The organism is Salmonella sp. SAL00653 (assembly GCF_046552515.1).
Taxonomy (GTDB): domain Bacteria; phylum Pseudomonadota; class Gammaproteobacteria; order Enterobacterales; family Enterobacteriaceae; genus Salmonella; species Salmonella enterica.
Window position 1 is genome coordinate 1 of the sequence record NZ_JBGDTY010000014.1, and the last position, 56,071, is coordinate 56,071.

A 56,071-nucleotide genomic window follows, 5' to 3' on the forward strand; every position below is an offset into this window, starting at 1 on the left:
TGGGCCCGAACGTGGCGGGGGTTATCGGTTCGGCCATTGCGGCGGGCGTGATGCTGAAGTACGTGCTGGCGATGTAATCCAATCTAATCGGGAGCAGTGATTCTGCTCCCGCAAAATGAGGACACAGTAATGAGTGAAATGGTTGCGTTTTGGCAAGGTACATCCATGCCATCCAGAGAAACCATCTTGCGTTATGTTGTTGAGACGGTGAATCAGATAACTGAGCTTGAGCCAGCGCTGCATTTGCTGCCGTGGTCTGGCGTCAACTCAGCAATATATGAGCAACGTTTTGCACAGTGTTACGACGAGGGGCTTTGTGCCGCACAGACGTCGGCACCGAATGTTCCGCAGGGGATTCTGCCATCAACCGATTGGGCTCAGGGTATCGGGTTACTCTGTTTTGCCGCAGGGTATATGAGCGCAGGCGAGCGGCCATTAACACACAATCAGTTATGCGATTTCGTCAAACAGGCGGCTGTTGGTTTATCGCCGATTGAGGGGGAGGCGGCGAGCGGTTTCTCGACGGTACGTAGTATTGCATTACCCGTATTCAGGCGATTACAACGCGATGGTCACGCGTCTCGGGTCCTGCTGTTACAAACGTTGCTGCATCTGGTCGCCTGGAAAAGCGCATCGCAGTATGCGCGTCAACAGGCGCAACGACTGCTCTGGATGGGCGGCATTCTGGGGGAAGGGGGCGAGTCTGGCTTATTGGCACTCGATAAGGCGCTGCGTGAAGAGGCCGTCGGGGAGAAAAGTCTCCCCGCTCTGCTGATCTTCACGAGTTTCCTGGCGCATTTTCCGGCAGGGCCAGTCTTTATTGACTAGCCGTCGAACGACGCAGGCAAAAGCTGCGTCGTTTTAGTTCGACGCCGGGTATTCCTGCACCGTCACCTGGAACGTGAGCTGCTTATCATCCCGCATTACCACGACCGGAATGACGGAGCCCGGGCGGATTTCCGCCACCTGATCCATCGTCTCCAGCGCGGACACGGCGGGTTTATTATTGACCGAAATAATCAAATCATTAACCTGAATACCGGCAAGCGCGGCGGGGCCGTTTGGCGTCACTTCATTAACGACAATGCCCTGAATCGGGTCCATGCCGCTACCCTGCTGCGCGTGCAGCGGCGCGATTTCTCGTCCGCCAATACCGATATAGCCGCGAATCACGCGACCGTCGCGGATAAGCTTATCCATAATTTTCGTGGCTAGCTGGAAGGGAATCGCAAAACCAAGGCCTTCCGGCGTTTCGCCATCGTTACTCTTATCAAAAGAGAGGGTGTTGATCCCCATCAGTTCGCCTAACGAGTTGACCAGCGCGCCGCCGGAATTACCGTGGTTAATCGAGGCGTCGGTCTGGAGAAAATTCTGTCGCCCCGTCGGGTTCAGGCCGATACGACCCGTTGCGCTGATGATTCCCTGGGTGATGGTCTGTCCCAGATTATATGGGTTGCCGATAGCCAGTACGACGTCGCCAATATGCGGTGTACGCTTTGTATTAATCGGGATGGTAGGCAGCCCGCCAGTGGCGTTGATCTTCAGCACCGCCAGGTCGGTAAGCGAATCGGAGCCAACCAGTAGCGCTTCAAAGACGCGGCCATCCTGTAGCGCGACGATAATCTGATCGGCATCGTTAATCACGTGCTTGTTGGTAATAATATAACCACGTTGATCCATGATCACGCCGGAACCCAGCGTGCGGATCTCCAGTTGATTATGCGCGGTACTGTTCATACTGCGGTTATAGACGTTGACGACGGCAGGCGCGGCGCGGCGAACCGCAAAATTATAACTGGCTGGCGTCTCATCGGTACTGTCGAATTGCGGGACGGTGATAGGATTAATTTTGCGCAAAGAAGGCATGACGGCCAACAGAATAGCGCCGACAATTAAACCTATTGCGACCGAACGTAAGAGCTTCACAAACATGATGGAGGCGTCGTTAAAAAAGGGAACGGCAGCAGCATACCATGAGTTAACCGGACATCACATCGCAGGCTGATGCCCGGTTTAAGACAGGATTAGCGCAGCAATAGATAAATGTTCTCGTTGCCGCGTACTACCTGAAGAGCAATGATGGACGGTTTTGCCGCCATCACTTTGCGCATTTCGGCGATAGAACTGATGCGATCGCGATTAACGCCGATGATAACATCATCTTTTTGCAAACCGGCCTGCGCGGCAGGACTGCTTTTTTCGACGCTATCAACCTTAACGCCTTTCGTCCCGTCTTTCAGTTGGCCGTCGCTCAACGTCGCGCCTTGCAACGCCGGGGCGATCATTTCGGCGCTGGCGGAAGAAGAGGTATTGGAGTCCAGCGTGACTTCCACCTCCAGCGGCTTACCATCGCGCAGCAGGCCCAGCTTCACTTTCGTGCCCGGTTCGGTGGTGGCGATACGTGAACGCAGTTCGGCAAAGCTATTCAGCTGCTTACCGTTAAGACTGATAATCACGTCTCCGGATTTCACCCCGGCCTTCGCCGAACCTGAATTGGGTAAAACCTCGCTGATAAAAGCGCCACGCTGAGCGTTCAGTTTGAATGCCTTGGCGATATCAGCGGTCATTTCAGTGCCTTTAATTCCCAGCAATCCGCGTTTGATTTCGCCGAACTGAATCAACTGCTGCGCCAGCGTCTGCGCCATATTGGAAGGAATAGCAAAGCCAATGCCGATGCTCCCGCCCCCTGGCGCGAGGATCGCGGTATTAATCCCGATCAGCTCGCCGTTCAGGTTAAGCAGCGCGCCGCCGGAGTTGCCGCGGTTAATAGAGGCATCGGTTTGAATAAAGTTCTCAAGCCCTTCCAGATTAAGCCCGCTGCGTCCCAGCGCTGAAATAATCCCGGAGGTGGCGGTTTGTCCAAGACCAAACGGATTACCGACCGCCACGGCGAAATCGCCGACGTGGAGTTTGTCGGAATCGGCGATGGCAATTTGCGTTAACTTGCTGGGATTCTGAATTTGTAACAGAGCGATATCGCTCTGGTCGTCGCCGCCGATCAGCTTCGCGTCGAATTCGCGTCCGTCATTCAGTTGAATACTGATCTTCTGTGCCTGATTAATCACATGATTATTGGTTAATACATAGCCTTTCGCGGCATCGATAATCACCCCCGAACCGAGTCCTTCAAACGGCTGGGACGGCTGGTCTGGCAGATCCTCGCCAAAGAATTTTTTAAACTCCTCCGGCACTTTTTGGCTCTGGGCGGCGGTTCCCTCGACTTTTACGCTGACGACAGCAGGCAGCACTTTCTCCAGCATAGGGGCAAGGCTTGGCAGCGTCGCCTGGCCTGGCACCTGGCCTGGTATCGATGCAAGGGCTGGAAACGGCGCCGAAAGAGTTAACCCGACACTTAACGCTAATGCACTTAACAGCTGGGTGTGTTTTTTCATGGATGCTGCTCTCGTACCTTGAATGAACGGATAGACAATTCAAAACAGATTGATGTTATTGAATTTTCAGCCTGGTAACAATGATAATAGCTGGGACAGGAAAGATAGAGAGAGGGCGCAAGCGATGCGCCCGATAAATTTCTTAACGGCGTGCGATTAATCGCGCTTTGCGCCGCTACGTAACAGGCCAGACGCGCCTTCAGAATAATCACGTGGCATTTGTACTGGCGCCTGATCGTTGCTCGCCTCAGACTCCGCCAGACGGTTACGGAACGGATTCGACTCCGCAGACATTTCCGGCAGCAGGCTGCTGGAGCTTTTCGCCATATGCTGGTACAGCTGGCGGTAATCATGCGCCATGGTATCCAGCAGTTCCGCGCTGCGAGCAAAGTGGCTAACCAGCTCTTCACGGTACTCTTCCAGCTCAGCTTTGTTTTTTTCCAGTTCGTACTGCAATGCCTGCTGTTGACGTAACTTACGATTACCAAAACGCATGGCCACGGCACCAATGATGATACCGACGACTAATCCAATTAGCGCATATTCCCAGGTCATGAACATCTCCCGTTGTCTTATGTTTCCGTAGGGTGTTGGCTCCAGGCTCCATGCCCGCGCCTGATTATGCCACTATAACCGCTAATTCCGTAGAAGTGGAATCCCGACAGCATATCGCGTAGTGTAGAACGGCCTTTTTTTCGTCAGCCGTGAACGACGGCACATCGATTTTCAAGGAATAACAATAACATTATGCAAAGCCTTTCCCCTACATCGCGTTATCTCCAGGCACTCAACGAAGGCACCCATCAGCCTGACGACGTACAGAAAGAGGCGGTCGACCGTCTGGAAACCCTTTATCAGGCGCTCACCGCGAAAAAATCGTCGGCTACGCCACCCGGCGGACTGATAGCGCGACTGGGGAAATTATTAGGCAAAAACGAACCGGACGCGCAAATACCGGTTCGCGGGCTGTATATGTGGGGGGGCGTGGGTCGCGGCAAAACCTGGCTCATGGATCTCTTCTACCACAGCCTGCCGGGTGAGCGAAAATTACGCCTGCATTTTCATCGGTTTATGCTGCGCGTGCATGAAGAACTTACCGCGCTACAGGGACAGATCGATCCGTTAGACATTATTGCCGATCGGTTTAAAACCGAGACGGACGTACTGTGTTTCGATGAGTTTTTCGTCACCGATATTACCGACGCCATGTTGCTGGGCGGTTTAATGAAAGCGCTGTTTGCACGCGGCATTACGCTGGTCGCGACCTCCAATATTCCGCCGGATGAACTCTACCGCAACGGTTTGCAACGCGCCCGCTTCCTGCCGGCTATCGATGCCATTAAACAGCACTGCGACATTATGAATGTGGACGCCGGCGTCGATTACCGGCTGCGGACGCTGACGCAGGCCCATTTATGGCTAACGCCGCTTAATGATGAAACCCGGCGGCAAATGGATAAACTGTGGCTGGCGTTAGCGGGGGCCGCGCGCGAGCACGCTCCGACGCTGGAAATCAATCATCGCTCTTTATCCACCCTGGGCGTTGAAAACCAAACGCTAGCGGTCTCTTTCGCTACGCTGTGCGTCGAGGCCCGCAGCCAGCATGATTACATTGCGCTCTCAAGGTTATTTCACACGGTTCTGCTGTTTGACGTGCCGGTCATGACGCCGCTGATGGAGAACGAAGCGCGCCGCTTTATTGCGCTGGTGGATGAGTTTTACGAGCGCCACGTTAAGCTGGTGGTCAGCGCCGCCGCGCCGTTATATGAGATTTATCAGGGGGAGCGGCTCAAGTTTGAATTTCAGCGCTGTCTGTCGCGCCTGCAAGAGATGCAGAGTGCGGAGTATCTCAAGCGGGAGCATATGCCGTAAGCCGGACAAGCGCAGCGCCCCGGCATTGTGCGGTATCATATCTGTGCAACCTCCCCTACCGGAGGGTGAACCAGGCCTGAACAAAACCCGCGGCAAATCGCAAAAAGGGGTCGATCTTTGACCTGGACTTCTCTATAATCCTGCGACCCCACGTTACAAGAGAGTTTTTTCCCAAACTTTCTCTGTGCCGGCCAAACATATCCGAGGGGGTAGGTTTACCGGACTTTGTCGTGTGAACCTCAACTATTTAAAACGTTTGGGTGTTCACCAACGTGTAACTTATTTATTTGGGTAAGCTTTTAATGAAAACTTTTACAGCTAAACCAGAAACCGTAAAACGCGACTGGTATGTTGTTGACGCGACCGGTAAAACTCTGGGCCGTCTGGCTACTGAACTGGCTCGTCGCCTGCGCGGTAAGCACAAAGCGGAATACACTCCGCACGTAGATACCGGTGATTACATCATCGTTCTGAACGCTGACAAAGTTGCTGTAACCGGCAACAAGCGTACTGACAAAGTGTACTATCACCACACCGGCCACATCGGTGGTATCAAACAAGCGACCTTTGAAGAGATGATTGCCCGCCGTCCTGAGCGTGTGATTGAAATCGCGGTTAAAGGCATGCTGCCAAAAGGCCCGCTGGGTCGTGCTATGTTCCGTAAACTGAAAGTTTACGCGGGCAACGAGCACAACCACGCGGCACAGCAACCGCAAGTTCTTGACATCTAATCGGGATTATAGGCAATGGCTGAAAATCAATACTACGGCACTGGTCGCCGCAAAAGTTCCGCAGCTCGCGTGTTCATCAAACCGGGCAACGGTAAAATCGTTATCAACCAACGTTCTCTGGAACAGTACTTCGGTCGTGAAACTGCCCGCATGGTAGTTCGTCAGCCGCTGGAACTGGTCGACATGGTTGAGAAACTGGATCTGTACATCACTGTTAAAGGTGGTGGTATCTCTGGTCAGGCTGGTGCGATCCGTCACGGTATCACCCGCGCTCTGATGGAGTACGACGAGTCCCTGCGTGGCGAACTGCGTAAAGCTGGCTTCGTTACTCGTGACGCTCGTCAGGTTGAACGTAAGAAAGTCGGCCTGCGTAAAGCACGTCGTCGTCCGCAGTTCTCCAAACGTTAATGGGGTTCTGCTTCGGCAGACAACTGTTAGCGAAAAAACCCGCTTCGGCGGGTTTTTTTATGGCTAAAGTCCGAATCCAGTCTCTTTTCCTCCCTATCTTTAGCATTATTCTCATCTTATTCATTTTTCATGCACGCTCAGAGAAAAGGAAGTCACAGTGGGATTTTTTAACGCATTGTTTACTAAGAAAGAGTCGTTAATGCTGTCGAATAAATGGGAATTCTTTATAACAACGGTGGATGACCATGTTACGGGGATACGTGTGGATATCGGCGCCATCCAGGATGAAAAATTTGATCGCCTTATCCATACCGGGTTCTTACGTGTTCATTACACCAACTGTTATGAGAATGGTTTGCCGCAGCCCGATGAAACACAGCGTTTAAATCGTATAGAGGACTGGCTTGATGAAAAGGGGAAGACGTTTCCGATCTGGCTGGTGGGTGTGGTTACCCAACAAGGCTGGCGCGATTTTGTGTTCATGTCGGAAGAGGATCTTAACTGGGAAAAGACGCTGGATAAATTGCTCGCTGGTGGCCCGGAAATCTCTTTTAGTTATAGAGAGAGTCACAATGATAAAGGAAACTTTTACCGCCAGTTCTTGTATCCAACCCGATACGACTGGAACTGGATACACGATTCCCGTGTGTGCCGGGGATTACAGGAACAAGGTGATGATCTGACGCTTCCGCGCGCTATTGATTATTATGCGACATTGCCTACAGAAGTCGCCGCGCGCGACCTGGCGCAAGATATTGCTGCATTACCGTATGGCATAACGCTGGTCAGTATTCGAATGAATGACCCGCAACAGGGGTTTATGGCGTCTTTTATCAGCACCGATGCTCCGCAACAATGGCATATGACAGAAATCACTTGCCAGCTTACCGATCTGGCTGAAAAACATGGCGGCAGTTTTGATGGCTGGGGCGCACCGGTAGTACAGGCATCACAGGCGAAAGACAATATCTCAGGTGGGGCGAGCATTTCAGACCAGGAATATCTCTTTTTCCTCATTTCCAGAATCGACTCACCACAAAGGTCACAAAATCTGGTAAACTATCATCCAATTTTCTGCCCAAATAGCGGGGAATGTTCATTTTTTGTCTCGTTTCTGAGCAATGATGGCTTTTTTCGCCCTGGGTGACATAACATCTGGCTGGTCACATTGTGGCTGGTAGCAGTAAAAATTCTGAATATACCTGGAGGTTTTCATGGCTGTCGCTGCCAACAAACGTTCGGTAATGACGCTGTTTTCTGGTCCTACTGACATCTATAGCCATCAGGTCCGCATTGTGTTGGCTGAAAAGGGTGTTAGTTTTGAGATCGAACATGTGGAAAAGGACAATCCACCTCAGGATCTGATTGACCTCAACCCGAATCAAAGCGTTCCGACACTGGTGGATCGTGAGCTGACCCTGTGGGAATCTCGCATCATTATGGAATATCTGGATGAGCGTTTCCCTCATCCGCCGCTGATGTCGGTTTATCCGGTCGCGCGCGGTGAAAGCCGTCTGTACATGCACCGTATTGAAAAAGACTGGTATACGCTGATGAACGTCATCGTAAACGGGTCTGCTTCCGAGGCCGACTCTGCGCGTAAACAACTGCGTGAAGAGCTGCTGGCGATTGCGCCGGTATTTGGTCAGAAACCGTATTTCCTGAGCGACGAATTCAGCCTGGTTGATTGCTACCTGGCGCCTCTCCTGTGGCGTTTACCGCAGTTGGGTATTGAATTCAGCGGCGCAGGGGCGAAAGAGCTGAAAGGCTATATGACCCGCGTCTTTGAACGTGATTCTTTCCTGGCTTCTTTAACCGAAGCTGAACGTGAAATGCGCCTCGGTCGGGGTTAACCTGTATGGATTTGTCACAGTTGACGCCGCGTCGTCCTTATCTGTTGCGTGCTTTCTACGAGTGGTTGCTGGATAACCAGTTGACCCCGCATCTGGTGGTGGATGTGATGCTGCCTGGCGTGCATGTCCCTATGGAATATGCGCGCGATGGGCAAATCGTCCTCAATATTGCGCCGCGAGCGGTAGGTAATTTGGAGCTGTCTAATGATGAAGTGCGTTTTAATGCGCGCTTCGGCGGCGTTCCCCGTCAGGTTTCTGTGCCTTTGGCTGCGGTGCTGGCGATTTACGCCCGTGAAAATGGCGCAGGCACCATGTTTGAGCCTGAAGCCGCCTATGATGAAGACGTTGTCAGCTTAAATGATGATGACAATACCGCAGGCGCGGAAAGCGAGACCGTGATGTCCGTCATTGATGGCGATAAGCCCGACCACGATGACGACAGTAGTCCTGATGACGAGCCGCCTCCGCCGCGTGGCGGACGTCCGGCGCTGCGTGTAGTAAAATAATCAACAGGCCCTGAAGGGCCTGTTTTGTTTGGTCTCCTCTCGGGTTCACCCTGCTTTTAAAGCTGTGTTACGATAAGCTTGCTATTATTTGCCACCGACCACTCATGAATGGACGTTATGAACGCATTTGATTCGCAAGCAGAAGATTCTCCGACATCCCTCGGGCGTAGTTTGCGCCGCCGCCCGCTGGCGCGTAAAAAACTGTCTGAAATGGTTGAGGAAGAGCTGGAGCAGATGATCCGCCGTCATGAGTTTGGCGAGGGAGAACAGCTACCGTCTGAACGTGAATTAATGGCCTTCTTCAATGTGGGACGTCCCTCCGTGCGTGAAGCGTTAGCTGCGCTGAAGCGTAAAGGTCTGGTGCAAATCAATAACGGCGAACGCGCCCGCGTCTCGCGCCCCTCCGCTGATACCATCATCAGTGAACTGTCGGGTATGGCGAAAGATTTTCTTACTCATCCTGGCGGCATCGCTCACTTTGAACAGCTACGGCTTTTCTTTGAATCCAGCCTGGTACGCTATGCGGCGGAACATGCTACCGACGAGCAGATCGCGTTGTTAACGAAAGCGCTGGAAATTAATAGCCAGTCGCTGGATGACAACGCGCTGTTTATTCGTTCGGATGTCGAGTTTCACCGGGTGCTGGCTGAAATTCCCGGCAATCCGATCTTTATGGCTATTCATGTTGCTCTGCTGGACTGGCTAATCGCCGCTCGCCCAAGCGTTCCCGATCGTGAGCTGCATGAACATAATAACGTGAGTTATCAACAGCATATTGTGATTGTTGATGCCATTCGCCAGCGAGATCCCGATAAAGCGGATCGCGCTCTGCAAACCCACCTCAATAGCGTTTCCGCTACCTGGCACGCGCTCGGTAAAAAAAGTCAAAAAATGCGGTAGCGATCGCACCTCCGATCCCGGTTTAGTGAAGCAGATCGCACTATAAGCGTTCTGTATTATTTGCTGCTTATTTGATCTGGTATAACAGGTATAAAGGTAGGTAGTTAATATATTCATCATCCGTAGAGGTAGGTATGGCAAAAGCATTGCAAGGCGTAATGGCGGCGTTGTTGACCCCATTTGATCATCAGCAGCAACTGGATAGCGAAAGCCTGCGCCGTCTGGTGCGTTTTAACATCGGGCAGGGTATCGACGGGCTGTACGTTGGCGGTTCCACCGGGGAAGCATTCGTACAGAGCCTTGCTGAAAGAGAGCAGGTACTGGAGATTGTCGCCGAAGAGGCGAAGGGAAAAATCACGTTGATCGCCCATGTCGGGACAGTAAGCACCGCAGAAAGCCAGCAGCTTGCCAGCGCCGCAAAGCGTTACGGTTTTGATGCGGTCTCTGCGGTGACGCCTTTTTATTACCCTTTCAGTTTTGAAGAGCACTGTGACCACTATCGGGCAATCATTGATTCCGCAGATGGATTGCCGATGGTGGTATACAACATTCCGGCGTTAAGCGGCGTAAAACTTACCCTCGATCAGATCAATACGCTGGTGACATTACCGGGCGTGAGCGCGCTGAAGCAAACCTCCGGCGATCTCTTCCAGATGGAGCAGATCCGCCGCGCGCATCCGGATCTGGTGCTGTACAACGGTTATGACGAAATCTTCGCTTCCGGTCTGCTGGCGGGCGCGGACGGCGGTATCGGCAGCACATACAACATTATGGGCTGGCGTTATCAGGGGATTGTTCAGGCATTGCGTGAGGGCGATGTGGCGAAAGCGCAGCGTCTGCAAACCGAGTGCAATAAGGTTATTGATTTACTGATTAAAACCGGCGTATTCCGCGGCCTGAAAACGGTCCTGCATTATATGGACGTGCTATCGGTGCCGCTGTGTCGTAAACCGTTTGCGCCTGTTGATGAAAAATACCTGCCGGCGCTCAAGGCGCTGGCTCAACAACTGATGGAAGAAAAGGCGTAACAGCATAATGCCGGGGGCGCTACGCTTGCCCGGCCTACAACAGTGTGAACAGTAGGCCGGATAAGGCGGAGCCGCCATTCGGCATAACGACAACAAAAATCGTCGGGAGAGTAAAATGAGTACTTCTACCCAGAACATCCCGTGGTATCGCCATCTCAACCGGGCGCAGTGGCGGGCATTTTCCGCTGCCTGGCTGGGATATCTGCTTGATGGTTTTGATTTTGTGTTAATTGCTCTTGTACTGACTGAGGTACAAAGCGAATTTGGGCTGACGACGGTACAGGCGGCAAGCCTGATTTCTGCGGCTTTTATCTCTCGCTGGTTCGGCGGGTTATTACTGGGCGCGATGGGCGATCGCTATGGGCGTCGTCTGGCGATGGTCAGCAGCATCATTCTGTTTTCGGTGGGAACCCTGGCCTGCGGGTTTGCGCCCGGTTACACCACCATGTTCATCGCCCGACTGGTGATTGGTATGGGCATGGCGGGCGAATATGGTTCCAGCGCGACCTATGTGATTGAAAGCTGGCCAAAACATTTACGCAATAAGGCCAGTGGTTTTCTGATTTCCGGCTTCTCCGTCGGCGCGGTCGTTGCCGCGCAGGTGTACAGCCTGGTGGTGCCTGTCTGGGGCTGGCGCGCGCTGTTTTTCATTGGCATTTTGCCAATTATCTTCGCCCTCTGGCTGCGGAAAAACATTCCGGAAGCGGAAGACTGGAAAGAAAAACACGCGGGTAAAGCGCCGGTACGTACGATGGTCGACATTCTTTATCGGGGCGAACATCGCATCATCAACATTTTAATGACTTTCGTCGCCGCCGCTGCGCTGTGGTTCTGTTTTGCCGGTAACCTACAAAATGCTGCGATTGTGGCGGGGCTGGGACTACTGTGCGCGGTTATCTTTATCAGCTTTATGGTGCAGAGCAGCGGTAAACGCTGGCCCACTGGCGTCATGCTGATGCTGGTGGTACTGTTTGCTTTCCTCTATTCCTGGCCGATTCAGGCGCTATTACCCACTTATCTGAAAACCGAGCTGGCCTACGATCCGCATACGGTGGCGAATGTCCTGTTCTTTAGCGGATTTGGCGCGGCGGTTGGTTGCTGCGTAGGCGGTTTTCTTGGCGACTGGCTGGGAACGCGTAAAGCATATGTCTGTAGCCTGCTGGCCTCGCAAATCCTCATTATTCCGGTCTTTGCGATTGGCGGCACAAACGTCTGGGTTCTGGGTCTGCTACTGTTTTTCCAACAGATGTTGGGGCAGGGGATTGCCGGGATTCTACCGAAACTGATCGGCGGTTACTTCGATACCGCTCAGCGCGCGGCGGGGCTGGGCTTTACTTATAACGTCGGCGCGCTCGGCGGCGCGCTGGCGCCGATCCTGGGAGCGCTGATCGCTCAACGTCTGGATCTGGGCACTGCGCTAGCATCGCTCTCTTTCAGCCTGACGTTTGTCGTGATCCTGCTTATTGGGCTTGATATGCCGTCTCGCGTACAGCGTTGGCTACGTCCGGAAGCGTTACGCACCCACGATGCTATTGACGACAAACCGTTCAGCGGAGCCGTACCGCTTGGCAGTGGTAAAGGTGCCTTTGTAAAAACGAAAAGTTAATCCGCTTGCCCGGTTTTAAACCGGGCAATATTTGTAAGGGAGTAGTATGTCGTTACTTGAACAACTGGATAAAAATATTGCCGCTTCTGGCGGCCTGATTGTCTCCTGCCAGCCCGTTCCGGGCAGTCCGCTGGATAAGCCGGAGATTGTAGCGGCAATGGCGTTGGCAGCGGAACAGGCGGGTGCGGTTGCGGTGCGTATTGAAGGCATAGACAACCTGCGTATGACCCGCTCGCTCGTTTCGGTACCCATTATCGGCATTATCAAACGCGATCTGGACGACTCTCCAGTGCGCATTACCCCTTTTCTCGACGATGTAGATGCGCTGGCGCAGGCCGGCGCAGCTATTATCGCCGTTGATGGAACCGCTCGGCAACGGCCGGTAGCCGTTGAGGCGTTGTTGGCGCGCATTCATCACCACCATCTACTGGCGATGGCCGACTGCTCATCCGTGGACGATGGTCTCGCCTGCCAACGGTTGGGCGCGGACATTATCGGCACGACGATGTCTGGCTACACCACCCCCGATACGCCGGAGGAACCCGATCTGCCCTTAGTCAAAGCGTTGCATGACGCCGGATGCCGGGTAATAGCCGAAGGGCGCTATAACTCGCCAGCACTGGCGGCGGAGGCGATCCGCTATGGCGCATGGGCGGTGACGGTGGGGTCCGCCATTACCCGTCTGGAACATATCTGTGGATGGTATAACGACGCATTAAAAAAGGCGGCGTCATGACTACGTTAGCAATCGATATTGGCGGTACTAAACTTGCCGCCGCGCTCATCGACAACAACTTGCGCATTAGCCAGTGTCGCGAGCTACCAACCCCCGCGAGCAAAACGCCGGATGCGTTACGTGAAGCATTAAAGGCGCTGGTTGAACCACTACGGGCAGAGGCGCGTCAGGTAGCGATAGCTTCTACCGGGATCATTCAGGAAGGGATGCTGCTGGCGCTAAACCCCCATAATCTGGGCGGCTTGCTACACTTTCCGTTAGTACAAACACTGGAAACGATCGCAGGCCTGCCGACGCTGGCGGTGAACGACGCGCAGGCGGCGGCCTGGGCGGAGTATCACGCGCTCCCTGATGATATCCGCGATATGGTATTTATCACCGTTTCAACCGGCGTTGGCGGCGGCGTTGTCTGCGACGGCAAGCTCCTTACCGGAAAAGGCGGTCTGGCCGGGCACCTGGGACACACCTTGGCGGACCCACACGGGCCCGTATGCGGCTGTGGACGCGTTGGCTGTGTAGAGGCCATCGCCTCCGGACGAGGGATGGCCGCGGCGGCGCGGGACGATCTGTCGGGATGCGACGCCAAAACCCTATTTATTCGCGCTGGCGAAGGTCATCAGCAGGCGCGACATCTGGTAAGCCAATCCGCGCAGGTAATAGCGCGAATGATCGCCGATGTAAAAGCGGCTACCGACTGCCAGTGTGTGGTCATTGGCGGCAGCGTAGGGTTAGCTGAGGGATACCTGGAGCAGGTTCGCGCGTTTTTGATGCAAGAGCCTGCGCCTTATCACGTGGCGCTGAGCGCCGCTCGCTATCGGCATGACGCAGGATTATTAGGCGCTGCTTTGTTAGCTCAAGGAGACACATTATGATGATGGGGGAAGTACAGTCGTTGCCTTCTTGCGGGTTGCATCCGCGACTGCTGGATGCCTTGACTCTCGCGCTGGCGGCAAGGCCGCAGGAGAAAGCGCCGGGGCGCTATGAATTGCAGGGCGACAATATCTTTATGAATGTAATGCAGTTAACGACGCAAATGCCGACCGAGAAGAAAGCGGAATTGCATGAACAATACATTGATATTCAGCTACTACTAACCGGCGTCGAGCGTATTGCGTTTGGGATGTCCGGTGCCGCTCGCCAGTGCGAGGAGATGCACGTTGAAGAGGATTACCAGCTTTGTAGTCAAATTGTCGACGAGCAGACTATTACGCTGCAAGCGGGGATGTTTGCTGTGTTTATGCCGGGAGAACCGCATAAACCGGGATGTGCAGTGGGTGAGCCAGATGACATCAAAAAAGTGGTAGTGAAAGTACGCGCCAGTCTGCTGGCGGCCTGAATCTCTTGCCGGAGCAGTCTTCCGAACGCAGCCCCTTACGGGGCTGCGTGGTGAATGTGCCGGAGAGCGCGGGTATGACGGGTTAACGCTTAAACGTCACGGCTTCCGGCTGGGTCAGGTGCAGCGTCGTCTGGCTCGGCACCGTCTCGGCAATAACCCGCCCGTGGCGAATCGAGTAACGGGCAGGCGTCTGGCGACGTACCGCATCGAATCCATTCTCAGCGGGTAAGATAACCAGATTCGCGGCATTGCCGACGCTCAGACCGTAGTCCTGTAAATGCAGGGTTTTTGCGCTGTGGGTAGTGATCAGATTTAACCCGTCGTTGATTTGCCCATACCCCATCAACTGGCAAACGTGTAACCCCATATGCAACACCTGCAGCATATTTGCTGTGCCTAATGGATACCACGGGTCGAAGACGTCATCATGGCCAAAGCAGACGTTGATCCCCGCTTCCAGCATCTCTTTCACTCGCGTGACGCCACGACGTTTCGGGTAAGTGTCAAACCGCCCTTGCAGATGAATATTCACCAGCGGGTTGGCGACGAAGTTAATCCCCGACATTTTCAACAGGCGGAACAGGCGTGACGCATACGCGCCGTTGTACGAGTGCATAGCCGTGGTGTGGCTGGCGGTCACGCGCGCCCCCATGCCATCACGATGCGCCAGCGCCGCGACCGTTTCGACAAAGCGAGACTGCTCGTCATCAATTTCGTCGCAGTGCACATCGATCAAGCGATCGTATTTCTGCGCCAGGGCGAAGATTTTGTGCAGCGATTCAACGCCATATTCCCGAGTGAACTCAAAGTGCGGAATGGCGCCAATAACGTCAGCGCCCAAACGCACGGCTTCCTCTAACAGCGCTTCACCGTTGGGATAAGACAGAATACCTTCTTGCGGAAAGGCGACAATTTGCAGGTCTACCCACGGCGCAACCTCTTGCTTCACTTCCAGCATGGCTTTCAGCGCGGTGAGCGTAGGATCTGAAACGTCAACGTGAGTACGAACGTACTGGATGCCGTTAGCCATCTGCCATTTCAGGGTCTGCATCGCGCGCGCTTTCACATCTTCATGCGTGAGCATTGCTTTACGTTCTGCCCAGCGCTCAATCCCTTCAAACAGTGTGCCGGACTGGTTCCAGCTCGGTTCACCCGCCGTTTGCGTGGTATCCAGGTGGATATGTGGCTCAACAAACGGTGGAATAGCCAGGCCGCCTTCGGCATCAAGCACTTCGCCCTGCGGTAACGATGCGGCTTCCTGAGGCTCAATCCGGCTAAAGCGCCCGTTTTCAATCGTAAGCTGCCATAATCCTTCGTGTCCCTGCAGACGCGTCTGACGAATGGTGATGCTATTGTTCTGCATGGCTGACCTCTGGTGATTTAGCAAGGCTGCGGTTGAAAAGTGGATTCAGCAGGATATAGCTGAAGACGCCGCCGAGTACGGCGTTGACGGGCACAATACCAGGAACATAATGTCCGGCGGCGATGCCCAGCGCGACGGAAAGAATAGCAATCCAGTTAACGGGAATAAAGCGCACGGTGTTGAAGTCGGCATAGCGGCGGCGGTTCAACAGATAGTCGGCAATAATCACTCCGCCAATCGGTGGGATGGCAGATGACAGGAACGTCAGCCAGCCGACAAAATTATTGTAAAGCCACAGCGCGCACACGGTACCGATAATCCCGTTCACCACCGACAGCGTACGGCTGGAAAGACCGGTAATATTGGCGAAGCCCAGACCCGATGCGTACAGCGCGTTATCGTTGGTGGTCCAGATATTCAGGCCGAGCACCACGATCGCGGGCAGCAGCAGCCCCTGCGCTATCATCACGTCAGAGATATCCGCCTGACCGACGGCGGCAGCGCCTGCCGCGCCAAAGATAAACATCAGCGAGTTGCCGAGGAAAAAAGCGACCATCGCAATCAGTACGGCGCTTTTGGCATGACGCCCGAAGCGGACGAAGTCGGCGGTCAATGTACCGGCGCTGACAAACGAGCCCACCACCAGCGCCAGCGCGCTGGAAAAATCCAGCGGCGTCTGCGGCACTATCGTTTTTAAATGCTCCAGCCCACCCACGCCGTTGACCGCCAGCCAGACGGAGTAGCTGCCCAGAATCACGATCGCGGGTACGGCAATGATAGACAAAATGGTCAACGCCGAGATGCCGAAAAAAATGGTCAGGGTCATCAGTAGACCCGAAACGGCAATCAGAATATTGGCATCAATGCCCGTCGCTTTACTGACCGGAATAGCGAACATCGCTACGCCAACGCCAAACCAGCCCACTTGAGTACCGCCTAGCAGTAGCGAGGGAAGCCATGAGCCTTTAACGCCAAAGGAGTAACGTGCAAGGAGGTGGGTGGAGAGTCCGGTTTTTGCGCCGATGTAGCCAAGAAATGCAGTGTAGATACCGAGGAGGAGATTACCGAAGAAAACTGCGAGGAAGAAATCATTATAAGAAAGACCGGTGCCGAGTGTCCCTCCGGTCCACATACTGGCGGAAAAAAACGTTAAACCCAACATGACAAACGTCAGTGGAATCACGCCCTTCCGCGCCGCCAGAGGGACGGGGCCCTGGCTATAATTGTTGTCCTGCGACACAACGCCTCCATGAATTTTGCCCAAAAAATCCGCCGCATAATATACAGTTCTCAGAATAAAGCAAACGTTTTCGTGTGATATTTTTTTGATAATTATTCATGGCATTAATGGTTCGTTAGTTTTTCTCCGTTGTCAGTGAACCACCGCGTGTGAGTTGAGTTTCCAGCATGGTTTGCGAACGAATAAGTTCGTCTGTGAGTAATTTTTCGTCGGGCAGCTGCACTTTGTATTCGCTCGCCATGATGGTGTTTGGCAGGCCAGTCAGCGCGTAATGCGCTTCCCCCGCGCCTTTCCCTGCGCACAAAACCAGGCCGACTGGCGGGGTTTCTCCGGGCATTGTCCAGTGCTCTTTGGCATAGTTCAGGTACATATTCATCTGCCCGGCATCCGCATAACCGAATTTGCCTACCTTCAGGTCAACGAGCAACAGGCAGCGCAAGCGACGATGGAAGAACAGCAGATCGACGCGGAACCAGCTATCGTCTATGCGTAGTCGGCGTTGGCGGCCAACAAAAGCAAAATCGTCACCGAGCTCCAGCATAAAGTCCATCAGGTGGCTGAGCAGCGCGTCTTCGAGATCTGATTCGGAATACTCGTCCTTCAGGTTAAGAAATTCCAGAATGAACGGGTCGCGTATGGCTTGCTCCGGCAAAACGTTTGGCTCGGCGGGTGCAGGCTGCTGCAACATGGCGGATTTGTCGTGGGACAGTAGCGTTCGTTCGTAAAATTGAGTGGCGATTTGCCTGTCGAGCTGCCTAACTGACCAGCCGTTACGTAGCGTCTCTTTCTCGTAAAAAGTGCGGGCATCGGGATTTTTTACCGACAAGAGGCGGACATACGCCGACCAGGGGAGTGGGAAAGATTTAGCCAGTTGCGCCAAATGGAGAGATTCTCCAGACACTGTCTGGAGAATCTCAATTTTTTGAAAATAAAGATAAAACTTTTTAAATTGCCATAGATTACTGGCAGAAAAACCTCGTTTATATCTTTGGCTTAAATCCTGTGATAAACGATCAATTAGCTGTTCACCATAAGCCGCTCTGGCTTCACCGCCTTGTTCAAATTCAACAATGCGTCGACCCATTTCCCAATAGGTTGCTGTCATGATGGTGTTGATGCTGCGAACGGTTTGTGTCCGCGCTGTGTCCAGCAGTTGAACAATTCCGTTATGGATTTGCTGATATTCATCAGACTGTGGCGCTAAAGTTGGATTCGTCATGTCATCCCTTACGTGATAGTTTCATTGTGAAATTAGAACGCTATCAATACGCTTCAGGCGTAAACGGATCAATCCATGAACGGATTTTACATGGCATTACATCTCGATTTACGAGCGGGTTTCCAGAATCGGCAGGAGAGATATTGAGGAGAGGAATATCGGCTCCCCAGCCATCAGCCAAGGCAGTAAGCGGGGAGCCGGAAGGGTTACACTTCGAGGTAGTTCATAATCCCGTCAGCCGCCTTACGGCCTTCGGCAATCGCCGTCACCACCAGATCGGAACCGCGCACGATGTCGCCACCGGCGAAGATTTTCGGGTTGCTGGTCTGGAAAGCATTATCGCTGCGTTCCGGCGTGATAATTCGTCCCTGCGAGTCCAGTTCCACGCTGTGTTTCGCCAGCCATTCCATGCTGTGTGGACGAAAACCAAATGCCATCACCACCGCATCAGCTGGAACCACATGCTCGGAACCGGCGACGATCTCCGCCCGCCGACGGCCTTTGGCATCCGGTTCGCCCATTTCAGTGCGCACCATTTTTACGCCGCTCACTTTGCCGTTGGCATTGACTTCAATGCCCAGCGGTTGAACGTTAAACTGAAATTCGACACCTTCCTCGCGCGCGTTCTTCACTTCGCGTCTGGAACCCGGCATGTTCTCTTCATCACGACGATAAGCACAGGTTACGTGCGTTGCGCCCTGGCGTATGGAAGTGCGTACGCAGTCCATTGCGGTATCGCCGCCGCCCAGCACCACCACGCGTTTGCCTTCCATGCTGACATATGGTTCGTCGCTGGTTTCGCCAAACCCCATGATCTGCTTCGTATTGGCGATCAGGAACGGCAGAGCGTCGAAAACCCCGTCCGCATCTTCATTTTCCAGCCCGCCGCGCATCGACTGATAGGTGCCGACGCCAAGGAATACCGCATCGTAATCTTTCAGCAGATCTTCAAGCTGTACATCACGACCCACTTCGGTATTAAGTTTGAACTCAATACCCATGCCGGTGAAGATCTCGCGACGACGGGTCATCACCTCTTTTTCCAGTTTGAAAGCTGGAATACCGAAGGTCAGCAGACCACCGATTTCCGGATGGCGATCAAAGACCACCGCCTTCACGCCGTTGCGGGTCAGCACGTCGGCGCACGCCAGCCCTGCCGGACCTGCGCCGATTATCGCTACCCGTTTGTCCGTCTGGCGTACGCCGGTCATATCCGGGCGCCAGCCCATCTCAAACGCTTTATCGTTGATATAGCGCTCAATGTTACCGATGGTCACTGCGCCGAACTCATCGTGCAGCGTACAGGAGCCTTCGCACAGGCGGTCCTGCGGGCAGACGCGGCCACACACTTCCGGCAGGGTGTTGGTCTGGTGCGATAGCTCAGCCGCCTCAAAAATACGCCCTTCGTTAGCCAGTTTCAGCCAGTTCGGGATGTAGTTATGTACCGGACATTTCCACTCGCAGTAGGGGTTACCGCAGGACAAACAGCGATCCGCCTGGGCTTTCGCCTGACCTTCAGAAAACGGTTCGTAGATTTCAACAAACTCGATCTTACGGATCTTCAGCGGTTTCTTCGGCGGATCAACGCGCTGCAGGTCGATAAATTGATAAACATTCTGGCTCATTTCAATTCCTTACTGCGCCTGCACGCGCAATTCTGCCGCACTACGACTACGGTGGCCCAACAGGGCTTTGACATCGCTGGACTTGGGCTTAACTAACGCGAATTGGGTTGAGAAGCTTGACCACCTGGACAGGATCTCTTCGCCGCGTTGCGAACCAGTATGCTGCACGTGCTCGGTGATCAGACCGCGCAGATGCTCTTCGTGGATAGCCAGCGAATCAACGTCCAGTACTTCTACCAGTTCCGGGTTCACGCGTTTACGGAATTCGCCATCTTCGTCCAGCACATAGGCGAAGCCGCCGGTCATCCCCGCGCCGAAGTTAACGCCGGTTTTACCCAGCACGCAGACGATGCCGCCGGTCATGTATTCACAGCCGTTGTCGCCGATGCCCTCTACTACGGTAATCGCCCCGGAGTTACGCACGCCGAAACGTTCGCCCGCGCGCCCCGCCGCGTACAGACGGCCACCGGTCGCTCCATACAGGCAGGTGTTGCCGATGATGCTGGCTTTATGACTGAGGAAGGCGGAACCTACCGGCGGTCTGATGGCGATCAAACCGCCTGCCATACCTTTACCGACATAGTCGTTGGCATCGCCAGTCAGATATAACTCTACGCCGCCCGCGTTCCACACGCCAAAGCTCTGGCCTGCGGTACCGCTGAAGTGTGCTTTAATCGGATCGGAAGCCAGCCCCTGATCGCCGTGGGTCTGTGCGATGTAGCCGGAAAGCGACGCGCCGACGGAACGATCGGTGTTGCGGATGTCGAACCAGAAGGTTTTGCTCTGGCGCGCATCGACAAACGGTTTCGCCTGCTGCAACAGTTGCGCATTCAGCACGCCGTTATCAAACGGCGGGTTATTTTCGGTGCAGTACAGCGCTTTACCCGGATGAGGTTCAGCGGTTTCCAGTAGACGAGACAGCGCCAGCTTCTGCTGTTTAGCGGTGAAGCCCTCCAGCTCTTTCAGCAGGTCGGTGCGGCCAATCAAATCCACCAGGCGGGTCACGCCAAGCGAAGCCATCAGCTCGCGCACTTCGCGGGCGATAAATTCAAAGTAGTTGGTTACTTTGAACGGCAGGCCGTGATAGTGGTTCTTACGCAGTTTTTCATCCTGCGTCGCCACGCCGGTTGCGCAGTTGTTCAGATGGCAAATGCGCAGGTATTTACAGCCCAGCGCCACCATCGGGCCGGTGCCGAAGCCGAAACTTTCCGCACCGAGAATTGCCGCTTTAATGATATCGACGCCGGTTTTCAGACCGCCGTCCACCTGCAGACGAATCTTGTGACGCAGACCGTTGGCGACCAGCGCCTGCTGGGTTTCAACAAGTCCGAGTTCCCACGGACAGCCCGCATATTTCACCGAAGAGAGCGGGCTGGCGCCGGTACCGCCGTCGTAGCCAGCGATGGTGATCAGATCTGCATAGGCTTTCGCCACGCCGGTCGCGATGGTGCCGACGCCCGGTTCGGACACCAGCTTCACGGAGATCATCGCCTTCGGGTTGACCTGTTTGAGGTCGAAAATGAGCTGCGCTAAGTCCTCGATAGAGTAGATATCGTGGTGCGGCGGCGGGGAGATCAGCGTCACGCCCGGCACTGAATAGCGCAGTTTAGCGATATACGGAGTGACTTTATCCCCCGGCAACTGACCGCCTTCGCCCGGTTTCGCGCCCTGCGCGACTTTAATCTGAATCACATCGGCATTGACCAGGTAGGCCGGCGTCACGCCAAAGCGACCGGAGGCCACCTGTTTGATACGCGACACTTTATTGGTGCCGTAGCGCGCCGGGTCTTCGCCGCCTTCGCCGGAGTTGGAGTTGCCGCCGAGGCTGTTCATCGCTTCCGCCAGCGCTTCGTGCGCTTCCGGACTTAATGCGCCGATAGACATGGCTGCGGTATCAAAGCGTTTAAACAGCTCACTGGCGGGCTCAACCTCGTCGATAGTCACCGCCTCGCCGTCTGGATGTATCGCCAGCAGATCGCGCAGCGTTGCCGCCGGACGCTCATTGACCAGTTTGGCGTATTCCTGATAATCGCTGTACTCCCCGCTCTGTACCGCCTGTTGCAGGGTACGCACGACATCCGGGTTATAGGCGTGATATTCGCCGCCGTGGACGTACTTCAGCAGGCCGCCCGGGCTAATGGGTTTGCGCGCCAGCCAGGCGCGTTTGGAGAGATTCAGCAGATCCTGCTGGAAGTCATCAAAGCTCGCGCCGCCGATACGGCTGACCACGCCCTGGAAGCACAGGTTTACCACATCATCGTGCAGTCCGACCGCTTCAAACAGTTTGGAGCAGCGGTAAGAGGCAATGGTCGAAATGCCCATTTTGGACATAATCTTGTACAGCCCCTTGTTGATGCCGTTACGGTAGTTCTGCATCACGGTACGGTAGTTTTTGGCGATGGCCTGGGTATCAATCAGACGCCCCAGCGTTTCGTAGGCCAGGTACGGATAGATAGCCGTTGCGCCAAAGCCGAGCAGTACCGCAAAGTGATGCGGATCGCGGGCGCTTCCGGTTTCTACGATGATGTTGGCGTCGCAGCGCAGGCTTTGTTCTACCAGACGCGTTTGCACCGCGCCCACCGCCATCGTCGCGGGGACCGGCAGGCGATTCTTACCGATATTGCGATCCGAGAGGACCAGCAGCACGGTGCCGTTGCGCACCATCTGTTCCGCTTTATCGCACAGCGCCTTAACCGTCGCGTTCAGTGTGGTTTCGGTCACGTCGAAGGTGATATCCAGACGGTCAGCGCGATAATGCTCCTCTTTCATGGTGGTGAGCTGTTTGAAATCGGAGTACAGCAGAATTGGCGATTTAAAACTCAGGCGATGGGCCTGACCTTCCGCTTCGCAGAAGACGTTCATTTCGCGACCGATGCTGGTGGCGAGCGACATGACGTGCGCTTCACGCAGCGGGTCGATAGGCGGGTTAGTGACCTGCGCGAACTGCTGGCGGAAGTAGTCGTAAATAATACGCGGCTGGCTGGAGAGCACGGCAAAGGGGGTATCGTCGCCCATTGAACCGACGGCTTCCTGGCCGTTTTCGCCCAATACGCGGATAACCGAGTCCAGCTCTTCGGCGCTGTAGTTAAACTGTTTCTGATAGCTGGCGAGCAGGTCATCGTCCAGTTCGCGGCTACCAACTTCTTCATCAGGCAGCTCTTCAAACGGCACCAGGCGGCGGACGTTTTTCTCCATCCACTCTTTATATGGATGGCGGCTTTTCAGATCGTCATCGGTTTCCGCGGAATGCAGAATACGTCCGCCGCGGGTGTCGATCACCATCAGCTCGCCTGGGCCGACGCGGCCTTTCTCGACCACTTCATCCGGCTGATAGTCCCAGATACCGACTTCGGAGGCGCAGGTGATCAGCTTATCTTTGGTAATGACGTAGCGTGCCGGGCGCAGGCCGTTACGGTCAAGGTTACAGGCGGCGAAGCGCCCGTCGGACATCACGATGCCTGCCGGACCGTCCCACGGCTCCATATGCATGGAGTTAAAGTCAAAGAAGGCGCGCAGATCCTGGTCCATATCGGGGTTGTTCTGCCAGGCGGGCGGCACCAACAGGCGCATGGCGCGGATGATGTCCATCCCGCCTGCCAGCAGCAGTTCCAGCATGTTGTCCAGCGAGCTGGAATCCGAACCGGTTTCGTTAACAAACGGCGCAGCGGACTGTAAATCCGGGATCAGCGGCGTCTGGAATTTATAGGTACGGGCGCGCGCCCACTGGCGGTTGCCGGTGATAGTGTTAATCTCGCCGTTATGCGCCAGGTAGCGGAACGGCTGCGCCAGCGGCCAACGCGGCACGGTGTTAGTGGAAAAGCGCTGGTGGAACAGACAGATGGCCGATTCCAGACGCAGATCCGCAAGATCCAGGTAGAAACGCGGCAGATCCGCCGGCATACACAGACCTTTATAAATGTTGACCAGGTTCGACAGGCTGCATACGTAGAAATCCTTGTCGTTCTGCAGGCGTTTTTCAATGCGTCGGCGGGCGATAAACAGACGGCGCTCCATATCGCGCGGACGCCAGCCCGCCGGAGCGTTGACAAAAATCTGCTCAATACGCGGCAGAGAGGAGAGGGCGATTTCACCGAGCACGCCTTCATTGGTGGGCACATCGCGCCAGCCGACAATCGACAGGGTTTCCTGCTGTAATTCTTCTTCGACAATATGGCGTGACGCGGCGGCCAGTTCAGGATCTTTATTCAAAAAGATCATCCCGACGGCGTAGTTTTTGGCTAAGCGCCAGCCGCGCTCTTCGGCCACGATGCGAAAGAAACGGTCAGGTTTTTGTAACAGCAAGCCGCAACCGTCGCCGGTTTTACCGTCGGCAAGGATCGCGCCACGGTGCTGCATCCGGGCCAGCGCGTGTATGGCGGTACGCACTACCTTGTGGCTAGGTTCGCCTTCTATGTGGGCGATCAGGCCGAAACCACAGTTATCCTTCTCAAGGGATTTATCGTACAACATATCAGTGAACCTCCCCAGGCTCTACGGGACGCTCTCCCAACCGACGGCGCGCGGGCACAGCAAGAGCATGGCGACGGGGCTGGCGCATCATACGCTTACCTCGCATTCGCCCTCTTTGTGTCCTTTGCGCATTGGTAAATACGGTTAAGAGGGAATCTCAATTACTGCATAAATATGATGAGCAGACGGCTCATCCAGAAAGCTTCCAGCGGATCCCCAACTTATCGGGAATCCACACCCAGGTCAAATGGCAAACTGATTTATGCAAAAGTGTGCTGTAGCACAGATAACTTTTTGAATATATTGAAATTAAAAGGTTTTTTATAGAGGGGCTGCTAATACGGAGCGGCAGAAAGCCTGTGATCTGTCTCACTATAAGAGCCGCTCGCCAGACGTTATCTGACCTTTCTTTTTCAAAAATCTTGGCATTTTATGCTGTTTTAAGCGTGAGCAGTATTGAATGCTACTGTTTTTATCGATGACCCAGCAGACGCTGAAAAAAGAGGGGAATATCAGGAAAAATCATCAACGGGATTATGAATGAAATGTCGTTTATTTTGCTTGATTATGCAACGGATAAAAGCCTTCCGGGACGATTGATCCAGGTCATCGCCAAAGGAGACTAAAAATGGCAGGCTTTGGCCTCTTTTTAAGAGGCGGTCTATCAGATTATGCAGTTACAGAAATTAGTCAATATGTTTGGTGGGGATCTTTTACGTCGGTATGGGCAAAAGGTTCATAAGCTGACGCTTCATGGCGGTTTTAGCTGCCCTAATCGCGACGGCACCATCGGGCGTGGCGGTTGCACCTTCTGTAATGTCGCCTCTTTTGCCGATGAGGCGCAGCAGCATCATTCGATTGCCGAGCAGCTTGCGCATCAGGCGCATCTGGTGAACCGCGCTAAACGCTATCTGGCCTATTTCCAGGCCTACACCAGCACCTTTGCGGAAGTGCAGGTGCTGCGTTCGATGTATCAACAGGCGGTCAGCCAGGCCAGTATCGTCGGGTTATGCGTCGGTACGCGTCCGGATTGCGTCCCGCAGGCAGTAGTAGATTTACTGTGTGAATATAAAGATCAAGGCTACGAGGTGTGGCTGGAACTGGGATTGCAAACCGCGCACGATGAAACCCTGCGCCGAATTAACCGCGGGCATGACTTCGCCTGCTATCAGCGTACCACCCGGATTGCCCGGGAGCGCGGGCTGAAAGTGTGCGCGCATCTGATTGTGGGGCTGCCGGGCGAAGGCCAGAGTGAATGCCTGCAAACCATGGAGCGTGTGGTGGAGACGGGCGTTGATGGTATTAAACTGCATCCGCTGCATATTGTGAAAGGCAGTACGATGGCCAAAGCCTGGGAAGCGGGGCGGCTGAACGGCATCGAACTGGACGACTACACGCTAACGGCAGGTGAGATGATTCGTCATACGCCGCCGGAGGTGATTTATCACCGAATTTCAGCCAGCGCTCGCCGTCCGACGCTGCTTGCCCCGCTGTGGTGCGAGAATCGCTGGACGGGGATGGTTGAGCTGGACAAATACCTGAATGAGCATGGCGTACAGGGCTCTGCGCTGGCCCGTCCCTGGATACCACCTGTAGCGTAGCGTGATGAGGGGCGCTACGCATATTTCGCACAATATTCAACGCGGTTCCCATAATTGGGTATTATGTGCGAAGTTGTGGTGAAGGAATCCTCTATGAAGCAAATTCGTATGCTGGCGCAATACTATGTCGACCTGATGATGAAATTGGGTCTGGTGCGCTTTTCCATGCTCCTGGCGTTGGCATTGGTGGTGCTGGCGATTGTCGTGCAGATGGCGGTGACCATGGTGCTGCATGGTCAGGTTGAAAGTATCGACGTTATTCGTTCCATCTTTTTTGGCCTGTTAATTACGCCCTGGGCGGTCTATTTCTTATCCGTTGTTGTTGAACAACTGGAAGAGTCAAGGCAGCGACTGTCGCGTCTGGTGCAAAAGCTGGAGGAGATGCGCGAGCGCGATCTCAAGCTTAACGTACAGTTGAAGGACAATATTGCCCAGCTTAATCAGGAAATTGTCGATCGCGAAAAAGCGGAAGCGGAGCTGCAAGAGACATTTGAACAGCTAAAAGTAGAAATTAAAGAGCGTGAAGAAGCGCAAATCCAGCTAGAACAGCAATCCTCTTTTCTGCGCTCCTTTCTGGACGCCTCGCCGGATTTGGTTTTTTATCGTAATGAGGATAAAGAATTTTCCGGCTGTAACCGCGCAATGGAATTGCTAACCGGCAAGAGCGAAAAACAGCTGGTGCATTTGAAGCCGGAAGATGTGTACTCTCCCGAAGCGGCGGAGAAAGTCATTGAAACCGACGAAAAAGTATTCCGCCATAACGTCTCCCTGACCTACGAACAGTGGCTGGATTACCCGGACGGACGAAAGGCCTGCTTTGAAATTCGTAAAGTGCCTTATTACGACCGTGTCGGTAAACGTCATGGCCTGATGGGATTTGGTCGTGATATTACCGAACGTAAGCGTTATCAGGACGCGCTGGAGCGCGCCAGCCGCGACAAGACCACGTTTATCTCTACCATCAGTCATGAGCTGCGCACCCCGCTTAACGGCATCGTCGGTTTAAGCCGCATCCTGCTGGATACCAATCTCACCGCCGAACAGGAAAAATACCTTAAGACAATCCATGTCTCCGCCGTGACGTTAGGCAATATTTTCAATGATATCATTGATATGGATAAGATGGAGCGGCGTAAGGTTCAGCTTGATAACCAACCGGTTGATTTCACCAGCTTTATGGCCGATCTGGAAAACCTTTCCGGTTTGCAGGCGCAGCAAAAAGGGCTACGTTTTGTGCTTGAGCCGACGCTGCCGTTGCCGCACAAAGTCATTACCGACGGAACGCGTCTGCGCCAGATTTTATGGAATTTGATCAGCAATGCGGTGAAGTTTACTCAGCAGGGCCAGGTGACGGTGCGGGCGCGCTATGATGAAGGCGACATGCTGCACTTTGAAGTGGAAGATTCCGGGATCGGCATTCCGCAGGATGAGCAGGATAAAATTTTCGCCATGTATTATCAGGTGAAAGACAGTCATGGCGGTAAGCCGGCGACGGGTACCGGTATCGGGCTGGCGGTCTCCCGTCGGCTGGCGAAAAATATGGGCGGCGATATTACCGTTTCCAGTCTGCCGGGCAAAGGATCGACCTTTACGCTAACGGTTCATGCGCCAGCGGTGGCGGAAGAGGTGGAGGACGCCTTTGATGAAGACGACATGCCGCTGCCCGCGCTGCATGTTCTGCTGGTCGAAGATATTGAACTGAACGTGATCGTGGCGCGTTCGGTACTGGAAAAACTGGGGAACAGCGTGGATGTCGCGATGACCGGCAAGGCGGCGCTGGAGATGTTCGCGCCGGGCGAATATGACCTGGTCTTACTGGATATTCAACTACCGGATATGACGGGGCTGGATATTGCCAGAGAACTGACCCGTCGCCACATGCGGGAAGATTTACCGCCGCTGGTAGCGCTTACGGCTAACGTTCTGAAAGATAAAAAAGAGTATCTGGACGCTGGTATGGACGATGTGCTGAGTAAGCCGCTGTCGGTGCCGGCCTTAACCGCGATGATTAAAAAATTCTGGGATGCCACCGATAAAGAGGAGAGTACCGTGACGCCTGAAGAGAGCGATAAAGCGCAAGCGCTGCTGGATATCCCGATGCTGGAACAATACATCGAGTTGGTTGGGCCTAAATTGATCACCGACGGTCTCGCGGTGTTTGAAAAAATGATGCCTGGCTATTTAAGCGTGCTGGAGTCCAATCTGACGGCGCGTGACAAAAAAGGCGTCGTTGAGGAAGGGCATAAGATTAAAGGCGCCGCCGGTTCGGTAGGGCTGCGTCATCTGCAACAGCTTGGCCAGCAAATCCAGTCGCCGGATCTTCCCGCCTGGGAAGATAATGTCGCGGAATGGATTGAAGAGATGAAGCAGGAGTGGCAGCACGATGTCGCGGTGCTGAAAGCCTGGGTGGCAAACGCGGAAAAAAAATGACCCCGGTTTGACCGGGGTGCGCGAATACTGCGCCAACACCAGGGAAATCGTGGCTGCGCCGTGCTTATTATGATGATGTCAAAGGCGCAGTCCTGTTTTCAGGCCGCACGCAGTTAAGATAGCAAATCCTAAATGATTTGTTACATGAATCATTTAAATGTGTGAAGCGTAGCATTTTAATCAAAATTATTAATGGGCTTGAGTCGGTTGCAGGAGGATGTTCACCATGAAAAAAATTGGCGTAGTGCTCAGCGGATGCGGCGTCTATGACGGCACCGAAATTCATGAGGCCGTTCTGACGCTGTTGGCCATTGCCCGCAGCGGCGCGCAGGCTATCTGCTTCGCGCCGGATAAACCACAAGCGGATGTTATTAATCACCTGACCGGCGAAGCGATGGCGGAAACGCGTAACGTCCTGATTGAGGCGGCTCGTATTACGCGGGGCGATATTCGTCCCCTGTCCCAGGCTCAGCCAGAGGAGCTGGATGCGCTCATTGTGCCTGGTGGTTTCGGTGCGGCGAAGAACCTGAGTAATTTCGCCAGCCAGGGGAGCGAATGCCGGGTGGATAGCGATGTCGTCGCGCTGGCGAAGGCCATGCACCAGTCCGGCAAGCCGCTGGGATTCATCTGTATCGCGCCTGCAATGTTGCCGAAAATCTTTGACTTCCCGCTACGTCTGACAATAGGGACGGATATTGATACCGCTGAAGTACTTGAAGAGATGGGCGCCGAACACGTACCTTGCCCGGTTGATGATATCGTTGTGGACGAGGATAACAAGGTCGTGACCACCCCTGCCTATATGCTGGCGCAGGATATCGCCCAGGCGGCAAGCGGCATTGATAAATTAGTGTCGCGTGTGCTGGTTCTGGCGGAATGAGCAAACGACGCATCGCGCCGTTAACGTTTTTGCGCCGTCTACTTTTACGTATCCTTGCTGCGCTCGCCGTCTTTTGGGGCGGCGGCATTGCGCTGTTTAGCGTGGTTCCGGTGCCTTTTTCGGCGGTGATTGCGGAACGGCAGATTAGCGCCTGGCTCGGCGGAGAGTTCGGTTATGTGGCGCATTCTGACTGGGTCAGTATGGCGGATATCTCGCCGTGGATGGGGCTGGCGGTAATTGCGGCGGAAGACCAGAAGTTCCCTGAGCACTGGGGCTTTGATGTTCCGGCGATTGAAAAAGCGCTGGCGCATAATGAGCGGAATGAGAGCCGTATTCGCGGCGCCTCTACGCTTTCGCAGCAAACGGCGAAAAATCTCTTTTTATGGGATGGACGCAGTTGGCTGCGCAAAGGTCTGGAGGCTGGGCTAACGCTGGGCATTGAAACTGTCTGGAGCAAAAAGCGCATCCTCACGGTTTATCTGAATATCGCGGAGTTTGGCGATGGTATTTTCGGCGTGGAGGCTGCGGCACAACGGTATTTTCATAAACCTGCCAGTCGCTTGAGTGTGTCTGAAGCCGCGTTGCTGGCGGCGGTATTGCCAAATCCGTTACGCTATAAGGCGAATGCGCCGTCTGGCTATGTGCGTAGCCGGCAGGCGTGGATTATGCGCCAGATGCGCCAACTGGGCGGGGAATCTTTTATGACGCGCAACCAGCTTAATTAATTTTGCCGATTGGCGGCGCGAACACCTTATCCGGCCTGCGATCTGTGTCGTCCAGGCCTGATAAGTACAGGCCATTAAGCTTCGTGAGAAGTAAGCGCCAGCCGTTTCTTGTCTTTTGGCTGCGCGCCCCTCTCCAGGGCAACGGCCAGCGCAGGCTGGGCGATAAACCGCTGCCACACTCTCTCCAGTTTGCGTTCACAGCACCATGTTGACCAGGTCGCCAGCGGGATAAAGGTACTTTCCCCCAGATTGTCGCAAACCACCGGAACCACTTCTGACTCGCTGATACGCTGGCACAGGATGTTTTGCGGCTTCAGCGACATCGTCACAATATGGTTATCCAGCAGGTAACGTTTCAGTTTTTTCAGTAGCCGCCGCAGGACAGCGACATCCTCTTCATAACGACATTGCGCGGCGAACTCGGTCAGGGTAATAGAGGGCGCGCCGTTGAAATCGGTAATCATGTCGTAGACATAGCCAGTGCCGCAATCGGTTTCTACCGTGCCGTAATAACGGGGGATAGCGCTCCAGTCTGTCAGGTAGCGGGACAGATGCGCATAGTAGCTCAGTTCACGCCGAATCTCTTTATCACCGCCGTGGTCACGGTTGTAAATGACTTTTATGCAACGCCGGGCATTATCCGGATGCGTATAGCATTTACGATGTCGACCAGCGCCCAGCGGAGTCTGTTTGGATAAGAGGATCATGGCAAGTCCTGGAAAAATTTATTCACATAAATTTAGTATGGACAAAGAGCTTAAACAAAACATAAACGAAATTTTTTAAGGTTTTCTTAATGTTTTTATGCATAGGTAAAGCGCACGAAATGTACAAATCTTACGAAAGGGCGGGGCTGCGGGACAAGAGGCAGGCAGGCGTAACACGCCCGGTTTTGGGGTGACTGTCATCAAATACCGGGACGGCGTTGGGGGAAATAGGGTATAGAGGGGGAGGTTTAGTCTTCGTCAAAGCCGGAATTGAACAGCGCGATAACCGCCGCCAGCGCTTCAACTTCTTGCGGGCCGGTGGCTTCAATTTCGATCTGACGCCCTTTGGCGGAGTCGAGCATTAACAGCGCGATGACGCTGTTTGCTTCCGCTTCGGTGCCTTCGTCATTGCGTAATAGCACCTCGGCGTCAAAACCCTGCATCAGTTCGAAAAGCTTCATGGCAGGCCGGGCATGCATGCCCAGCTTATTGGTGACTTCAACAGTTTGCTTTACGGTCATGTTTTGCGTTTTTCCAGCGTGCGATGGCGAGACTGGACATTTTTACCGCGCGAGCGGAAGTAGTCTGCCAGCTGTTCTGCAATATACACCGAACGGTGTTTCCCGCCGGTACAACCGATAGCAACGGTAAGGTAGCTGCGGTTGTTGGTCTCCAGCATCGGTAACCATAGCTCAAGATAGCTGCGAGTCTGATAGATAAAATTGTGAACTTCTGTGTGTCGGTCAAGAAACGCGGCTACCGGCTTATCAAGCCCGGTCATGGGGCGCAGTTTTGGATCCCAGTGCGGGTTGGGCAGAAAGCGGACATCAAACACATAGTCCGCATCAATCGGGATACCATGTTTAAAGCCGAAGGACTCAAATACCATCGTCAGTTCGCGCTCGCGTTTGCCCAACAGCCGGGTACGCAGCATCTCCGCCAGCTCATGGACGGACATTTCTGAAGTGTCGACGATCAGATCCGCACGTGAGCGTAACGGCTCCAGCAAGTCACTCTCTTTATCGATCGCACTCTCTAAAGAAAGATTTTTGCTGGAAAGCGGATGCAAACGGCGCGTGTCGCTGTAGCGGCGAATCAAGGTATTGCGGTCGGCATCAAGAAACAGCAATTGCGGCGAGAAAGCGCCAGGCAGATTATTCATCGCCTGTTCAAAAATCTCAGGTGATTCAGGCATATTGCGCACATCAATGCTGACGGCGGCGGAAATCTGGCGATCGGCCAGCGTTCGCGCCAGATCGGGCAACAGCACGACGGGGAGATTATCCACGCAGTAAAATCCCATATCTTCCAGCGCGCGCAGAGCGACAGATTTACCTGATCCGGAACGCCCGCTGACGATCATCAGTACCATGTACCGTTTCTCCTCACAACGACAGAAATAAATGCCATTGAGTTGTTATGCCTCATTCTGCTCACCTTCGGTGTCAGTAATGATTTGATACAGCTCTTCATCATTCAGCGCCGCGCGCAGGCGGCGGCAGATCGTTTTATCCGCCAGACGTTTCGCCACCAGCGACAGCGTGTGCAGATGCGTTTTAGTTTGATCGGCGGGCACCAGCAGGGCGAAGAGGAGATCGACCGGCTGGTTATCGATGGCGTCGAACGCGATCGGCGTTTCGAGCTGAACGAACACACCGACGGCGCGTAAGGTATCTTCTTCCAGTTTCCCGTGCGGGATGGCGATACCATTACCAATACCGGTACTGCCCATTTTTTCGCGTGTCAGAATGGCTTCAAACACGACCTGAGGAGGTAAACTGAGCTGTTTTGCCGCCAGTTCGCTGATGATTTCCAGCGCGCGTTTCTTACTCTGACAATGAACGCCGCTACGCGTACACTCCTGGTTAAGTACACTGCTCAGTTGTAGAGTCGTATCGTTATTTATCATAATTTCACCTAAGAACCTGTCCTGTCAGGTTGATGGCCAGGTTCGGAGCGCTAACTGTACAAATGGCCCGTTGTGTCACACAACAGGCCGTCCTGCACTGGCTAACTGCCCGGACAATTAGTGTTGTTTCAGTTTATCTTTATGCCTGGTTAACTGCCTTGCCAGTTTATCAATCAAGCCGTCAATGGCGGCATACATATCCTGGCCTTCCGCGCTGGCGTGAATTTCGCCGCCGTTAACGTGTAGCGTCGCATCCGAGATATGCGTGACCCTCTCCACTTTCAACACCACGTATACCTGATTAATCCGCTCAAAATACTGTTCAAGTTTGGCGAATTTTGTCGTCACAAATTCACGCAGGGCTTCAGTAATTTCGACATTATGTCCGGTGATATTGAGCTGCATAGTGTCTTCCTTATCGGTTGGGTCAAACCAGCTGTTTGCGTTGGTTTGACGGCGGAATGGATAAAGACTCTCGGTACTTCGCAACAGTGCGGCGCGCCACCATGATACCTTGTTCTGACAGCAGAGAGGTTAACTTGCTGTCGCTCAGTGGTTTCGCGGGGTTTTCCGCCGCAATTAACTTCTTCACCAGCGCACGAATCGCGGTGGAAGAGGCTTCGCCTCCGCCTTCGGTATTGACGTGGCTGGAAAAGAAATATTTGAGTTCAAAAATACCGCGCGGGCTGTGCAAATACTTCTGCGTGGTCACGCGGGATATAGTGGATTCGTGCATCTCGACGGCCTGGGCGATATCCGCCAGTACCATCGGTTTCATATATTCTTCGCCCTGTTCAAAAAAGGCTTGCTGTTGCTCGACGATGCAGCGACTGACGCGCAGCAGCGTGTCGTTGCGGCTTTCAAGGCTTTTTATCAGCCACTTCGCATCCTGTAAATTACTGCGGATGAACTGGCTGTCGGCATCGTTGCGCGCGCTGTTACACATGGCGGCATAGTGCTGGTTAATCTGTAAACGGGGAATACTGTCGCTATTAAGCTCCACCGTCCAGCGACCGTTATGCTTGCGTACCAGCACATCCGGGATAACGTACTCCGGCTCGCCGGTCTGGATCGATTGACCGGGTCTGGGATCGAGCGACTGAATCAGGTTTACCGCCTCTTTCAGCACCTCTTCTTTCAGTCGGGTAACGCGCATCAACGTGCGGAAATCGTGGTTGGCCAGCAGATCAAGGTGATCGCAGATAATGAGCCGCGCCTTTTCCAGCCACGGCGTGGATTTGTCGAATTGTGAAAGCTGGATCAGCAGACAGTCGCGAAGATCTTTTGCCGCGACGCCTACCGGATCAAAACGCTGAATGCGCTTCAGAACGGCTTCAACCTCATCGAGATCCACCTCTACATCGCCCATGCTTTCGCGAATTTCATCCAGGGATACGGTGAGATAGCCGGTATCATCTACCGCGTCGACAATGGATGTCGCAATAGCGCGATCGGTGTCCGAGAAGGGCGTTAGCTCAACCTGCCACATCAGATAATCCTGCAACGACTGCGTCGTTTCGCCCTGATAGACGGGCAGCTCATCGTCGATATAATCGCCGCTGGGGCCGGACGGCGTCCCGGCGGTGTAAATTTCATCCCAACTGGCGTCAAGCGGCAGCTCTTCCGGCATCTCTTTTTGTTCGAGCGCGTCGGCGGTATCGAGAGGATCGTTATCCTGAGGTTGCTGAGTGTCGATTTCGTCATGAAGATCGGTTTGCTCAAGCAGCGGGTTATTTTCCAGCGCTTGCTGGAGTTCCTGCTGAAGTTCCAGCGTAGACAACTGCAACAGACGGATGGCCCGTTGTAGCTGAGGCGTCATCGCCAGTTGTTGGCTAAGCCTGAGTTGCAAACCTTGCTTCATATTCAGAGTCGTTTTCTCCCGCTAGAGCAGCATAGCCCTCTACCCTATCAGAGTCTGAAGTCTTCCCCAAGATATACACGCTTAACGTGTTCGTCTTGCAGGATTTCTGTCGGCGTACCGTGGGCAATAAGATGGCCCTGGCTCACGATATAGGCACGTTCACAGACTGCCAGCGTCTCACGGACGTTATGGTCGGTGATCAGCACGCCGAGCCCGCTATCGCGCAGATGCTCGATAATGCGTTTGATGTCGATAACGGAAATCGGGTCAACGCCGGCAAAGGGTTCATCCAGCAGGATAAATTTGGGATTAGCGGCCAACGCGCGGGCTATTTCTACACGACGGCGTTCACCACCGGACAGCGCCTGTCCCATGCTGTCGCGCAGATGCTCGATATGAAACTCTTCCATCAGCTCGTTGGCGCGGTCTTCTCGCTGTTCTGCGGTCAAATCGTCACGAATTTGCAGTACCGCCATCAGGTTATCAAATACGCTGAGACGGCGGAAAATAGAGGCTTCCTGCGGCAAATAGCCGATACCGCGGCGCGCGCGCGCGTGCAGCGGCAGCAGACTGATATCTTCATCATCAATGATGATATTGCCCGCGTCACGCGGCACGATACCGACGACCATATAAAAGGTGGTGGTTTTACCCGCGCCGTTTGGACCGAGCAGCCCGACAATCTCCCCGGAGTTAACGGTCAGACTGACATCTTCCACTACGCGACGGCCTTTATAGGCCTTCGCCAGATTCTTTGCAGTTAATGTTGCCATAACGAATTAGTTACTCTTCTTTTGCGCCGGAGTCTGGCCTTTGTTTTTGTCTTGCAACTGCGACGGTACCAGAACGGTAGTGACGCGCTTGCCTTTCTCGCTGAAGGCCTGCATTTTCTGCTCTTTCACCAGGTAGGTGATTTTGTCGCCGGTAATGTTGCTGTCAAGCTGCTCCAGATAAGCGTTGCCGGTTAGCACCACAAAATCTTTCGCCAGCTCGTAATGCATATGGGAAGCGTGGCCTTTCACCGGCTTACCGTTGTCCTGCATCTGGTAGAAGGTGGCCGGATTGCCGTAACCGTCGATCACCTCTTTCCCCTGTTCGCCGCCAGGGCGGGTAACCACGACTTTATCGGCGTTGATCTTAATCGTGCCTTGGGTCATCACCACGTTGCCCGTAAAGGTCACGACGTTGCCTTGCATATCCAGCGACTGTTGATCCGAGTCAATATGAATAGGCTGTTCGGTATCGCCCGTGACGGCGAAAGCCGGAATGCTGGCGGCCAGCAGCGAGCCGGCAAGCATAAGATTAAGGCTGAGTTTGTTTGTTTTGAATTTCATAAGAGGTTCTAACCTTTTCAATCAGCTCGGCGTTCTTGCTGCGTAAGTTACCGCGCATTTTCAGTCCGCTGGAGTTAAATGTTGTGCCGTATAACGTCACCAGATCGTTCGAGGTAACATCCTGCGTCACCAGATTAATCTGCGCGTTATCGGTGGTAATTCTGCGTAATTGAGCGTCAGGCACCAGGGCGTTGACTTCAACATGGCCATACAGATAGAGCATCCGATCGTTAGTCAATTTGGCTTTATCGGCCTTGATCGACCATGTCGGCACTTTATCCTTATCAAAGGTGGTTAATACCGGTTGCGTAAACCATGAGACCGCCTGATCGGAAAAATATTCAACGTGCTGCGCGATCAGACGATAGCTCAACGCGCCTTCCGGACTGTACACGACGGTATCCGTATGCTCGCTTTTATACGTGGGATCGTTGCTGTTGACCATCACGGCAGCAGGATCGTCTTTATCCGCCAGATTGATACCAATCAGTACCAGAATGGCCAGCGACAGTAGAATGATAACCCAACGTCTGGTTTTACTCATATCGATTGCCCTTTGGCCTCATCCAGCTTGCCCTGCGCCAGCAGCAGCAAATCACACACCTCACGTACCGCGCCGCGCCCGCCGGCAATGTGCGTCACATAGTCAGCGCGGGGGATCAGCAGCGGATGCGCATCCGCAACGGCAACGCTTAACCCCACTTTTTCCATCACCGGCCAGTCAATCAGATCATCGCCGACATAGGCAACATTTTCCGGCGCGATGGTCAGTTTTTCCAGCAGATCGCTAAAGGCGATCAGCTTATTCGACTGTCCCTGATAAAGATGGACGATCCCCAGCGTGGCGCAGCGATCTTCTACAAGTTTAGCCTTTCGTCCGGTAATAATGGCAACCTCGATATTGGAGGTCAAAGCACAGCGAATACCATAGCCGTCACGAACGTTGAAAGCCTTCAGCTCTTCGCCGTTATTGCCCATATAAATCAGGCCGTCAGACAATACGCCATCCACGTCCAGGATGAGCAGGCGGATATTCTCCGCTTTGGTCATGACATGGGTGCTGACGGGGCCATAACAGGCCGCAAGCGACGCACCTGCTTTACTCATCGTTAATTATCCTTGAGTTTCTACACGACGCCTGCACGCAGGAGATCATGCATATGTAACACACCGAGTAACTGGTCGCCATCAGCAACCAGTACGGAGGTGATATGGCGGGACTGCATTAAATTCAGCGCATCGACAGCGAGAATACCGGGACGCACGCGAATGCCCCCTGGCGTCATCACCTCGGCGATCCCCAACTGGCGCATATCGCCGCCCATATCGAATACGCGACGTAAATCGCCGTCGGTGAAGATACCGTCGATCTTCATGGATTCATCGCAAATGACGGTCATACCGAGATTTTTACGCGTAATTTCTAACAGCGCATCACGCAGGGTGGCATGTTTATTAACATGCGGGATCTCATCGCCAGTATGCATAATATCGCTTACGCGCAGCAGTAGCTTACGTCCCAGCGCGCCGCCAGGATGCGACAGAGCGAAATCCTCGGCGGTAAAGCCGCGCGCTTTTAACAACGCCACAGCGAGCGCGTCGCCCATCACCAGCGTTGCGGTGGTACTACTGGTAGGCGCCAGTCCTAACGGACACGCTTCTTTGGGCACTTTAACACACAGATGCACATCTGCCGCACGCGCCATGCTGCTTTCCGGTCGCCCGGTAATGCAAATTAACGGCACGTGCAGACGTTTAAGTACCGGTATTAGCGCCGCGATCTCGCTGGATTCGCCGGAGTTGGAGATAGCGATAACCACATCCTGCGGCGTAACCATCCCCAAATCGCCGTGCGCGGCTTCGCCCGGATGTACAAAAAAGGAAGAGGTGCCGGTACTGGCGAACGTGGCGGCCATTTTCCGTCCGATATGACCGGATTTTCCCATCCCCATGACCACCACTTTTCCGGTGCAGTTGAACATTTTTTCACAGGCCAGCGTGAAATGCTGGTTGATATATTGATCAAGCTCCGCCAGGCCTTCACGTTCAATTTCCAGGACCTCTTTGCCTGCCTGCTGAAAGTCAAACCCCGGTTGCAACGCTAAATGCGACATAATCCGTTTCCAGTTATCCAACAAGAAGTGGCGATAGCCAATAGAGCATCGCCAGCCATACGATAAACCCGCCGGTCAGCAGTATACCTGCGCCCCGACCAATCTGACGCGGATGCCGCCAGCAAAGTAAAGCGAAAACCACGCTAACCAGCAACATCACGCTATAATCTCGCCCAAACGCCAGCGGGTTGATCTCCCCCGGCGCGATCAGCGCAGGCAGTCCCAGCACGATGGCGAGATTAAAAATATTGGCGCCAATGAGATTACCAACGGCAATATCATTTTCGCCTTTTCGCACGCCGGCAATCGCCGTCGCCAGTTCTGGCAGACTGGTGCCGACGGCGATGACTGTCAGACCGAGCGTTAATTCACTCATGGCGAAATAGTTCGCCAGCACCGTAGCGTTATCGATTACCATGCGCGTCGCCATCGGCATGATGACCAGCGCAATGCCCAGCCATAAGAGCGCGACGGGGAGCCCGCCTTCGCGCGGTAGCTCCGCCAGTTGTTCGCGGGTGAGGCTGTCATTCCCCTGGCGTTCGGCCAGACGCGCGATTTTAACAATGAATAACAGCCATAGCACAGCCAGAAGCAGGAGAAAGATACCATCACTGCGACTTAACTGTCCGTCATGCAGTACGGAACCGGCTACCACGCTAACAAATAACATTAATGGCAATTCGCGACGTAGAACATCGGAATGCACGGTAAATGGACGAACTAGCGCCGCCAGCCCTAAGATCAGCAAAATATTGGTGATGTTAGAACCGAGCGCCGCGCCGACGGCCAAATCGAGCTGACCGTGTAGCGATGCGGCGACCGATACAATAATTTCCGGCAGCGAGGTGCCGATACTCACGACCGTCATCCCGATGATCAGCGGGGGAATACCGAATGTACGGCATAAAATAGAGGCCGCAAACACCAGACGATCGGCGCCGTAGGCCACCAGAAGCAAACCAATTATGAGTAGCGCCATCGCTAAAAGCATCTAAAGTCCTTTCTTCAGGTATACTCGCCGGTCCCCTAGAAGGGATATCTGGAAGCCGTAACGAAGTCCTAATTTTGACTTTATGCGGCTAAAAAGTAAAACGAATGCCAGCTTTCGCTAACCCTGTCAGTTAATATTCTGTAATTATGTCGAACCCATGGTTAAATTCAGCGCCATGGTTACCTCAACAAGGCAATACGAAGGATGAATCAATGGGTCAGTCTGCGGCCAATTTAGTCGATATGCGCGACGTCAGCTTTTCCCGTGGCGAACGCTGCATTTTCGATAATATTTCCCTGACGGTGCCGCGCGGGAAGATCACGGCGATCATGGGGCCGTCGGGCATCGGTAAAACCACGCTGTTGCGCCTGATTGGCGGACAGATCCCGCCGGATAAGGGCGAGATCTTATTTGATGGCGAGAATGTGCCGGCCATGTCCCGTTCGCGGCTCTACACCGTCCGCAAACGTATGAGTATGCTGTTTCAGTCGGGAGCACTGTTTACCGACATGAACGTGTTTGACAATGTGGCCTATCCGCTACGGGAGCACACCAATTTACCCGCGCCGCTGCTAAAAAGCGTCGTGATGATGAAACTGGAAGCTGTCGGGCTGCGCGGCGCGGCAAAACTGATGCCTTCCGAGCTCTCCGGTGGGATGGCGCGTCGCGCCGCGTTGGCGCGCGCCATCGCTCTGGAACCGGATCTCATCATGTTCGATGAGCCGTTTGTCGGCCAGGACCCGATTACCATGGGCGTTCTGGTGAAGCTGATTTCAGAATTGAACAGCGCGCTGGGCGTGACCTGCGTGGTGGTCTCGCATGATGTGCCAGAGGTGCTCAGTATTGCTGATCACGCCTGGATCATGGCGGACAAAAAAATCGTCGCTCACGGTAGCGCTCAGGCGTTGCAGGAGAATACGGACCCGCGCGTGCGTCAGTTCCTTGACGGCATTGCCGACGGGCCGGTTCCGTTCCGCTATCCGGCGGGCGACTATCACCTTGATTTACTCGAAACAGGGAGTTAAGCCACTCATGCTGTTAAATGCGCTGGCAGCACTCGGACACAGCGGGATCAAAACCGTCAGGACGTTCGGGCGCGCCGGGTTAATGTTATTCAATGCGATTATCGGTAAGCCGGAGTTTCGCAAACATGCGCCGCTGCTGGTGCGCCAGCTTTATAATGTGGGCGTCTTGTCGATGCTTATCATTATTGTCTCCGGCGTATTCATCGGTATGGTGCTGGGGCTGCAAGGCTATCTGGTTCTGACCACTTACAGCGCGGAGACCAGTCTTGGCATGTTAGTGGCGCTTTCGCTGCTGCGCGAGCTGGGGCCGGTGGTCGCGGCGTTGCTGTTTGCCGGGCGAGCCGGGTCGGCGTTGACGGCGGAAATCGGCCTGATGCGGGCGACGGAGCAGCTCTCCAGTATGGAGATGATGGCGGTCGATCCATTGCGCCGGGTGATTTCGCCGCGCTTTTGGGCGGGCGTGATTTCATTGCCGCTACTGACCATTATCTTTGTGGCGGTCGGTATCTGGGGCGGCTCGCTGGTCGGCGTAAGCTGGAAAGGAATCGACGCCGGGTTCTTCTGGTCCGCGATGCAGAATGCCGTCGACTGGCGTATGGACCTGGTGAACTGTCTGATAAAGAGCGTGGTGTTCGCCATTACGGTAACATGGATTGCGTTATTCAACGGTTATGACGCAATACCGACTTCTGCCGGGATTAGCCGGGCAACGACGCGTACCGTGGTTCACGCATCGTTGGCCGTTCTGGGGCTGGATTTTGTGCTGACCGCACTGATGTTTGGGAATTGAGTTCATGCAAACGAAAAAAAATGAAATTTGGGTAGGCGTTTTTTTGCTGGTAGCGTTGCTGGCGGCGCTGTTTGTTTGCCTGAAGGCGGCAAATGTGACCTCTATGCGCACGGAGCCGACCTATAAGGTTTATGCGACCTTCGATAACATCGGCGGTCTGAAAGTGCGTTCCCCGGTACGCATCGGCGGGGTGGTTGTCGGGCGGGTTGAAGATATCTCGCTTGATCCGAAAACATACCTGCCGCGCGTAACGCTCGACATCGAAGAGCGTTATAACCATATTCCCGATACCAGCTCGTTGAGTATTCGTACTTCCGGACTGCTGGGGGAGCAATATCTGGCATTAAACGTCGGTTTTGAAGATCCTGAGCTGGGAACGTCTATCCTCAAAGATGGGAGTACGATTCAGGACACCAAGTCTGCAATGGTGCTGGAAGATATGATTGGTCAGTTCCTCTATAACAGCAAAGGCGACGACAATAAGAATTCTGGCGATGCGCCAGCCGCAACGGAAGGCCATACTGAAGCCACAACGCCCGCGGGCGAAACGAAATAATCTTAGGAGAATTGAGGCATGTTTAAACGACTGATGATGGTGGCCCTGCTGGTCATTGCGCCATTAAGCGCAGCAACGGCAGCGGATCAGAGCAATCCTTATAAACTGATGAACGAGGCGGCGCAGAAAACTTTTGATCGCCTGAAAAACGAACAGCCGAAAATTCGTGCCAATCCGGATTACCTGCGAGACGTTGTTGATCAGGAGCTTCTGCCGTACGTGCAGGTAAAATATGCCGGCGCGCTGGTGTTGGGCCGCTACTACAAAGAGGCGACCCCGGCGCAGCGTGAAGCCTATTTTGCAGCGTTTCGCGAATACCTGAAACAGGCCTACGGTCAGGCGCTGGCGATGTACCACGGCCAGACTTACCAGATAGCGCCTGAGCAACCGCTGGGCGATGCGACCATTGTGCCTATCCGTGTAACGATTATCGATCCCAACGGTCGTCCGCCGGTACGCCTGGATTTCCAGTGGCGCAAAAACACTCAGACCGGCAACTGGCAGGCGTATGACATGATTGCGGAAGGCGTCAGCATGATCACCACCAAGCAAAATGAGTGGAGCGCTCTGCTGCGTACTAAAGGCATCGACGGCCTGACCGCACAACTGAAATCTATCTCTCAACAGAAAATTACTTTGGACGAGAAACAGTAATGACGCCGCAACTCACCTGGACGCGTGAGGCGGACACTCTGGTGCTGGCCGGAGAGCTGGATCAGGACGTGTTGGCGCCGCTATGGGACGCGCGCGTAGAAGCGATGACTGGCGTTACCCGTATCGACCTGAGCCAGATCTCCAGGGTGGATACGGGGGGACTGGCGCTGCTGGCGCACCTTGTGAACCAGGCAAAAAAGCAGGGCAATGCCGTGTCGCTGTCTGGCGTTAACGACAAGGTTTACGCGCTGGCGCAATTATATAACTTGCCCGAAGACGTACTTCCCCGTATGTAATGAATGCCGGATGGTTTATCCGGCCTACACTTCGCATGATCCCCGTAGGCCGGATAAGTTGCGTTAGCAGCACCATCCGGCACTTTTACCGCGCTGATTTATCAGCGTAATCTTTTGCTTATTTAAGACGGCGCGACTTTGCTCTAAGATGTTGGGCTGTTTTCACTATTTGACGAATAAAGAACCCATGGAAAATCATGAAATTCAGAGTGTGCTGATGAATGCCCTCTCCCTCCAGGAAGTCCACGTCTCCGGCGATGGCAGTCACTTTCAGGTTATTGCCGTGGGCGAGATGTTTGACGGCATGAGCCGGGTCAAGAAACAGCAAACGGTCTATGGGCCGCTAATGGAGTACATTGCGGACAACCGTATCCATGCCGTATCGATCAAAGCATATACCCCGGCGGAGTGGGCGCGCGATCGTAAACTTAACGGATTTTAAGCTACGGGTAACCTGCCGGTAGCGGAGATGAATGCTTAACTGAGAATACAATAATGGATAAATTTCGTGTACAGGGGCCAACGACGCTCCAGGGCGAAGTCACAATTTCCGGCGCCAAAAACGCCGCGCTGCCGATCCTGTTCGCCGCTCTGCTGGCAGAAGAACCGGTAGAGATCCAAAACGTTCCAAAACTGAAAGACGTGGATACGTCGATGAAGCTCCTGAGCCAATTAGGCGCGAAAGTGGAACGCAATGGATCGGTACACATTGACGCCAGCCAGGTGAACGTGTTCTGCGCGCCTTATGATCTGGTTAAGACCATGCGCGCCTCGATATGGGCGCTGGGGCCGCTGGTTGCCCGTTTTGGTCAGGGACAAGTCTCTCTGCCGGGGGGCTGTACTATCGGCGCGCGTCCGGTTGATCTGCATATTACCGGTCTGGAACAACTGGGTGCGACCATCAAGCTGGAAGAGGGCTACGTAAAGGCCTCCGTAGAAGGGCGTCTTAAAGGGGCGCATATCGTGATGGATAAGGTCAGCGTCGGCGCGACCGTCACCATTATGTGCGCCGCTACGCTGGCGGAAGGGACGACCATCATTGAAAACGCCGCGCGCGAGCCGGAAATTGTCGACACCGCTAACTTCCTGGTTACGCTGGGGGCGAAGATCGCCGGGCAGGGCACCGATCGTATTACGATCGAGGGCGTAGAGCGTCTGGGCGGCGGCGTTTATCGTGTGCTGCCGGATCGTATCGAAACGGGGACTTTCCTGGTGGCGGCAGCGATCTCTCGCGGCAAAATCCTCTGCCGTAACGCGCAACCGGACACTCTGGACGCGGTACTGGCGAAACTGCGCGATGCTGGCGCGGATATCGAAGTGGGCGAGGACTGGATTAGTCTGGACATGCACGGCAAACGACCGAAGGCGGTCAATGTCCGTACCGCGCCGCACCCGGCATTCCCGACCGATATGCAGGCGCAGTTCACGTTGCTGAACCTGGTGGCGGAAGGGACGGGCTTTATCACTGAAACCGTCTTTGAAAACCGTTTTATGCACGTGCCTGAACTCAGCCGCATGGGCGCGCGTGCGGAAATTGAAAGCAATACCGTCATATGCCATGGCGTAGAAACGCTCTCTGGCGCCCAGGTCATGGCGACAGATCTGCGAGCATCTGCGAGCCTGGTGCTGGCGGGCTGTATTGCGGAAGGCACGACGATTGTGGATCGTATTTATCACATCGATCGCGGTTATGAGCGCATCGAAGACAAACTGCGCGCGCTAGGCGCGAATATTGAACGCGTGAAAGGCGAATAACCTTCTGTACGCTGAATAACCCCCGCGAACGCGATTGCGGGGGTTATTTTACAGGCACTTACTCTACATTCTGTTTGTCTTTATTACGCGCTCTCATAAGCCGCGTTCTGTCGATAAACTCATGCGTGCGCGGATCGTGATAACGCGATGGCCAAATAACCCAGGGTTCCGTTCCCAATGCTTTCGCGATAATCAACTCTCCTTTCGGCCACGGGCGCGTTAATGCATTGGCCAGCGTGGATGAACTCAATCCATTCCGACGTGACTCAGCGGCCATTGAAGTCCCTTTTTTACGTAGTCCGGCAATGATATCGGCCGGATGCCAGTCAATAAGCTTGCTTTCCATACATCCATCACTCCTTAGATTAATCACTTACGGTTTTAACAACCCGACGACGTTCGATACTATAACGCTTCGTGAAGGAATGTTCTAAAAAGTTCATGTAAGTGGCGGCAATATTCAGAATATGCCAGGGGAAGCCGTATATGAATATACGAAAAGACAGGCAATAGGGTATCTGGAGTTTATTAGAACTTAATGGGATATCCCGCGCAGTGCGCGGGATAAAAGAATGGCATCAACGATCGCGCTGCACCGCGATGTGTGCGAGACCGATTAGCGCCTCACGCCATGGGGTATCCGGCAATATCTGCAACGCGGATATCGCTTTGTCGGCTTCTTCTTCCGCTCGCTGACGCGTCCATTCCAGCGAGCCGCAGGTGGTCATCGCTTCCAGAACCGGTTCCAGAAGATGACGGCCATTACCTTGTTCAATAGCGGTACGGATCATCGCTGACTGTTCTGGCGTACCGTGGCGCATGGCGTGAAGCAACGGTAAGGTAGGTTTGCCCTCATTGAGGTCATCACCCACATTTTTACCGAGATGCTCGCCGTCGGCACTGTAATCCAGCAGATCGTCAATGAGCTGGAAAGCCGTACCAAGGTAGCGGCCATAGTCCTGCAACCCTTTCTCTTGCTCAGGCGTACAACCGGCAAGAATACCGGAGCACTGGGCGGCGGCTTCGAACAGACGGGCCGTTTTACTGTAAATCACCCGCATGTAATTTTCTTCGGTAATGTCCGGGTCATTCACGTTCATCAATTGCAGCACTTCGCCTTCTGCAATCACATTGACCGCTTCCGACATCACTTCCAGCACTTTTAACGAGCCGAGGCTGGTCATCATCTGGAAGGCGCGGGTATAGATAAAGTCGCCGACCAACACGCTGGCGGCATTACCGAAAGCGGCATTTGCCGTCGCTTTGCCGCGACGCATATCGGATTCATCCACCACATCATCATGTAGCAGCGTCGCCGTGTGGATAAACTCGATCAGAGCGGCGATAGTCACGTGCGCGTTACCCTGATAACCCACCGCACGCGCGGCAAGAACGGCAATCATCGGACGAATGCGTTTTCCGCCGCCGCTAATAATGTAATATCCTAGCTGATTAATCAGTTGAACGTCGGAATTAAGCTGTTCAAGGATTGTCGCATTGACACCCGCCATATCTTGCGCGGTTAACTCGTTGATTTTTTCTAAATTCATCGCAAAAGCCGGGCTTATCGCCCCGATTATCCCATGTCTGAATGAGGTAACGTAGGGTTTATGGTTAGAAATATACCCTGATTGTACTGAAAAAACGCCGCAGATAAACGTTACCGTATGCGTTGTGTTTTTTTTCTTCATGTATTGATGGTAGCACTTGTCAAAGCCGTGCAATTTGCGTAATATTCGCGCCCTATTGTGAATATTTATAGCGCGCTCTGAATCATTGAAAGGTGTGCGCGGAAGCGGAGTTTTTTATGTACGCGGTTTTCCAAAGTGGTGGTAAACAACACCGAGTAAGCGAAGGTCAGACCGTTCGCCTGGAAAAGCTGGACATCGCAACTGGCGAAACTATCGAGTTCGCTGAAGTTCTGATGATCGCAAACGGTGAAGAAGTCAAAATCGGCGTTCCTTTCGTTGATGGCGGCGTAATCAAAGCTGAAGTTGTTGCCCACGGTCGTGGCGAGAAAGTTAAAATCGTTAAGTTTCGTCGCCGTAAACACTACCGTAAGCAGCAGGGCCATCGTCAGTGGTTCACTGATGTGAAAATTACCGGCATCAGCGCTTAAGATTAGGGGAGCAGATTAAATGGCACATAAAAAGGCTGGCGGCTCGACTCGTAACGGTCGCGATTCTGAAGCTAAACGTCTGGGCGTAAAACGCTTTGGCGGTGAAGCAGTTCTGGCAGGCAGCATCATCGTTCGTCAACGTGGTACTAAATTCCACGCTGGTACCAACGTTGGTTGCGGTCGTGACCACACTCTGTTTGCTAAAGCAGACGGTAAAGTGAAATTCGAAGTTAAAGGCCCGAAAAACCGTAAATACATCAGCATCGTTGCTGAGTAAGTTTTTTGTGGTCCGGTAACGGATGAAAGCCCCGCACCTGTTGCGGGGCTTTTTACATTCGATGGCCGACTAAAATATACCCGTGTGGCTGTGCGAATGCCGTTAACGGGTCTTTGCAGGGAACACGGCATGAAGCAGCAGGCAGGCATTGGCATTCTTTTAGCGCTCACTACCGCGATGTGCTGGGGAGCGTTGCCAATAGCAATGAAGCAAGTGCTGGAGGTGATGGAGCCTTCAACCATTGTCTTCTACCGCTTCTTAATGGCCAGTATTGGCCTCGGGGCGATACTGGCAGTAAAAAGAAAGCTGCCGCCGCTGCGTATTTTTCGTAAGCCGCGTTGGTTGGTGTTATTGGCGATAGCGACCTGCGGACTGTTCGGTAATTTCATTTTGTTCAGTTCTTCCCTGCAATATTTAAGCCCAACCGCGTCGCAGGTTATCGGCCAGCTTTCGCCGGTTGGCATGATGGTCGCCAGCGTCTTTATTCTGAAAGAAAAGATGCGCGGTACGCAGGTGATTGGCGCGCTGATGTTATTGAGCGGGCTGGTGATGTTTTTTAACACCAGTCTGATCGAGATTTTTACCCGACTGACCGACTACACCTGGGGCGTTATTTTTGGCGTAGGCGCGGCGATGGTGTGGGTGAGCTATGGCGTGGCGCAAAAAGTATTATTGCGACGTCTGGCCTCGCAGCAGATCCTGTTTTTACTGTACACTTTATGTACGATAGCGCTCTTGCCGCTGGCAAAACCGATGGTGATAGCGCAACTGAGCGACTGGCAGCTCGCCTGTTTGATTTTCTGCGGGCTAAATACGCTGGTAGGATATGGCGCCCTGGCGGAAGCGATGGCGCGTTGGCAGGCGGCGCAGGTGAGCGCGATAATCACGCTTACACCGCTATTTACCCTGCTGTTTTCAGATCTTTTATCTATGGCCTGGCCCGATTTCTTCGCCAGACCGATGTTAAACCTTTTAGGTTATCTCGGTGCGTTTGTCGTGGTTGCGGGCGCGATGTATTCCGCCATTGGTCATCGTATTTGGGGTGGTTTACGCAAGCATGAAACGGTGGTTTCGCAACCCCGCTCAGGCGAATGATTTACGGAGAATAAAATGAAGTTTGTTGATGAAGCATCGATTCTGGTCGTTGCAGGCGATGGCGGTAATGGCTGTGTGAGCTTCCGCCGCGAAAAATATATCCCGAAAGGCGGCCCGGACGGCGGTGATGGCGGCGACGGCGGCGACGTCTGGATGGAAGCCGATGAAAACCTGAATACGCTGATCGATTACCGCTTTGAAAAATCGTTCCGCGCTGAACGTGGTCAGAATGGCGCGAGCCGCGACTGTACCGGTAAACGCGGTAAAGACGTGACCATCAAAGTGCCGGTCGGTACGCGCGTTATCGACCAGGGAACCGGTGAAACGATGGGCGACATGACCAAACACGGTCAGCGTCTGTTGGTCGCGAAGGGCGGCTGGCATGGGTTAGGCAATACCCGTTTTAAATCCTCGGTTAACCGTACGCCGCGCCAGAAAACCAATGGTACGCCGGGCGATAAGCGCGACCTGCTGCTGGAACTGATGCTGCTGGCGGATGTCGGGATGCTGGGGATGCCAAACGCCGGTAAATCAACGTTCATTCGCGCGGTATCGGCAGCAAAACCGAAAGTCGCGGACTATCCGTTTACCACGCTGGTGCCGAGCCTGGGCGTGGTACGTATGGACAGCGAAAAGAGTTTTGTGGTGGCCGACATTCCGGGGTTGATCGAAGGCGCGGCGGAAGGCGCGGGCCTGGGGATTCGCTTCCTGAAGCACCTCGAACGTTGCCGCGTACTGCTGCACCTCATTGATATCGATCCGATCGACGGTTCCGATCCGGTGGAAAACGCCCGTATCATTATTGGCGAACTGGAAAAATACAGCCAGGATCTGGCGGCTAAACCGCGCTGGTTAGTGTTCAACAAGATCGATCTGATGGATAAAACCGAAGCGGAAGAGAAAGCGAAAGCGATCGCCGAAGCGTTGGGCTGGGAAGGGAAATACTATCTGATTTCCGCTGCCAGTCAGCTGGGGGTGAAAGATCTCTGCTGGGATGTGATGACCTTTATCATCGAGAATCCGATCGCGCAGGCTGAAGAAGCAAAACAGCCGGAAAAAGTCGAGTTCATGTGGGACGATTATCATCGCCAGCAGTTGGCTGAAGTGGAAGAAGACGCAGACGATGACTGGGATGACGACTGGGATGAAGACGACGAAGAAGGCGTCGAGTTCATCTACAAACGTTAATCTCGTAGCCGGATGGCGCTAACGCTTATCCGGCCTATAAAAGCCAACGGGCCGCATTTGCGGCCCGTTTTATTATGTTCGTTGTAGGCCGGATAAGACGCGTTAGCGCCGCCATCCGGCAATAATGCACTCAGTTAGTCTGATAAATATCCTTATACAACCGACTCTCGAAGCGTACCAGCGGGATTCGGCGATTACGCTGATCGGTAGGTGGAACCGCGTAGCCGGACAAATACTGTACAAATGCCATCCGTTGCCCGCTTGCGGTGGTAATAAAGCCCGCCAGATTATACACGCCCTGCAGTGACCCGGTTTTCGCCGAAACCTTACCGTCTACGCCCGCCTGATGTAGCCCGGCGCGGTATTGTAATGAACCATCATAGCCCGCCAGCGGCAGCATAGAGATAAAGTTCAGCTCGTTATCATGTTGGGCGATATATTGCAGCACCTGCATCATCGTGGCGGGAGCGATCAGATTATGGCGAGAAAGACCGGAACCGTCGGCAATAATGGTATTGCCGATATCAATTCCCGCCTGTTGGCGCAGAATCTGGCGAACGGCATCCGATCCCGCCCGCCAGGTGCCAGGCACGTTAAACCTGACATGACCAATCATCCGAAAAACAGTATCGGCGATCATGTTGTCTGACTTTTTCAGCATAATCTTAAGCAGATCGTGCAGTGGCGCCGACTGTTTACTGGCGACGATCGTTCCGGGCTCGTTAACCTGCGTCTGGCGCAGCAGCGTGCCGCGGTAAGTTATCCCGGCCTCTTTCAGTTCCTGCTTGAGGATCGCGCCCGCGTAGCTGGCGCCGTCCTGAATAGCAAAGGCCAGCGGCAGCGGGTCGGCGCGCTGTGGTAAACAGCCGGTAAGCGTATAACGGTTCAAATCGCCAGGCACCACATCCAACTCGCAATACTGCGCGTCTGCCGAACCGCGCGGTAGAGTCCGTACCTGGCTGAACATCGTTACCGGATAATAAGAGGCCACGCGAATAAAGGCTAAATCGTTTGGTTTTTGCGCGCTATAAAGCGACACAGAAAAACAGTTGCGGTCAACAATGGCGGCGGCGGGAGGCGCGCTGAAACACTGCGTCAGGTCGTTCCACGGCCAGCCTGGCGCTTTATCGTGGCTGGCGAAAATCGACGTGTCGATAAGCACATTGCCGTCGATTTGCGTGACGCCGGACTTTTTCAGCGTCGCGACCATATTGCGAATATCCTGACGTTTTAGCGTTGGATCGCCACCGAAGCGCGCAATTACGTCACCTTTCAGGATGCCGTTATCGACGTTGCCTTTAGTCTCCAGCGTGGTCGTAAAACGGAAATCCGGGCCGAGTTGAATCAGCGCCGCCAGCGCGGTAATCACCTTTTGGGTACTGGCGGGAAGCGCCATCTGCTGACTATGATAATCAATAGCCGGCGCGGGCGCGCCAATCTTTTGCACCATCAGCGCGAGGTTGGCGCCGGCCGGAAGCTGTTTGATGTATTCGTCAATATTCGCGGCCTGAACGCTGAACGCTATACTGGTGGTCAATCCGATGATAAATCTGGAAAATCGCATAATCTCGCGCTAACACCCTGGAAACAAGCCGTCATACTACGGCGCAACGCCCTAAAAAGTAAACGATGACCCATAGGGAACTCCAGGGTAAAATGGTTATCAAAGAGGAAATTGTAGCTGACTTGGGACTGCGCGCCCGGGTTGGTGTTTTTTTGCTTCTGACCCTGGTATGGCATATGCCGGGGCTGGCTTAGCAGCCGGGGTAGAGTTCATTGCCCCCTACAGGAATGTTCAAGAGGTATAACAAATGCAAGCTATTCCGATGACCTTACGCGGAGCCGAAAAACTGCGCGAAGAGCTGGATTTTCTGAAATCTGTGCGCCGTCCTGAAATCATCGCCGCTATCGCCGAAGCGCGCGAACATGGCGATTTAAAAGAAAACGCGGAGTATCATGCTGCACGCGAACAGCAGGGTTTCTGCGAAGGGCGCATTAAAGATATCGAAGCAAAACTGTCGAATGCGCAGGTGATTGATGTCACTAAAATGCCGAACAATGGTCGCGTGATTTTCGGCGCTACCGTCACGGTGCTGAACCTGGACACCGACGAAGAGCAGACCTACCGCATTGTTGGCGATGATGAGGCGGATTTTAAGCAAAATCTCATTTCGGTAAACTCGCCAATCGCTCGCGGTCTGATCGGCAAAGAGCAGGATGACGTCGTGGTGATCAAAACGCCTGGCGGCGATGTGGAATACGAAGTGCTTAAAGTGGAATACCTTTAAGCAGTACTCAATACGCAAATTGTTGGTGTATTGTAAAGAAAGGAAAAAGGCCGCATAGCGGCCTTTTATCAACGGAGAGAGCGTGGCATTTTGCTCTCCTGCTCGTGGAAAACCCCTCGTTTTACACAGATTTTGTGTTCGACTTTAGGATATCCTTAACGCGGCAGCGAGATTTTACGCTCTTTAGTTGGGCGATACAGCACCAGCGTTTTACCGATGACCTGTACGTTACAGGCGCCGGTTTCGCGCACGATAGCGTCCACGATCAAGGTTTTTGTTTCGCGATCTTCCGAGGCGATTTTCACCTTGATAAGTTCATGGTGCTCTAACGCTTGTTCAATCTCGGCCAGTACCCCTTCGGTCAAACCATTATTGCCAAGCATAACAACAGGCTTGAGCGGATGTGCCAGACCTTTTAGGTGCTGTTTTTGTTTAGTACTCAGATTCATCGTATATTTTTGCTTACGTTGGGATTGAAAACGGGTCATTCTACCGCCATCTCCCTTATATCGCCAAATAGGCGTGTAGAAATTTACGCCATTGGCTACGATGAACTGCCCCGACGGGAAAGTTAAATGACAGGTAAAAAGCGTTCTGCCAGCTCAAGCCGCTGGCTTCATGAACACTTTAGCGATAAATATGTTCAACAGGCGCAGAAAAAGGGGCTACGCTCCCGTGCCTGGTTTAAACTTGATGAAATACAGCAAAGTGACAAACTTTTTAAGCCGGGAATGACGGTAGTCGATCTCGGCGCTGCGCCAGGAGGCTGGTCACAGTATGTAGTCACGCAGATTGGCGGCAAAGGCCGCATCATCGCTTGTGATCTTTTACCTATGGATCCTATCGTTGGTGTGGACTTTCTTCAGGGCGATTTTCGTGATGAACTTGTCATGAAAGCGTTACTGGAACGCGTGGGTGACAGTAAAGTACAAGTTGTCATGTCGGATATGGCACCAAACATGAGCGGAACACCGGCGGTGGATATCCCCCGCGCCATGTATCTGGTGGAGCTGGCGTTAGAGATGTGCCGCGATGTGCTGGCGCCAGGCGGAAGTTTTGTAGTGAAGGTGTTCCAGGGCGAAGGTTTCGATGAGTATCTAAGGGAAATTCGCTCCCTGTTTACGAAGGTTAAAGTTCGTAAGCCGGACTCTTCGCGTGCGCGTTCGCGTGAAGTGTACATTGTAGCGACCGGGCGAAAGTGATAACCGGCAGATTTCAGACGTAAGGTTTGAAAGAAACTGGATATAGAGTATCCTGACGCTGTTTTTAACACAGTTGTAATAAGAGGTTAATCCCTTGAGTGACATGGCGAAAAACCTAATACTCTGGCTGGTCATTGCCGTTGTGCTGATGTCAGTATTCCAGAGCTTTGGGCCCAGCGAGTCTAATGGCCGTAAGGTGGATTACTCTACCTTCCTGCAAGAGGTCAATCAGGACCAGGTTCGCGAAGCGCGTATCAACGGACGTGAGATCAACGTTACCAAGAAAGATAGTAACCGTTACACGACTTACATTCCGATTAATGATCCGAAGCTGCTTGATAACCTGCTGACTAAAAACGTCAAGGTTGTTGGCGAACCACCTGAAGAGCCAAGCCTGCTGGCTTCTATCTTCATTTCCTGGTTCCCGATGCTGTTGCTAATCGGCGTCTGGATCTTCTTCATGCGTCAGATGCAGGGCGGCGGTGGCAAAGGCGCCATGTCGTTCGGTAAGAGCAAGGCGCGTATGCTGACGGAAGATCAGATCAAAACCACGTTTGCTGACGTCGCGGGTTGTGACGAAGCGAAAGAAGAAGTGGCGGAACTGGTCGAATACCTGCGTGAACCGAGCCGTTTCCAGAAGCTGGGCGGTAAAATCCCGAAAGGCGTGCTGATGGTTGGCCCTCCGGGTACCGGTAAAACCCTGCTGGCAAAAGCCATTGCGGGTGAAGCGAAGGTGCCATTCTTTACGATTTCCGGTTCTGACTTTGTGGAAATGTTCGTCGGTGTCGGCGCATCTCGTGTGCGTGACATGTTCGAACAGGCCAAGAAAGCGGCGCCGTGCATTATCTTCATCGATGAAATCGACGCCGTAGGTCGCCAGCGTGGCGCTGGTCTGGGCGGTGGTCACGATGAACGTGAGCAGACGTTGAACCAGATGCTGGTTGAGATGGACGGCTTCGAAGGTAACGAAGGTATCATCGTTATCGCGGCAACCAACCGTCCGGACGTCCTTGACCCGGCGTTGCTGCGTCCAGGCCGTTTTGACCGTCAGGTTGTGGTCGGTCTGCCGGATGTTCGCGGTCGTGAGCAGATTCTGAAGGTGCATATGCGTCGCGTACCGTTAGCGACGGACATTGATGCGGCGATCATTGCGCGCGGTACGCCGGGCTTCTCCGGTGCTGACCTGGCGAACCTGGTTAACGAAGCGGCGCTGTTTGCGGCTCGTGGTAACAAGCGCGTTGTGTCGATGGTTGAGTTCGAGAAAGCGAAAGACAAAATCATGATGGGCGCCGAACGTCGCTCTATGGTGATGACGGAAGCGCAGAAAGAGTCGACCGCGTACCACGAAGCGGGCCACGCGATTATCGGTCGCCTGGTGCCGGAACACGATCCGGTGCACAAAGTGACGATTATCCCGCGTGGTCGTGCGCTGGGCGTGACCTTCTTCCTACCTGAAGGCGACGCGATCAGCGCCAGCCGTCAGAAGCTGGAAAGCCAAATCAGCACGCTGTACGGCGGCCGTCTGGCGGAAGAGATTATCTACGGCGTTGAGCATGTTTCTACCGGCGCGTCGAACGACATTAAAGTCGCGACTAACCTGGCGCGTAACATGGTCACCCAGTGGGGCTTCTCGGAGAAACTTGGTCCGTTGCTGTATGCGGAAGAAGAGGGCGAAGTATTCCTCGGCCGTAGCGTCGCAAAAGCGAAACATATGTCTGATGAAACTGCGCGTATCATCGACCAGGAAGTGAAAGCGCTGATTGAACGTAACTACAATCGCGCTCGTCAGATCCTGACTGACAATATGGATATTCTGCACGCGATGAAAGATGCGCTGATGAAATATGAAACTATCGATGCGCCGCAGATTGATGACCTGATGGCGCGTCGTGAAGTGCGTCCGCCTGCGGGCTGGGAAGATCCAAACGGCACCAATAACTCTGACAGCAATGGTACGCCTCAGGCGCCGCGTCCGGTTGATGAACCACGCACGCCGAACCCGGGCAACACGATGTCAGAGCAGCTGGGCGACAAATAAGCGTTTGTTGTACAACATTATGTTTAGCGCTCACCGAAACCCTGGGGCTTGCCCCGAGGTTTTTCTTTTTTTAACTCACCATAAATAAAACAGGGATTTTGACCATGAAACTCTTCGCTCAGGGCGCCACGCTCGATCTCACTCATCCGCATGTTATGGGGATCCTGAACGTAACGCCGGATTCTTTCTCCGACGGCGGCGCGCATAACACGCTGATTGAGGCAGTGAAACATGCGAATTTAATGGTGAATGCCGGGGCGACAATTATTGATGTGGGGGGGGAATCAACGCGACCAGGCGCGGCGGAAGTGAGCGTGGAAGAAGAGCTGGATCGCGTTATTCCGGTACTGGAAGCAATCGCGCAACGTTTTGAAGTGTGGATTTCTGTGGATACCTCTAAACCCGAGGTGATCCGTGAAGCGGCAAGGGCGGGCGCGCATATTATCAATGATGTCCGTTCGCTCTCCGAGCCCGGCGCGTTGGAAGCGGCAGCGGAAACCGGCTTGCCGGTCAGTCTTATGCACATGCAGGGCAACCCCAAAACCATGCAGGAGGCGCCGAAATATGACGATGTCTTTGCCGAGGTGAATCGCTACTTTATTGAGCAAATAGCACGTTGTGAGAAGGCCGGCATCGCAAAAGAGAAATTGTTGCTCGACCCCGGATTCGGTTTCGGTAAAAATCTCTCTCACAATTATACCTTACTGGCGCGACTGGGTGAGTTTCATCATTTTAACCTGCCGCTGCTGGTGGGCATGTCACGTAAAACGATGGTTGGTCAGTTACTTAACGTGGGACCATCAGACCGTCTGAACGGCAGCCTTGCGTGCGCGGTAATTGCCGCGATGCAGGGCGCGCAGATCATTCGCGTCCATGACGTCAAAGAAACCGTAGAGGCGATGCGGGTGGTAGAAGCCACTCTGTCTGCAAAGGGAAACAAACGCTATGAGTAATCGTAAATATTTCGGTACCGATGGGATTCGCGGACGTGTAGGCAATGCCCCCATTACACCTGATTTCGTGCTTAAACTGGGTTGGGCTGCCGGAAAAGTGCTGGCGCGTCATGGCTCGCGTAAAATCATTATCGGTAAAGATACGCGTATTTCCGGCTATATGCTGGAGTCCGCGCTGGAGGCGGGCCTTGCCGCTGCGGGGCTGTCGGCCTCGTTTACCGGACCTATGCCAACGCCAGCCGTCGCCTATCTGACGCGGACTTTCCGCGCGGAGGCGGGTATCGTTATCTCGGCTTCGCATAACCCGTTCTATGATAACGGCATTAAATTCTTCTCTATCGACGGTACGAAACTGCCTGACGATGTGGAAGAAGCCATCGAAGCCGAAATGGAAAAAGAGATCACCTGCGTAGACTCCGCCGAGCTGGGGAAAGCGAGCCGCATCGTCGATGCCGCCGGACGCTATATTGAGTTCTGTAAAGGCACCTTCCCGAACGAACTGAGCCTCAATGGCCTGAAAGTGGTTGTGGATTGCGCCAACGGCGCTACCTACCATATCGCACCGAATGTGCTGCGCGAGCTGGGCGCGACCGTTATCGCCATCGGCTGTGAGCCAAACGGCGTCAACATTAACGAAGAAGTGGGCGCGACCGACGTGCGCGCGTTGCAGGCGCGCGTGTTGGCGGAGAAGGCGGACCTCGGCATCGCGCTTGACGGCGACGGCGACCGGGTCATCATGGTTGACCATGAAGGCAATAAAGTCGATGGCGATCAGATTATGTATATCATCGCGCGCGAAGGGCTGCGCCAGGGGCAACTGCGCGGCGGCGCGGTGGGGACGCTGATGAGCAATATGGGGCTGGAGCTGGCGCTCAAGCAGCTTGGCATTCCGTTTTCCCGGGCGAAAGTGGGCGACCGCTACGTGCTGGAAAAATTGCAGGAAAAAGGCTGGCGCATCGGCGCGGAAAACTCTGGTCACGTTATTCTGTTGGATAAAA

The 56,071-nt window shown here is 53.9% G+C and carries 56 protein-coding genes and 2 pseudogenes (1 of these 58 cut by a window edge); 34 read left to right on the forward strand and 24 right to left on the reverse strand.

The features are described from left to right. Positions 1–77: pseudogene (locus ACLJRU_RS15990) on the forward strand (oxaloacetate decarboxylase beta chain); the annotation flags it as partial. A 19-nt stretch (positions 78–96) separates the two neighbouring features. Beyond that, positions 97–828 carry a triphosphoribosyl-dephospho-CoA synthase gene (locus ACLJRU_RS15995; RefSeq protein ID WP_000602039.1) on the forward strand — a complete coding sequence of 244 codons (732 nt, stop codon included), beginning with the start codon at positions 97–99 and terminating at the stop codon, positions 826–828. Positions 829–861: 33 nt separating this feature from the next. On the opposite strand, the gene degS is transcribed toward ACLJRU_RS15995, so the two are convergent. The 3 genes from degS to zapG all read right to left on the reverse strand — a co-directional run bounded on the left by degS (position 862) and on the right by zapG (position 3,947). Further along, positions 862–1,932, reverse strand: a complete 1,071-nt coding sequence (degS, locus tag ACLJRU_RS16000) for an outer membrane-stress sensor serine endopeptidase DegS (protein WP_000497707.1) — start codon at positions 1,930–1,932, stop codon at positions 862–864. A gap of 92 nt (positions 1,933–2,024) precedes the next feature. Then, entirely contained in the window at positions 2,025–3,392 is a 1,368-nt protein-coding gene (degQ, locus tag ACLJRU_RS16005) for a serine endoprotease DegQ (RefSeq protein ID WP_023235324.1), read from the reverse strand. A gap of 156 nt (positions 3,393–3,548) precedes the next feature. Further along, positions 3,549–3,947 carry a Z-ring associated protein ZapG gene (gene zapG, locus ACLJRU_RS16010; protein ID WP_001519074.1) on the reverse strand — a complete coding sequence of 133 codons (399 nt, stop codon included), beginning with the start codon at positions 3,945–3,947 and terminating at the stop codon, positions 3,549–3,551. Between the two features lie 192 nt (positions 3,948–4,139). Here zapG and zapE point away from each other — a divergent pair, with 192 nt between their 5' ends. The 12 genes and pseudogenes from zapE (at position 4,140) to nanQ (ending at position 14,368) form a co-directional block, all read left to right on the forward strand. Further along, positions 4,140–5,264: a cell division protein ZapE gene (gene zapE, locus ACLJRU_RS16015; protein WP_001191222.1), complete on the forward strand. Its 1,125-nt coding sequence runs from the start codon at positions 4,140–4,142 to the stop codon at positions 5,262–5,264. A 302-nt stretch (positions 5,265–5,566) separates the two neighbouring features. Continuing rightward, on the forward strand, positions 5,567–5,995 hold the full coding sequence (rplM, locus tag ACLJRU_RS16020; RefSeq protein ID WP_000847559.1) for a 50S ribosomal protein L13: 429 nt from the start codon (positions 5,567–5,569) through the stop codon (positions 5,993–5,995). Positions 5,996–6,010: 15 nt separating this feature from the next. Next, the gene (gene rpsI, locus ACLJRU_RS16025; protein ID WP_000829815.1) at positions 6,011–6,403 is read left to right on the forward strand and encodes a 30S ribosomal protein S9; all 393 of its coding nucleotides are present in this window, start codon (positions 6,011–6,013) and stop codon (positions 6,401–6,403) included. A 199-nt stretch (positions 6,404–6,602) separates the two neighbouring features. Further along, a pseudogene (locus tag ACLJRU_RS16030) lies at positions 6,603–7,352 on the forward strand (DUF695 domain-containing protein); the annotation flags it as partial. 265 nt (positions 7,353–7,617) lie between these two features. Continuing rightward, complete coding sequence (gene sspA / locus ACLJRU_RS16035; protein ID WP_001540979.1) at positions 7,618–8,256, forward strand: stringent starvation protein SspA; 639 nt, start codon at positions 7,618–7,620, stop codon at positions 8,254–8,256. A gap of 5 nt (positions 8,257–8,261) precedes the next feature. Beyond that, positions 8,262–8,762, forward strand: a complete 501-nt coding sequence (gene sspB / locus ACLJRU_RS16040) for a ClpXP protease specificity-enhancing factor (protein ID WP_000366112.1) — start codon at positions 8,262–8,264, stop codon at positions 8,760–8,762. Positions 8,763–8,870: 108 nt separating this feature from the next. Further along, positions 8,871–9,662 (forward strand): transcriptional regulator NanR, encoded by a 792-nt coding sequence (nanR, locus tag ACLJRU_RS16045; RefSeq protein ID WP_000382926.1) that lies wholly within the window; start codon positions 8,871–8,873, stop codon positions 9,660–9,662. Between the two features lie 134 nt (positions 9,663–9,796). Next, complete coding sequence (gene nanA / locus ACLJRU_RS16050; protein ID WP_001029665.1) at positions 9,797–10,690, forward strand: N-acetylneuraminate lyase; 894 nt, start codon at positions 9,797–9,799, stop codon at positions 10,688–10,690. 115 nt (positions 10,691–10,805) lie between these two features. Beyond that, complete coding sequence (gene nanT / locus ACLJRU_RS16055) at positions 10,806–12,296, forward strand: sialic acid transporter NanT (protein ID WP_000108073.1); 1,491 nt, start codon at positions 10,806–10,808, stop codon at positions 12,294–12,296. Positions 12,297–12,342: 46 nt separating this feature from the next. Further along, positions 12,343–13,032 (forward strand): N-acetylmannosamine-6-phosphate 2-epimerase, encoded by a 690-nt coding sequence (locus ACLJRU_RS16060; protein ID WP_000054439.1) that lies wholly within the window; start codon positions 12,343–12,345, stop codon positions 13,030–13,032. After that, entirely contained in the window at positions 13,029–13,904 is an 876-nt protein-coding gene (gene nanK / locus ACLJRU_RS16065; protein ID WP_001540977.1) for an N-acetylmannosamine kinase, read from the forward strand. Before ACLJRU_RS16060 ends, nanK begins: the two co-directional genes overlap by 4 nt. After that, the gene (nanQ, locus tag ACLJRU_RS16070; RefSeq protein ID WP_000979903.1) at positions 13,901–14,368 is read left to right on the forward strand and encodes an N-acetylneuraminate anomerase; all 468 of its coding nucleotides are present in this window, start codon (positions 13,901–13,903) and stop codon (positions 14,366–14,368) included. Before nanK ends, nanQ begins: the two co-directional genes overlap by 4 nt. Before the next feature lie 82 nt (positions 14,369–14,450). Here the strand turns inward: nanQ and ACLJRU_RS16075 are convergent, their stop codons facing one another. The 5 genes from ACLJRU_RS16075 to gltB all read right to left on the reverse strand — a co-directional run bounded on the left by ACLJRU_RS16075 (position 14,451) and on the right by gltB (position 24,285). Beyond that, the gene (locus tag ACLJRU_RS16075; RefSeq protein WP_001180742.1) at positions 14,451–15,731 is read right to left on the reverse strand and encodes a cytosine deaminase; all 1,281 of its coding nucleotides are present in this window, start codon (positions 15,729–15,731) and stop codon (positions 14,451–14,453) included. Then, positions 15,718–16,971 carry a cytosine permease gene (codB, locus tag ACLJRU_RS16080; protein ID WP_001540976.1) on the reverse strand — a complete coding sequence of 418 codons (1,254 nt, stop codon included), beginning with the start codon at positions 16,969–16,971 and terminating at the stop codon, positions 15,718–15,720. The genes ACLJRU_RS16075 and codB overlap by 14 nt, the downstream gene beginning before the upstream one ends. 115 nt (positions 16,972–17,086) lie before the next feature. Then, on the reverse strand, positions 17,087–18,190 hold the full coding sequence (locus ACLJRU_RS16085; RefSeq protein ID WP_000184313.1) for a YhcG family protein: 1,104 nt from the start codon (positions 18,188–18,190) through the stop codon (positions 17,087–17,089). A 206-nt stretch (positions 18,191–18,396) separates the two neighbouring features. Further along, positions 18,397–19,815, reverse strand: coding sequence for a glutamate synthase subunit GltD (gene gltD, locus ACLJRU_RS16090; protein ID WP_023235321.1), 1,419 nt, complete (start codon positions 19,813–19,815; stop codon positions 18,397–18,399). A 9-nt stretch (positions 19,816–19,824) separates the two neighbouring features. Continuing rightward, positions 19,825–24,285: a glutamate synthase large subunit gene (gltB, locus tag ACLJRU_RS16095; RefSeq protein ID WP_001540973.1), complete on the reverse strand. Its 4,461-nt coding sequence runs from the start codon at positions 24,283–24,285 to the stop codon at positions 19,825–19,827. Positions 24,286–24,956: 671 nt separating this feature from the next. Between gltB and ACLJRU_RS16100 the strand changes: the two genes are divergently transcribed. The 4 genes from ACLJRU_RS16100 (at position 24,957) to mtgA (ending at position 29,921) form a co-directional block, all read left to right on the forward strand. After that, positions 24,957–25,886 carry a TIGR01212 family radical SAM protein gene (locus tag ACLJRU_RS16100; protein ID WP_001176877.1) on the forward strand — a complete coding sequence of 310 codons (930 nt, stop codon included), beginning with the start codon at positions 24,957–24,959 and terminating at the stop codon, positions 25,884–25,886. Between the two features lie 93 nt (positions 25,887–25,979). Next, a complete protein-coding gene (gene arcB, locus ACLJRU_RS16105; protein WP_023235319.1) occupies positions 25,980–28,316 on the forward strand; it encodes an aerobic respiration two-component sensor histidine kinase ArcB in 2,337 nt (778 codons plus the stop codon). Between the two features lie 226 nt (positions 28,317–28,542). Further along, a complete protein-coding gene (gene elbB, locus ACLJRU_RS16110; protein WP_000719821.1) occupies positions 28,543–29,196 on the forward strand; it encodes an isoprenoid biosynthesis glyoxalase ElbB in 654 nt (217 codons plus the stop codon). After that, positions 29,193–29,921, forward strand: a complete 729-nt coding sequence (gene mtgA / locus ACLJRU_RS16115; protein WP_023235318.1) for a monofunctional biosynthetic peptidoglycan transglycosylase — start codon at positions 29,193–29,195, stop codon at positions 29,919–29,921. The genes elbB and mtgA overlap by 4 nt, the downstream gene beginning before the upstream one ends. A gap of 74 nt (positions 29,922–29,995) precedes the next feature. Here mtgA and yrbL read toward each other — a convergent pair whose 3' ends face one another. The 12 genes from yrbL to ACLJRU_RS16175 all read right to left on the reverse strand — a co-directional run bounded on the left by yrbL (position 29,996) and on the right by ACLJRU_RS16175 (position 38,837). Next, positions 29,996–30,628 carry a PhoP regulatory network protein YrbL gene (gene yrbL / locus ACLJRU_RS16120; protein WP_000602197.1) on the reverse strand — a complete coding sequence of 211 codons (633 nt, stop codon included), beginning with the start codon at positions 30,626–30,628 and terminating at the stop codon, positions 29,996–29,998. A 248-nt stretch (positions 30,629–30,876) separates the two neighbouring features. Beyond that, positions 30,877–31,149: a PTS phosphocarrier protein NPr gene (gene npr / locus ACLJRU_RS16125; protein WP_000216797.1), complete on the reverse strand. Its 273-nt coding sequence runs from the start codon at positions 31,147–31,149 to the stop codon at positions 30,877–30,879. Beyond that, positions 31,146–32,000, reverse strand: a complete 855-nt coding sequence (gene rapZ, locus ACLJRU_RS16130; RefSeq protein WP_000243749.1) for an RNase adapter RapZ — start codon at positions 31,998–32,000, stop codon at positions 31,146–31,148. The genes npr and rapZ overlap by 4 nt, the downstream gene beginning before the upstream one ends. A 45-nt stretch (positions 32,001–32,045) precedes the next feature. Then, positions 32,046–32,537 carry a PTS IIA-like nitrogen regulatory protein PtsN gene (ptsN, locus tag ACLJRU_RS16135; protein ID WP_000609332.1) on the reverse strand — a complete coding sequence of 164 codons (492 nt, stop codon included), beginning with the start codon at positions 32,535–32,537 and terminating at the stop codon, positions 32,046–32,048. A 117-nt stretch (positions 32,538–32,654) separates the two neighbouring features. Then, positions 32,655–32,942 (reverse strand): ribosome hibernation promoting factor, encoded by a 288-nt coding sequence (gene hpf / locus ACLJRU_RS16140; protein WP_001176591.1) that lies wholly within the window; start codon positions 32,940–32,942, stop codon positions 32,655–32,657. A gap of 22 nt (positions 32,943–32,964) precedes the next feature. After that, a complete protein-coding gene (gene rpoN, locus ACLJRU_RS16145; RefSeq protein ID WP_023235317.1) occupies positions 32,965–34,398 on the reverse strand; it encodes an RNA polymerase factor sigma-54 in 1,434 nt (477 codons plus the stop codon). A 47-nt stretch (positions 34,399–34,445) separates the two neighbouring features. Then, positions 34,446–35,171 (reverse strand): LPS export ABC transporter ATP-binding protein, encoded by a 726-nt coding sequence (gene lptB, locus ACLJRU_RS16150; RefSeq protein ID WP_000224104.1) that lies wholly within the window; start codon positions 35,169–35,171, stop codon positions 34,446–34,448. A 6-nt stretch (positions 35,172–35,177) separates the two neighbouring features. Then, complete coding sequence (gene lptA / locus ACLJRU_RS16155; RefSeq protein ID WP_000669770.1) at positions 35,178–35,732, reverse strand: lipopolysaccharide ABC transporter substrate-binding protein LptA; 555 nt, start codon at positions 35,730–35,732, stop codon at positions 35,178–35,180. Beyond that, the gene (lptC, locus tag ACLJRU_RS16160; protein ID WP_000047845.1) at positions 35,701–36,276 is read right to left on the reverse strand and encodes an LPS export ABC transporter periplasmic protein LptC; all 576 of its coding nucleotides are present in this window, start codon (positions 36,274–36,276) and stop codon (positions 35,701–35,703) included. The genes lptA and lptC overlap by 32 nt, the downstream gene beginning before the upstream one ends. Further along, positions 36,273–36,839, reverse strand: a complete 567-nt coding sequence (gene kdsC / locus ACLJRU_RS16165; RefSeq protein ID WP_001540969.1) for a 3-deoxy-manno-octulosonate-8-phosphatase KdsC — start codon at positions 36,837–36,839, stop codon at positions 36,273–36,275. Before kdsC ends, lptC begins: the two co-directional genes overlap by 4 nt. 20 nt (positions 36,840–36,859) lie before the next feature. Then, on the reverse strand, positions 36,860–37,846 hold the full coding sequence (gene kdsD / locus ACLJRU_RS16170; protein WP_000018617.1) for an arabinose-5-phosphate isomerase KdsD: 987 nt from the start codon (positions 37,844–37,846) through the stop codon (positions 36,860–36,862). Between the two features lie 13 nt (positions 37,847–37,859). Next, complete coding sequence (locus tag ACLJRU_RS16175) at positions 37,860–38,837, reverse strand: calcium/sodium antiporter (RefSeq protein WP_001540967.1); 978 nt, start codon at positions 38,835–38,837, stop codon at positions 37,860–37,862. 212 nt (positions 38,838–39,049) lie between these two features. Between ACLJRU_RS16175 and mlaF the strand changes: the two genes are divergently transcribed. The 7 genes from mlaF (at position 39,050) to murA (ending at position 43,913) form a co-directional block, all read left to right on the forward strand. Then, positions 39,050–39,862, forward strand: coding sequence for a phospholipid ABC transporter ATP-binding protein MlaF (gene mlaF, locus ACLJRU_RS16180; protein ID WP_000531566.1), 813 nt, complete (start codon positions 39,050–39,052; stop codon positions 39,860–39,862). Between the two features lie 7 nt (positions 39,863–39,869). Then, positions 39,870–40,652: a lipid asymmetry maintenance ABC transporter permease subunit MlaE gene (mlaE, locus tag ACLJRU_RS16185; protein WP_000925786.1), complete on the forward strand. Its 783-nt coding sequence runs from the start codon at positions 39,870–39,872 to the stop codon at positions 40,650–40,652. A 4-nt stretch (positions 40,653–40,656) separates the two neighbouring features. After that, on the forward strand, positions 40,657–41,208 hold the full coding sequence (gene mlaD / locus ACLJRU_RS16190) for an outer membrane lipid asymmetry maintenance protein MlaD (RefSeq protein WP_001193591.1): 552 nt from the start codon (positions 40,657–40,659) through the stop codon (positions 41,206–41,208). An 18-nt stretch (positions 41,209–41,226) separates the two neighbouring features. Then, positions 41,227–41,862, forward strand: coding sequence for a phospholipid-binding protein MlaC (mlaC, locus tag ACLJRU_RS16195; protein ID WP_023235316.1), 636 nt, complete (start codon positions 41,227–41,229; stop codon positions 41,860–41,862). Further along, positions 41,862–42,158, forward strand: a complete 297-nt coding sequence (gene mlaB, locus ACLJRU_RS16200) for a lipid asymmetry maintenance protein MlaB (RefSeq protein WP_000188844.1) — start codon at positions 41,862–41,864, stop codon at positions 42,156–42,158. Before mlaC ends, mlaB begins: the two co-directional genes overlap by 1 nt. 187 nt (positions 42,159–42,345) lie before the next feature. Further along, positions 42,346–42,600 (forward strand): BolA family iron metabolism protein IbaG, encoded by a 255-nt coding sequence (gene ibaG / locus ACLJRU_RS16205; protein WP_001518349.1) that lies wholly within the window; start codon positions 42,346–42,348, stop codon positions 42,598–42,600. Between the two features lie 53 nt (positions 42,601–42,653). Then, a complete protein-coding gene (murA, locus tag ACLJRU_RS16210) occupies positions 42,654–43,913 on the forward strand; it encodes a UDP-N-acetylglucosamine 1-carboxyvinyltransferase (protein ID WP_000357288.1) in 1,260 nt (419 codons plus the stop codon). A gap of 58 nt (positions 43,914–43,971) precedes the next feature. Here murA and sfsB read toward each other — a convergent pair whose 3' ends face one another. Then, positions 43,972–44,259: a DNA-binding transcriptional regulator SfsB gene (gene sfsB / locus ACLJRU_RS16215; RefSeq protein ID WP_000444167.1), complete on the reverse strand. Its 288-nt coding sequence runs from the start codon at positions 44,257–44,259 to the stop codon at positions 43,972–43,974. Positions 44,260–44,491: 232 nt separating this feature from the next. Continuing rightward, positions 44,492–45,463 carry an octaprenyl diphosphate synthase gene (ispB, locus tag ACLJRU_RS16220; RefSeq protein WP_001047354.1) on the reverse strand — a complete coding sequence of 324 codons (972 nt, stop codon included), beginning with the start codon at positions 45,461–45,463 and terminating at the stop codon, positions 44,492–44,494. Positions 45,464–45,720: 257 nt separating this feature from the next. On the opposite strand from ispB, the gene rplU reads away from it, so the two are divergent. From rplU to cgtA, 4 genes are all read left to right on the forward strand, one after another. Further along, the gene (gene rplU, locus ACLJRU_RS16225) at positions 45,721–46,032 is read left to right on the forward strand and encodes a 50S ribosomal protein L21 (protein ID WP_000271396.1); all 312 of its coding nucleotides are present in this window, start codon (positions 45,721–45,723) and stop codon (positions 46,030–46,032) included. Between the two features lie 19 nt (positions 46,033–46,051). Then, complete coding sequence (gene rpmA, locus ACLJRU_RS16230; RefSeq protein WP_000940593.1) at positions 46,052–46,309, forward strand: 50S ribosomal protein L27; 258 nt, start codon at positions 46,052–46,054, stop codon at positions 46,307–46,309. 129 nt (positions 46,310–46,438) lie between these two features. Further along, a complete protein-coding gene (locus ACLJRU_RS16235; RefSeq protein ID WP_000813052.1) occupies positions 46,439–47,404 on the forward strand; it encodes a DMT family transporter in 966 nt (321 codons plus the stop codon). A gap of 15 nt (positions 47,405–47,419) precedes the next feature. Further along, positions 47,420–48,592, forward strand: a complete 1,173-nt coding sequence (cgtA, locus tag ACLJRU_RS16240; RefSeq protein ID WP_000673556.1) for an Obg family GTPase CgtA — start codon at positions 47,420–47,422, stop codon at positions 48,590–48,592. 130 nt (positions 48,593–48,722) lie between these two features. Here cgtA and dacB read toward each other — a convergent pair whose 3' ends face one another. Then, positions 48,723–50,156 carry a serine-type D-Ala-D-Ala carboxypeptidase gene (gene dacB, locus ACLJRU_RS16245; RefSeq protein ID WP_001212683.1) on the reverse strand — a complete coding sequence of 478 codons (1,434 nt, stop codon included), beginning with the start codon at positions 50,154–50,156 and terminating at the stop codon, positions 48,723–48,725. A gap of 247 nt (positions 50,157–50,403) precedes the next feature. Between dacB and greA the strand changes: the two genes are divergently transcribed. Next, positions 50,404–50,880 (forward strand): transcription elongation factor GreA, encoded by a 477-nt coding sequence (greA, locus tag ACLJRU_RS16250; RefSeq protein ID WP_001148008.1) that lies wholly within the window; start codon positions 50,404–50,406, stop codon positions 50,878–50,880. Positions 50,881–51,035: 155 nt separating this feature from the next. Here greA and yhbY read toward each other — a convergent pair whose 3' ends face one another. Next, positions 51,036–51,329, reverse strand: a complete 294-nt coding sequence (gene yhbY / locus ACLJRU_RS16255) for a ribosome assembly RNA-binding protein YhbY (RefSeq protein WP_001592995.1) — start codon at positions 51,327–51,329, stop codon at positions 51,036–51,038. 126 nt (positions 51,330–51,455) lie between these two features. Here yhbY and rlmE point away from each other — a divergent pair, with 126 nt between their 5' ends. From rlmE to glmM, 4 genes are all read left to right on the forward strand, one after another. Continuing rightward, positions 51,456–52,082, forward strand: coding sequence for a 23S rRNA (uridine(2552)-2'-O)-methyltransferase RlmE (gene rlmE / locus ACLJRU_RS16260; RefSeq protein ID WP_000145964.1), 627 nt, complete (start codon positions 51,456–51,458; stop codon positions 52,080–52,082). A 103-nt stretch (positions 52,083–52,185) separates the two neighbouring features. Beyond that, entirely contained in the window at positions 52,186–54,120 is a 1,935-nt protein-coding gene (ftsH, locus tag ACLJRU_RS16265; RefSeq protein ID WP_001107481.1) for an ATP-dependent zinc metalloprotease FtsH, read from the forward strand. A 104-nt stretch (positions 54,121–54,224) separates the two neighbouring features. Then, a complete protein-coding gene (gene folP / locus ACLJRU_RS16270) occupies positions 54,225–55,073 on the forward strand; it encodes a dihydropteroate synthase (protein WP_000764711.1) in 849 nt (282 codons plus the stop codon). Beyond that, positions 55,066–56,071 carry the 5' portion of a phosphoglucosamine mutase gene (gene glmM / locus ACLJRU_RS16275; RefSeq protein WP_000071172.1) on the forward strand. The gene runs 332 nt beyond the window's last position, so only the first 1,006 of its 1,338 coding nucleotides appear in the window; the start codon lies at positions 55,066–55,068; its stop codon lies beyond the right edge, outside the window. Before folP ends, glmM begins: the two co-directional genes overlap by 8 nt.

What these genes read in the sequence shown, in the direction of transcription:
- degS (WP_000497707.1), bottom strand. Translation starts at nt 1,932, where the DNA reads ATGTTTGTGAAGCTCTTACGTTCGGTCGCAATAGGTTTAATTGTCGGC.
- degQ (WP_023235324.1), bottom strand. Translation starts at nt 3,392, where the DNA reads ATGAAAAAACACACCCAGCTGTTAAGTGCATTAGCGTTAAGTGTCGGG.
- zapG (WP_001519074.1), bottom strand. Translation starts at nt 3,947, where the DNA reads ATGACCTGGGAATATGCGCTAATTGGATTAGTCGTCGGTATCATCATT.
- zapE (WP_001191222.1), top strand. Translation starts at nt 4,140, where the DNA reads ATGCAAAGCCTTTCCCCTACATCGCGTTATCTCCAGGCACTCAACGAA.
- rplM (WP_000847559.1), top strand. Translation starts at nt 5,567, where the DNA reads ATGAAAACTTTTACAGCTAAACCAGAAACCGTAAAACGCGACTGGTAT.
- rpsI (WP_000829815.1), top strand. Translation starts at nt 6,011, where the DNA reads ATGGCTGAAAATCAATACTACGGCACTGGTCGCCGCAAAAGTTCCGCA.
- sspA (WP_001540979.1), top strand. Translation starts at nt 7,618, where the DNA reads ATGGCTGTCGCTGCCAACAAACGTTCGGTAATGACGCTGTTTTCTGGT.
- sspB (WP_000366112.1), top strand. Translation starts at nt 8,262, where the DNA reads ATGGATTTGTCACAGTTGACGCCGCGTCGTCCTTATCTGTTGCGTGCT.
- nanR (WP_000382926.1), top strand. Translation starts at nt 8,871, where the DNA reads ATGGACGTTATGAACGCATTTGATTCGCAAGCAGAAGATTCTCCGACA.
- nanA (WP_001029665.1), top strand. Translation starts at nt 9,797, where the DNA reads ATGGCAAAAGCATTGCAAGGCGTAATGGCGGCGTTGTTGACCCCATTT.
- nanT (WP_000108073.1), top strand. Translation starts at nt 10,806, where the DNA reads ATGAGTACTTCTACCCAGAACATCCCGTGGTATCGCCATCTCAACCGG.
- ACLJRU_RS16060 (WP_000054439.1), top strand. Translation starts at nt 12,343, where the DNA reads ATGTCGTTACTTGAACAACTGGATAAAAATATTGCCGCTTCTGGCGGC.
- nanK (WP_001540977.1), top strand. Translation starts at nt 13,029, where the DNA reads ATGACTACGTTAGCAATCGATATTGGCGGTACTAAACTTGCCGCCGCG.
- nanQ (WP_000979903.1), top strand. Translation starts at nt 13,901, where the DNA reads ATGATGATGGGGGAAGTACAGTCGTTGCCTTCTTGCGGGTTGCATCCG.
- ACLJRU_RS16075 (WP_001180742.1), bottom strand. Translation starts at nt 15,731, where the DNA reads ATGCAGAACAATAGCATCACCATTCGTCAGACGCGTCTGCAGGGACAC.
- ACLJRU_RS16085 (WP_000184313.1), bottom strand. Translation starts at nt 18,190, where the DNA reads ATGACGAATCCAACTTTAGCGCCACAGTCTGATGAATATCAGCAAATC.
- gltD (WP_023235321.1), bottom strand. Translation starts at nt 19,815, where the DNA reads ATGAGCCAGAATGTTTATCAATTTATCGACCTGCAGCGCGTTGATCCG.
- gltB (WP_001540973.1), bottom strand. Translation starts at nt 24,285, where the DNA reads ATGTTGTACGATAAATCCCTTGAGAAGGATAACTGTGGTTTCGGCCTG.
- ACLJRU_RS16100 (WP_001176877.1), top strand. Translation starts at nt 24,957, where the DNA reads ATGCAGTTACAGAAATTAGTCAATATGTTTGGTGGGGATCTTTTACGT.
- arcB (WP_023235319.1), top strand. Translation starts at nt 25,980, where the DNA reads ATGAAGCAAATTCGTATGCTGGCGCAATACTATGTCGACCTGATGATG.
- elbB (WP_000719821.1), top strand. Translation starts at nt 28,543, where the DNA reads ATGAAAAAAATTGGCGTAGTGCTCAGCGGATGCGGCGTCTATGACGGC.
- mtgA (WP_023235318.1), top strand. Translation starts at nt 29,193, where the DNA reads ATGAGCAAACGACGCATCGCGCCGTTAACGTTTTTGCGCCGTCTACTT.
- yrbL (WP_000602197.1), bottom strand. Translation starts at nt 30,628, where the DNA reads ATGATCCTCTTATCCAAACAGACTCCGCTGGGCGCTGGTCGACATCGT.
- npr (WP_000216797.1), bottom strand. Translation starts at nt 31,149, where the DNA reads ATGACCGTAAAGCAAACTGTTGAAGTCACCAATAAGCTGGGCATGCAT.
- rapZ (WP_000243749.1), bottom strand. Translation starts at nt 32,000, where the DNA reads ATGGTACTGATGATCGTCAGCGGGCGTTCCGGATCAGGTAAATCTGTC.
- ptsN (WP_000609332.1), bottom strand. Translation starts at nt 32,537, where the DNA reads ATGATAAATAACGATACGACTCTACAACTGAGCAGTGTACTTAACCAG.
- hpf (WP_001176591.1), bottom strand. Translation starts at nt 32,942, where the DNA reads ATGCAGCTCAATATCACCGGACATAATGTCGAAATTACTGAAGCCCTG.
- rpoN (WP_023235317.1), bottom strand. Translation starts at nt 34,398, where the DNA reads ATGAAGCAAGGTTTGCAACTCAGGCTTAGCCAACAACTGGCGATGACG.
- lptB (WP_000224104.1), bottom strand. Translation starts at nt 35,171, where the DNA reads ATGGCAACATTAACTGCAAAGAATCTGGCGAAGGCCTATAAAGGCCGT.
- lptA (WP_000669770.1), bottom strand. Translation starts at nt 35,732, where the DNA reads ATGAAATTCAAAACAAACAAACTCAGCCTTAATCTTATGCTTGCCGGC.
- lptC (WP_000047845.1), bottom strand. Translation starts at nt 36,276, where the DNA reads ATGAGTAAAACCAGACGTTGGGTTATCATTCTACTGTCGCTGGCCATT.
- kdsC (WP_001540969.1), bottom strand. Translation starts at nt 36,839, where the DNA reads ATGAGTAAAGCAGGTGCGTCGCTTGCGGCCTGTTATGGCCCCGTCAGC.
- kdsD (WP_000018617.1), bottom strand. Translation starts at nt 37,846, where the DNA reads ATGTCGCATTTAGCGTTGCAACCGGGGTTTGACTTTCAGCAGGCAGGC.
- ACLJRU_RS16175 (WP_001540967.1), bottom strand. Translation starts at nt 38,837, where the DNA reads ATGCTTTTAGCGATGGCGCTACTCATAATTGGTTTGCTTCTGGTGGCC.
- mlaF (WP_000531566.1), top strand. Translation starts at nt 39,050, where the DNA reads ATGGGTCAGTCTGCGGCCAATTTAGTCGATATGCGCGACGTCAGCTTT.
- mlaE (WP_000925786.1), top strand. Translation starts at nt 39,870, where the DNA reads ATGCTGTTAAATGCGCTGGCAGCACTCGGACACAGCGGGATCAAAACC.
- mlaD (WP_001193591.1), top strand. Translation starts at nt 40,657, where the DNA reads ATGCAAACGAAAAAAAATGAAATTTGGGTAGGCGTTTTTTTGCTGGTA.
- mlaC (WP_023235316.1), top strand. Translation starts at nt 41,227, where the DNA reads ATGTTTAAACGACTGATGATGGTGGCCCTGCTGGTCATTGCGCCATTA.
- mlaB (WP_000188844.1), top strand. Translation starts at nt 41,862, where the DNA reads ATGACGCCGCAACTCACCTGGACGCGTGAGGCGGACACTCTGGTGCTG.
- ibaG (WP_001518349.1), top strand. Translation starts at nt 42,346, where the DNA reads ATGGAAAATCATGAAATTCAGAGTGTGCTGATGAATGCCCTCTCCCTC.
- murA (WP_000357288.1), top strand. Translation starts at nt 42,654, where the DNA reads ATGGATAAATTTCGTGTACAGGGGCCAACGACGCTCCAGGGCGAAGTC.
- sfsB (WP_000444167.1), bottom strand. Translation starts at nt 44,259, where the DNA reads ATGGAAAGCAAGCTTATTGACTGGCATCCGGCCGATATCATTGCCGGA.
- ispB (WP_001047354.1), bottom strand. Translation starts at nt 45,463, where the DNA reads ATGAATTTAGAAAAAATCAACGAGTTAACCGCGCAAGATATGGCGGGT.
- rplU (WP_000271396.1), top strand. Translation starts at nt 45,721, where the DNA reads ATGTACGCGGTTTTCCAAAGTGGTGGTAAACAACACCGAGTAAGCGAA.
- rpmA (WP_000940593.1), top strand. Translation starts at nt 46,052, where the DNA reads ATGGCACATAAAAAGGCTGGCGGCTCGACTCGTAACGGTCGCGATTCT.
- ACLJRU_RS16235 (WP_000813052.1), top strand. Translation starts at nt 46,439, where the DNA reads ATGAAGCAGCAGGCAGGCATTGGCATTCTTTTAGCGCTCACTACCGCG.
- cgtA (WP_000673556.1), top strand. Translation starts at nt 47,420, where the DNA reads ATGAAGTTTGTTGATGAAGCATCGATTCTGGTCGTTGCAGGCGATGGC.
- dacB (WP_001212683.1), bottom strand. Translation starts at nt 50,156, where the DNA reads ATGCGATTTTCCAGATTTATCATCGGATTGACCACCAGTATAGCGTTC.
- greA (WP_001148008.1), top strand. Translation starts at nt 50,404, where the DNA reads ATGCAAGCTATTCCGATGACCTTACGCGGAGCCGAAAAACTGCGCGAA.
- yhbY (WP_001592995.1), bottom strand. Translation starts at nt 51,329, where the DNA reads ATGAATCTGAGTACTAAACAAAAACAGCACCTAAAAGGTCTGGCACAT.
- rlmE (WP_000145964.1), top strand. Translation starts at nt 51,456, where the DNA reads ATGACAGGTAAAAAGCGTTCTGCCAGCTCAAGCCGCTGGCTTCATGAA.
- ftsH (WP_001107481.1), top strand. Translation starts at nt 52,186, where the DNA reads ATGGCGAAAAACCTAATACTCTGGCTGGTCATTGCCGTTGTGCTGATG.
- folP (WP_000764711.1), top strand. Translation starts at nt 54,225, where the DNA reads ATGAAACTCTTCGCTCAGGGCGCCACGCTCGATCTCACTCATCCGCAT.